General features: G+C 69.1%; 54 protein-coding genes, 1 tRNA gene and 6 pseudogenes (1 of these 61 only partly in view). 33 read left to right on the top strand and 28 right to left on the bottom strand.

Annotated elements, in window-relative coordinates:
* On the top strand, positions 1 to 1,237 hold the 3' portion of the coding sequence (locus AC07DS_RS07935; RefSeq protein ID WP_479143628.1) for a M64 family metallopeptidase. Its footprint begins 89 nt before the window's first position; 1,237 of the gene's 1,326 nt are visible here — the last part of the coding sequence; its start codon lies beyond the left edge, outside the window; the stop codon is at positions 1,235 to 1,237.
* An 18-nt stretch (positions 1,238 to 1,255) separates the two neighbouring features.
* Here AC07DS_RS07935 and AC07DS_RS07930 read toward each other — a convergent pair whose 3' ends face one another.
* Together AC07DS_RS07930 and AC07DS_RS07925 are read right to left on the bottom strand one after the other, a co-directional pair.
* On the bottom strand, positions 1,256 to 1,690 hold the full coding sequence (locus AC07DS_RS07930) for a nuclear transport factor 2 family protein (protein ID WP_479143627.1): 435 nt from the start codon (positions 1,688 to 1,690) through the stop codon (positions 1,256 to 1,258).
* A gap of 49 nt (positions 1,691 to 1,739) precedes the next feature.
* Entirely contained in the window at positions 1,740 to 2,660 is a 921-nt protein-coding gene (locus AC07DS_RS07925) for a zinc-binding dehydrogenase (protein WP_479143626.1), read from the bottom strand.
* Between the two features lie 137 nt (positions 2,661 to 2,797).
* On the opposite strand from AC07DS_RS07925, the gene AC07DS_RS07920 reads away from it, so the two are divergent.
* Positions 2,798 to 3,757, top strand: a complete 960-nt coding sequence (locus AC07DS_RS07920; protein WP_479143625.1) for a LysR family transcriptional regulator — start codon at positions 2,798 to 2,800, stop codon at positions 3,755 to 3,757.
* Here AC07DS_RS07920 and AC07DS_RS07915 read toward each other — a convergent pair.
* Positions 3,735 to 4,508: an SDR family oxidoreductase gene (locus tag AC07DS_RS07915; protein ID WP_479143624.1), complete on the bottom strand. Its 774-nt coding sequence runs from the start codon at positions 4,506 to 4,508 to the stop codon at positions 3,735 to 3,737. The genes AC07DS_RS07920 and AC07DS_RS07915 overlap by 23 nt on opposite strands.
* 70 nt (positions 4,509 to 4,578) lie before the next feature.
* Between AC07DS_RS07915 and AC07DS_RS07910 the strand changes: the two genes are divergently transcribed.
* Positions 4,579 to 5,190 carry a hypothetical protein gene (locus AC07DS_RS07910; RefSeq protein ID WP_479143623.1) on the top strand — a complete coding sequence of 204 codons (612 nt, stop codon included), beginning with the start codon at positions 4,579 to 4,581 and terminating at the stop codon, positions 5,188 to 5,190.
* Between the two features lie 18 nt (positions 5,191 to 5,208).
* On the opposite strand, the gene AC07DS_RS07905 is transcribed toward AC07DS_RS07910, so the two are convergent.
* The 3 genes from AC07DS_RS07905 to AC07DS_RS07895 all read right to left on the bottom strand — a co-directional run bounded on the left by AC07DS_RS07905 (position 5,209) and on the right by AC07DS_RS07895 (position 7,633).
* Positions 5,209 to 6,303 (bottom strand): CU044_5270 family protein, encoded by a 1,095-nt coding sequence (locus AC07DS_RS07905; protein WP_479143622.1) that lies wholly within the window; start codon positions 6,301 to 6,303, stop codon positions 5,209 to 5,211.
* Positions 6,300 to 6,956 carry an RNA polymerase sigma factor gene (locus tag AC07DS_RS07900; RefSeq protein ID WP_479143621.1) on the bottom strand — a complete coding sequence of 219 codons (657 nt, stop codon included), beginning with the start codon at positions 6,954 to 6,956 and terminating at the stop codon, positions 6,300 to 6,302. The genes AC07DS_RS07905 and AC07DS_RS07900 overlap by 4 nt, the downstream gene beginning before the upstream one ends.
* A gap of 185 nt (positions 6,957 to 7,141) precedes the next feature.
* On the bottom strand, positions 7,142 to 7,633 hold the full coding sequence (locus AC07DS_RS07895; RefSeq protein ID WP_145879278.1) for a MarR family winged helix-turn-helix transcriptional regulator: 492 nt from the start codon (positions 7,631 to 7,633) through the stop codon (positions 7,142 to 7,144).
* Positions 7,634 to 7,777: 144 nt separating this feature from the next.
* Between AC07DS_RS07895 and AC07DS_RS07890 the strand changes: the two genes are divergently transcribed.
* Positions 7,778 to 9,142, top strand: coding sequence for a pyridoxal phosphate-dependent decarboxylase family protein (locus AC07DS_RS07890; protein ID WP_479143620.1), 1,365 nt, complete (start codon positions 7,778 to 7,780; stop codon positions 9,140 to 9,142).
* A 47-nt stretch (positions 9,143 to 9,189) separates the two neighbouring features.
* Here the strand turns inward: AC07DS_RS07890 and AC07DS_RS07885 are convergent, their stop codons facing one another.
* Entirely contained in the window at positions 9,190 to 10,371 is a 1,182-nt protein-coding gene (locus tag AC07DS_RS07885; protein WP_479143619.1) for a PP2C family protein-serine/threonine phosphatase, read from the bottom strand.
* Between the two features lie 106 nt (positions 10,372 to 10,477).
* Between AC07DS_RS07885 and AC07DS_RS07880 the strand changes: the two genes are divergently transcribed.
* The 5 genes and pseudogenes from AC07DS_RS07880 (at position 10,478) to AC07DS_RS07860 (ending at position 13,268) form a co-directional block, all read left to right on the top strand.
* Positions 10,478 to 10,552 carry a 50S ribosomal protein bL37 gene (locus AC07DS_RS07880; protein ID WP_099895366.1) on the top strand — a complete coding sequence of 25 codons (75 nt, stop codon included), beginning with the start codon at positions 10,478 to 10,480 and terminating at the stop codon, positions 10,550 to 10,552.
* A gap of 110 nt (positions 10,553 to 10,662) precedes the next feature.
* Positions 10,663 to 12,027 carry an NADP-specific glutamate dehydrogenase gene (gene gdhA, locus AC07DS_RS07875; RefSeq protein WP_479143618.1) on the top strand — a complete coding sequence of 455 codons (1,365 nt, stop codon included), beginning with the start codon at positions 10,663 to 10,665 and terminating at the stop codon, positions 12,025 to 12,027.
* A 99-nt stretch (positions 12,028 to 12,126) separates the two neighbouring features.
* On the top strand, positions 12,127 to 12,414 hold the full coding sequence (locus tag AC07DS_RS07870) for a hypothetical protein (RefSeq protein WP_479143617.1): 288 nt from the start codon (positions 12,127 to 12,129) through the stop codon (positions 12,412 to 12,414).
* 79 nt (positions 12,415 to 12,493) lie between these two features.
* A pseudogene (locus tag AC07DS_RS07865) lies at positions 12,494 to 12,571 on the top strand (DUF4097 family beta strand repeat-containing protein); the annotation flags it as partial.
* Positions 12,572 to 12,680: 109 nt separating this feature from the next.
* Positions 12,681 to 13,268, top strand: a complete 588-nt coding sequence (locus AC07DS_RS07860; protein WP_479143616.1) for a hypothetical protein — start codon at positions 12,681 to 12,683, stop codon at positions 13,266 to 13,268.
* Here AC07DS_RS07860 and AC07DS_RS07855 read toward each other — a convergent pair.
* On the bottom strand, positions 13,256 to 14,173 hold the full coding sequence (locus tag AC07DS_RS07855) for a TolB family protein (RefSeq protein WP_479143615.1): 918 nt from the start codon (positions 14,171 to 14,173) through the stop codon (positions 13,256 to 13,258). The genes AC07DS_RS07860 and AC07DS_RS07855 overlap by 13 nt on opposite strands.
* A gap of 229 nt (positions 14,174 to 14,402) precedes the next feature.
* Positions 14,403 to 15,059 carry a TetR/AcrR family transcriptional regulator gene (locus AC07DS_RS07850; RefSeq protein WP_479143614.1) on the bottom strand — a complete coding sequence of 219 codons (657 nt, stop codon included), beginning with the start codon at positions 15,057 to 15,059 and terminating at the stop codon, positions 14,403 to 14,405.
* A 152-nt stretch (positions 15,060 to 15,211) separates the two neighbouring features.
* On the opposite strand from AC07DS_RS07850, the gene AC07DS_RS07845 reads away from it, so the two are divergent.
* Both AC07DS_RS07845 and AC07DS_RS07840 read left to right on the top strand, forming a co-directional pair.
* Positions 15,212 to 16,243, top strand: coding sequence for a medium chain dehydrogenase/reductase family protein (locus tag AC07DS_RS07845; protein WP_479143613.1), 1,032 nt, complete (start codon positions 15,212 to 15,214; stop codon positions 16,241 to 16,243).
* Between the two features lie 11 nt (positions 16,244 to 16,254).
* Complete coding sequence (locus AC07DS_RS07840; protein ID WP_479143612.1) at positions 16,255 to 16,791, top strand: SRPBCC family protein; 537 nt, start codon at positions 16,255 to 16,257, stop codon at positions 16,789 to 16,791.
* A gap of 45 nt (positions 16,792 to 16,836) precedes the next feature.
* Here AC07DS_RS07840 and AC07DS_RS07835 read toward each other — a convergent pair.
* Positions 16,837 to 16,910 (bottom strand) — tRNA-Gly (locus AC07DS_RS07835).
* A 304-nt stretch (positions 16,911 to 17,214) separates the two neighbouring features.
* On the opposite strand from AC07DS_RS07835, the gene AC07DS_RS07830 reads away from it, so the two are divergent.
* From AC07DS_RS07830 to AC07DS_RS07820, 3 genes are all read left to right on the top strand, one after another.
* A complete protein-coding gene (locus tag AC07DS_RS07830; RefSeq protein WP_186581490.1) occupies positions 17,215 to 17,373 on the top strand; it encodes a hypothetical protein in 159 nt (52 codons plus the stop codon).
* Between the two features lie 82 nt (positions 17,374 to 17,455).
* The gene (gene dcd, locus AC07DS_RS07825) at positions 17,456 to 18,031 is read left to right on the top strand and encodes a dCTP deaminase (protein WP_145879304.1); all 576 of its coding nucleotides are present in this window, start codon (positions 17,456 to 17,458) and stop codon (positions 18,029 to 18,031) included.
* Between the two features lie 13 nt (positions 18,032 to 18,044).
* The gene (locus tag AC07DS_RS07820; protein WP_479143611.1) at positions 18,045 to 18,542 is read left to right on the top strand and encodes a phosphoribosyltransferase; all 498 of its coding nucleotides are present in this window, start codon (positions 18,045 to 18,047) and stop codon (positions 18,540 to 18,542) included.
* Positions 18,543 to 18,629: 87 nt separating this feature from the next.
* On the opposite strand, the gene AC07DS_RS07815 is transcribed toward AC07DS_RS07820, so the two are convergent.
* From AC07DS_RS07815 to AC07DS_RS07805, 3 genes are all read right to left on the bottom strand, one after another.
* Positions 18,630 to 19,667: a Yip1 family protein gene (locus AC07DS_RS07815; protein ID WP_479143610.1), complete on the bottom strand. Its 1,038-nt coding sequence runs from the start codon at positions 19,665 to 19,667 to the stop codon at positions 18,630 to 18,632.
* Between the two features lie 78 nt (positions 19,668 to 19,745).
* A complete protein-coding gene (locus AC07DS_RS07810) occupies positions 19,746 to 21,173 on the bottom strand; it encodes an FG-GAP-like repeat-containing protein (protein ID WP_479143609.1) in 1,428 nt (475 codons plus the stop codon).
* Positions 21,174 to 21,239: 66 nt separating this feature from the next.
* The gene (locus AC07DS_RS07805; RefSeq protein ID WP_479143608.1) at positions 21,240 to 22,718 is read right to left on the bottom strand and encodes a VCBS repeat-containing protein; all 1,479 of its coding nucleotides are present in this window, start codon (positions 22,716 to 22,718) and stop codon (positions 21,240 to 21,242) included.
* Between the two features lie 371 nt (positions 22,719 to 23,089).
* On the opposite strand from AC07DS_RS07805, the gene AC07DS_RS07800 reads away from it, so the two are divergent.
* Complete coding sequence (locus AC07DS_RS07800; RefSeq protein WP_479143607.1) at positions 23,090 to 23,416, top strand: antibiotic biosynthesis monooxygenase family protein; 327 nt, start codon at positions 23,090 to 23,092, stop codon at positions 23,414 to 23,416.
* A 96-nt stretch (positions 23,417 to 23,512) separates the two neighbouring features.
* On the opposite strand, the gene AC07DS_RS07795 is transcribed toward AC07DS_RS07800, so the two are convergent.
* The gene (locus tag AC07DS_RS07795; protein ID WP_479143606.1) at positions 23,513 to 25,795 is read right to left on the bottom strand and encodes a (Fe-S)-binding protein; all 2,283 of its coding nucleotides are present in this window, start codon (positions 25,793 to 25,795) and stop codon (positions 23,513 to 23,515) included.
* A 194-nt stretch (positions 25,796 to 25,989) separates the two neighbouring features.
* Between AC07DS_RS07795 and AC07DS_RS07790 the strand changes: the two genes are divergently transcribed.
* The 5 genes from AC07DS_RS07790 (at position 25,990) to AC07DS_RS07770 (ending at position 31,271) form a co-directional block, all read left to right on the top strand.
* Positions 25,990 to 27,009, top strand: coding sequence for an MraY family glycosyltransferase (locus AC07DS_RS07790; RefSeq protein WP_479143605.1), 1,020 nt, complete (start codon positions 25,990 to 25,992; stop codon positions 27,007 to 27,009).
* A gap of 94 nt (positions 27,010 to 27,103) precedes the next feature.
* Positions 27,104 to 28,954 (top strand): molecular chaperone DnaK, encoded by a 1,851-nt coding sequence (gene dnaK, locus AC07DS_RS07785; RefSeq protein WP_479143604.1) that lies wholly within the window; start codon positions 27,104 to 27,106, stop codon positions 28,952 to 28,954.
* On the top strand, positions 28,951 to 29,613 hold the full coding sequence (gene grpE, locus AC07DS_RS07780; protein ID WP_145879329.1) for a nucleotide exchange factor GrpE: 663 nt from the start codon (positions 28,951 to 28,953) through the stop codon (positions 29,611 to 29,613). The genes dnaK and grpE overlap by 4 nt, the downstream gene beginning before the upstream one ends.
* 36 nt (positions 29,614 to 29,649) lie before the next feature.
* On the top strand, positions 29,650 to 30,816 hold the full coding sequence (gene dnaJ / locus AC07DS_RS07775; protein WP_479143603.1) for a molecular chaperone DnaJ: 1,167 nt from the start codon (positions 29,650 to 29,652) through the stop codon (positions 30,814 to 30,816).
* A gap of 5 nt (positions 30,817 to 30,821) precedes the next feature.
* Positions 30,822 to 31,271 (top strand): heat shock protein transcriptional repressor HspR, encoded by a 450-nt coding sequence (locus AC07DS_RS07770; RefSeq protein ID WP_145879333.1) that lies wholly within the window; start codon positions 30,822 to 30,824, stop codon positions 31,269 to 31,271.
* Positions 31,272 to 31,339: 68 nt separating this feature from the next.
* Here AC07DS_RS07770 and AC07DS_RS07765 read toward each other — a convergent pair whose 3' ends face one another.
* Positions 31,340 to 33,037, bottom strand: coding sequence for a fibronectin type III domain-containing protein (locus tag AC07DS_RS07765; protein WP_479143602.1), 1,698 nt, complete (start codon positions 33,035 to 33,037; stop codon positions 31,340 to 31,342).
* A gap of 296 nt (positions 33,038 to 33,333) precedes the next feature.
* Here AC07DS_RS07765 and AC07DS_RS07760 point away from each other — a divergent pair, with 296 nt between their 5' ends.
* Positions 33,334 to 34,440, top strand: a complete 1,107-nt coding sequence (locus tag AC07DS_RS07760) for a sugar ABC transporter substrate-binding protein (protein WP_479143601.1) — start codon at positions 33,334 to 33,336, stop codon at positions 34,438 to 34,440.
* A gap of 66 nt (positions 34,441 to 34,506) precedes the next feature.
* On the opposite strand, the gene AC07DS_RS07755 is transcribed toward AC07DS_RS07760, so the two are convergent.
* Positions 34,507 to 34,785 (bottom strand): hypothetical protein, encoded by a 279-nt coding sequence (locus tag AC07DS_RS07755; RefSeq protein ID WP_479143600.1) that lies wholly within the window; start codon positions 34,783 to 34,785, stop codon positions 34,507 to 34,509.
* A 229-nt stretch (positions 34,786 to 35,014) separates the two neighbouring features.
* A pseudogene (locus AC07DS_RS07750) lies at positions 35,015 to 35,462 on the bottom strand (ATP-binding protein).
* Between the two features lie 228 nt (positions 35,463 to 35,690).
* On the opposite strand from AC07DS_RS07750, the gene AC07DS_RS07745 reads away from it, so the two are divergent.
* Both AC07DS_RS07745 and AC07DS_RS07740 read left to right on the top strand, forming a co-directional pair.
* Positions 35,691 to 36,542, top strand: a complete 852-nt coding sequence (locus AC07DS_RS07745) for a helix-turn-helix domain-containing protein (protein ID WP_479143599.1) — start codon at positions 35,691 to 35,693, stop codon at positions 36,540 to 36,542.
* Positions 36,543 to 36,553: 11 nt separating this feature from the next.
* A complete protein-coding gene (locus AC07DS_RS07740) occupies positions 36,554 to 36,727 on the top strand; it encodes a DUF397 domain-containing protein (RefSeq protein WP_479143598.1) in 174 nt (57 codons plus the stop codon).
* 20 nt (positions 36,728 to 36,747) lie between these two features.
* Here AC07DS_RS07740 and AC07DS_RS07735 read toward each other — a convergent pair.
* From AC07DS_RS07735 to AC07DS_RS07715, 5 genes and pseudogenes are all read right to left on the bottom strand, one after another.
* Positions 36,748 to 37,127: pseudogene (locus AC07DS_RS07735) on the bottom strand (transposase family protein); the annotation flags it as partial.
* Positions 37,128 to 37,134: 7 nt separating this feature from the next.
* Positions 37,135 to 37,440, bottom strand: a complete 306-nt coding sequence (locus AC07DS_RS07730; protein ID WP_479143597.1) for a transposase — start codon at positions 37,438 to 37,440, stop codon at positions 37,135 to 37,137.
* A 424-nt stretch (positions 37,441 to 37,864) separates the two neighbouring features.
* On the bottom strand, positions 37,865 to 38,293 hold the full coding sequence (locus tag AC07DS_RS07725; protein ID WP_479143596.1) for a hypothetical protein: 429 nt from the start codon (positions 38,291 to 38,293) through the stop codon (positions 37,865 to 37,867).
* A gap of 175 nt (positions 38,294 to 38,468) precedes the next feature.
* Positions 38,469 to 38,780: a hypothetical protein gene (locus AC07DS_RS07720; protein WP_479143595.1), complete on the bottom strand. Its 312-nt coding sequence runs from the start codon at positions 38,778 to 38,780 to the stop codon at positions 38,469 to 38,471.
* A gap of 80 nt (positions 38,781 to 38,860) precedes the next feature.
* The gene (locus AC07DS_RS07715; protein WP_479143594.1) at positions 38,861 to 39,349 is read right to left on the bottom strand and encodes a hypothetical protein; all 489 of its coding nucleotides are present in this window, start codon (positions 39,347 to 39,349) and stop codon (positions 38,861 to 38,863) included.
* Between the two features lie 309 nt (positions 39,350 to 39,658).
* On the opposite strand from AC07DS_RS07715, the gene AC07DS_RS07710 reads away from it, so the two are divergent.
* The 4 genes and pseudogenes from AC07DS_RS07710 to AC07DS_RS07695 form a co-directional block, all read left to right on the top strand.
* The gene (locus tag AC07DS_RS07710; protein ID WP_479143593.1) at positions 39,659 to 40,567 is read left to right on the top strand and encodes an ABC transporter ATP-binding protein; all 909 of its coding nucleotides are present in this window, start codon (positions 39,659 to 39,661) and stop codon (positions 40,565 to 40,567) included.
* Entirely contained in the window at positions 40,564 to 41,433 is an 870-nt protein-coding gene (locus tag AC07DS_RS07705; RefSeq protein ID WP_479143592.1) for a hypothetical protein, read from the top strand. Before AC07DS_RS07710 ends, AC07DS_RS07705 begins: the two co-directional genes overlap by 4 nt.
* Positions 41,434 to 41,564: 131 nt before the next feature.
* Positions 41,565 to 42,239: pseudogene (locus tag AC07DS_RS07700) on the top strand (transposase); the annotation flags it as partial.
* Positions 42,221 to 42,784, top strand: a pseudogene (locus AC07DS_RS07695) (transposase family protein); the annotation flags it as partial. The pseudogenes AC07DS_RS07700 and AC07DS_RS07695, both read left to right, overlap by 19 nt.
* 293 nt (positions 42,785 to 43,077) lie before the next feature.
* On the opposite strand, the gene AC07DS_RS07690 reads toward AC07DS_RS07695, so the two are convergent.
* Complete coding sequence (locus AC07DS_RS07690) at positions 43,078 to 43,311, bottom strand: response regulator transcription factor (protein ID WP_479143591.1); 234 nt, start codon at positions 43,309 to 43,311, stop codon at positions 43,078 to 43,080.
* A 528-nt stretch (positions 43,312 to 43,839) separates the two neighbouring features.
* Here AC07DS_RS07690 and AC07DS_RS07685 point away from each other — a divergent pair.
* The gene (locus AC07DS_RS07685; protein ID WP_479143590.1) at positions 43,840 to 44,574 is read left to right on the top strand and encodes a hypothetical protein; all 735 of its coding nucleotides are present in this window, start codon (positions 43,840 to 43,842) and stop codon (positions 44,572 to 44,574) included.
* A gap of 720 nt (positions 44,575 to 45,294) precedes the next feature.
* Positions 45,295 to 45,999, top strand: a complete 705-nt coding sequence (locus AC07DS_RS07680; RefSeq protein WP_479143589.1) for a hypothetical protein — start codon at positions 45,295 to 45,297, stop codon at positions 45,997 to 45,999.
* Between the two features lie 173 nt (positions 46,000 to 46,172).
* Here the strand turns inward: AC07DS_RS07680 and AC07DS_RS07675 are convergent, their stop codons facing one another.
* Positions 46,173 to 46,274 (bottom strand): hypothetical protein, encoded by a 102-nt coding sequence (locus tag AC07DS_RS07675; protein WP_479143926.1) that lies wholly within the window; start codon positions 46,272 to 46,274, stop codon positions 46,173 to 46,175.
* A 35-nt stretch (positions 46,275 to 46,309) separates the two neighbouring features.
* On the opposite strand from AC07DS_RS07675, the pseudogene AC07DS_RS07670 reads away from it, so the two are divergent.
* A pseudogene (locus AC07DS_RS07670) lies at positions 46,310 to 46,547 on the top strand (DDE-type integrase/transposase/recombinase); the annotation flags it as partial.
* 48 nt (positions 46,548 to 46,595) lie between these two features.
* Positions 46,596 to 47,996, top strand: coding sequence for an IS30 family transposase (locus tag AC07DS_RS07665; protein WP_479143588.1), 1,401 nt, complete (start codon positions 46,596 to 46,598; stop codon positions 47,994 to 47,996).
* A 306-nt stretch (positions 47,997 to 48,302) separates the two neighbouring features.
* Here the strand turns inward: AC07DS_RS07665 and AC07DS_RS07660 are convergent, their stop codons facing one another.
* Together AC07DS_RS07660 and AC07DS_RS07655 are read right to left on the bottom strand one after the other, a co-directional pair.
* Positions 48,303 to 48,695, bottom strand: coding sequence for a helix-turn-helix domain-containing protein (locus tag AC07DS_RS07660; protein ID WP_479143587.1), 393 nt, complete (start codon positions 48,693 to 48,695; stop codon positions 48,303 to 48,305).
* 52 nt (positions 48,696 to 48,747) lie between these two features.
* Positions 48,748 to 50,034: an ATP-grasp domain-containing protein gene (locus AC07DS_RS07655; protein ID WP_479143586.1), complete on the bottom strand. Its 1,287-nt coding sequence runs from the start codon at positions 50,032 to 50,034 to the stop codon at positions 48,748 to 48,750.
* Positions 50,035 to 50,586: 552 nt separating this feature from the next.
* Between AC07DS_RS07655 and AC07DS_RS07650 the strand changes: the two genes are divergently transcribed.
* Positions 50,587 to 51,621: a helix-turn-helix transcriptional regulator gene (locus tag AC07DS_RS07650; protein ID WP_479143585.1), complete on the top strand. Its 1,035-nt coding sequence runs from the start codon at positions 50,587 to 50,589 to the stop codon at positions 51,619 to 51,621.
* Here AC07DS_RS07650 and AC07DS_RS07645 read toward each other — a convergent pair.
* Both AC07DS_RS07645 and AC07DS_RS07640 read right to left on the bottom strand, forming a co-directional pair.
* A complete protein-coding gene (locus tag AC07DS_RS07645) occupies positions 51,584 to 52,573 on the bottom strand; it encodes a helix-turn-helix transcriptional regulator (RefSeq protein ID WP_479143584.1) in 990 nt (329 codons plus the stop codon). The genes AC07DS_RS07650 and AC07DS_RS07645 overlap by 38 nt on opposite strands.
* A gap of 275 nt (positions 52,574 to 52,848) precedes the next feature.
* A complete protein-coding gene (locus AC07DS_RS07640; protein ID WP_479143583.1) occupies positions 52,849 to 53,859 on the bottom strand; it encodes a helix-turn-helix transcriptional regulator in 1,011 nt (336 codons plus the stop codon).
* 336 nt (positions 53,860 to 54,195) lie between these two features.
* Between AC07DS_RS07640 and AC07DS_RS07635 the strand changes: the two genes are divergently transcribed.
* Positions 54,196 to 54,492 carry a (2Fe-2S)-binding protein gene (locus AC07DS_RS07635; protein WP_479143925.1) on the top strand — a complete coding sequence of 99 codons (297 nt, stop codon included), beginning with the start codon at positions 54,196 to 54,198 and terminating at the stop codon, positions 54,490 to 54,492.
* Positions 54,493 to 54,633: the final 141 nt, after the last annotated feature.

The following is a 54,633-nucleotide window of genomic DNA, read 5'->3' as shown; positions in this document are numbered from 1 at the left end:
CCCGGGACCGGCCGAGGCGGCGAGTGCCGTCCCCGCTCACACCCAGCGCGTCGAGTACTTCCCCGGTCCCGGAGCGGAACCCCGCCAGGTGACCGTCCCGGCGGACACCCCCGCCCGGACGGCCCGCCGCACGCCGGCCCCGGCCGGCGCCACCGGGACGGCGAGGGCACTCCAGCGGACCGGTCCGGTGTCCGGGCGGCTCGACCTGGTGGTGATGGGCGACGGCTACACCGCCGACGAACAGGGCGAGTTCGCCTCGGACGCCGAGGAGAAGCTGCACGAGATCTTCGGCATCGAGCCGTACCGGAGCTACCGAGGCCTGTTCAACATCTGGCTGGTCGGCGCCGTCTCCCACGACTCCGGCGTCTCCGGCGACCCGACGGCCGATGTCGCCAAGGACACCGCGCTGGGCGCCCACTTCTTCTGCGACGACGTCGAACGCCTGCTGTGCGTCGACACGGACAAGGTCGCGGACTACGCCGCTCTGGCCCCGGACGCCGACATCGTCTTCGTCGTCGCGAACTCCGCCAAGTACGGCGGCGCGGGCTACTCCGCCGGCGACCTGCCGGCGGGCTCACCCTTCCACGGGGTGGCGACGATGTCGTCCGCGAACGACAGGTCGTACCTCATCGGCGCCCACGAACTGGGCCACTCCATAGGCCACCTGGCCGACGAGTACCAGTACGCGGGCTACGGCGCCTACCCGTACACCGACGAACCGGCCGAGGCCAACCTCACGCTCCACCGCGACCCGGGCGCGTCGAAGTGGTACCGCTGGCTCGGGGCCGACGACCCGACGGGTTCGGTCGTGGGCGCGTACGAGGGCGGGGGGTACTACGAGACGGGCATCTACCGGCCGACCGAGACGTCCATCATGCGCTCCCTGGCCTCGACCGAGTTCAACGTCGTCGGCCGGGAGGCGATGATCGCCGGTTTCTACGCCGACGCGGACGCGCTGACGTCCTTCGTCCCCACGTCCCGGCCGGTCGGGCAGGGGCGGCGGATCACCGTGCGCCTCGCCCCGCTCACCGGCCTCGCCGACCTCGAACTGACCTGGTACGTCGACGGCAGACAGGTCCGGTCGGCCACGGGTGACCTGTCCGTGACACCGCACGAACTGGGCGTCCACGGCCACGGCCACGAGGTCACGGCCACCGTGACCGACCGCACGACGGCGGTACGGGACCCCGCGGTCCGGGCCCGGACGTCCGACTCGCTGACCTGGACGGTGCGGTGACGCGGTAGCCGCTGCGGCTCACTCGGTACCGGTGGGCCGGCGGGCGTCGTCGTCCGGGAAGAGGGCCGCGGCCACGTGCCTGGTGTCGGCGTACTCCACGACGGAGGCGATCCTGCCGTCGCGGACCGTGTAGATGCCGATGCAGCGGTTGTCGTAGGTGCCCCCGTACACGGTGGTGGCCTTGGAGGTCCATTCCGCCACCACGCGGTCGCCCTCGGCGATCGTGCTGACCAGGTCGATCTCCACGGTGCCGGGGACGAAGACCGTTCCCATGTTGCCGAGGAACTCGTTGACGATCTCGTCGCGTCCTCGCCACACCTTGGAGACGGGCAGGTCGCCCGGGTAGTGCCAGGTCGCGTCTTCGCGGAAGCTGTCGTGGATGACATCGGCGTCGCCGTCGCGGACGGCCTCGACGTAGCGGACGACGACGGCCCTGGGGTCGCTGGTGGTCATGGGTGTGCTCCTTCGGTGGTGTTCCTGCGTCCGGTCGTCCGGGCGCCGGTCAGGACAGGGTGAGGACGGCCTTGCCGCGGATGCGGCGGTCGCGCAGGTCGGTCAGGGTGGTCGCGGTGTCGGCCCAGTCCGTGACCCGGCCGATCTCGGGATGCAGGCGGCCTTCGGCGGTCAGCCGGACCAGCGTCGCCAGGTCGTCGTCGAGCCGGGTGTCCGCGTCGAGGTAGTGGAAGTGGCGGATCACAGCCGATTCGGGGCCGGCGAAGAAGTCGAAGAAGTCGAGCGTCACCGGAGTACGACTGGCCTGCCCGAACCAGATCAGCGTGCCGCGCCCGGCGAGCCGCGCGAGTGCGAGAGGGAGGGCCTGTCCCCCGGTCGACTCCAGCACGATGTCGTAAGGGCCCCGGGCGTCGGCGACGTCGTGGACGATCTCGGTGGCGCCGAGTTCGGCGAGCCGGGCGCCGCGGTCGGCGTCCCTGGTCACGGCGGTGACCTGGGCCCCGGCAGCGGCCGCGAGTTCGGTGACGAAGTGGCCCACGCCTCCGGAGGCACCGGTCAGCAGGACCCGTCGTCCCAGCACCGGCCCGGCGGCGCGCAGCAGCCGCAGCGCGGTGAGCCCGGCCAGCGGCAGCGCGGCGCCCTGGAGCGCGGAGGCGTCGTCCGGCAGCTCGGCGAGCGCGTCGGTCGGCACAGCCACGTACTCCGCCCAGCCGCCCTCCATGGGGTGCCCGACGACCCGGGTGATCCCGGACGGTCCGCTGCCGTCGGCGGCCGGCTGCACCACCAGCCCCGCGATGTCCTTGCCGGGGCGGTCGCCGGGGCCGGGCCGCTCCAGTCTGAAGGTCTCGCCCCGGTTGACCGAGAACGCCTCGACCTTCACCAGTGCCTCGTCGGGGCGTGGCGTCGGCTCCGCGACGTCGGCGAGCACGACCGGCTCGGCGGGGTCTCCGGTCGGTACGAAGGCTTTCATCGTGGTCGTCCCTTCGGTGGCCCGGGGCCGTCCCCCGGTGCTGTCTGCCGGGACCATCCGACCGCGTGCGGCTGCGGCTCGGCCAACAACGAAGCGGCCGGACCGACAACGCGGGGTTGTCGCATAGGGTCAGGGGCATGGACCTCGACCTCGCCCTGGTCCGCGCTTTCGTCGCGACGGCCCGGACACTCCACTTCGGGCGGGCCGCGGAGGAGCTGAACACCAGTCAGCAGGCGCTGTCCAAGCGCATCGCGCGGCTGGAGGAGCTACTGGCCGTGCGGCTGTTCGAGCGGCAGGGCGGCATCCGGCTGAGCGAGGCGGGGGAGCGGTTCCTGCCGGCCGCGCGCGAGGCGCTGGTGGCGGGCGAGCGGGCGGTCGCGGCGGTGACGGGCATCGGACCGGTCGTACGGATCGACGCATGGGGTCATCTGTACGCGCCGATGCGCACGGTCGCCGACGTGGTGGAGGCGCTCGGTCCGTTGCGGTGCGAGCCGGGTCCGGGTCGTGACTGGCCGTCGGTCGCGCAGGCGCTGCTGCGCGGCGACACGGACCTGGGATTCGGCCGGGTGCACCCGCTGCCCGACGGCCGGGACGCGGGACTCACCCAGCGGCTGGTGCGGCTGGAACCCGTCGACGCGGTCGTCAGCCCGTCCCACCCGCTGGCCGACGCCCTCGCCCTGCGCCCGGCCGACCTGCGCGACAGCGTCCTGTGGTCCCCGGCCGAACTGAGCCGTCTGGACTTCCTGCGCCGCTTCGCCGACGAGTTCCACATCACGCGCCGGCACGACGGCCCCAACCTGGGCCTGGACCACCTCGTGCAGCACGTCCGCACCGAGCCCGAGGGCTTCACCCTCTTCCCCGCCGACGCGCCGCTGCCGGACCACATGGGCCTGCGCTGCATCCCGCTCGTCGAGCCCACGCCGCTGTACGCGTGGTCGCTGGCATGGCGCGAGTCCTCCCGTCACCCCCTGCTCGACACCCTGCTGCGCGGCTTCACCGAAGCCGGGCGCGCCCGGCGCTGGTTGGAGTACTCACCGCGGAGCGACTGGCTCCCCGACATCGACCATTCCCTGCTCAGGCGAGCTGTTCGAAGTTGAAGGAGCGGATGAAGCAGTCCCGCGGCTGGGACACGGCGAACAGCGCACACTCCACGAGCGAGTGCGCGGCCAGCGGGTCGCCGGTCCCGCGCGGAGTCTTCTCCCAGTCCTCGGACAGCGGGTCGGGGTTCACGAAGTCCGGCGGGTACAGGGAGATGACGCGCACCCCCTCGGGGCGCAGCCGCTTGGAGAGGATGTCCGCGAATCCCGCCTGGGCGCTCTTGGCGGCGTAGAACGCGGAGTGGGCGTCCGAGCGGTGGTGCCCGGGGACACCGGCGGTCGAGATCATGTTGACCACGTCCGGCTGCCGCGAGGCACGCAGCAGGGGCAGGAAGTTCTTCACCATGAGGACCGTGCCGGTGGCGCCCGAGGCCATGGTGTCCGCGACGTCCTCGTCGGTGGCCGACAGCAGGTCGGTGCCCTCCAGCCAGCGGGCCGCGTTGTTGACCAGGATGTCGATGTGGCCGGTCACCGCGGCGACTTCGGCGGCGAAGGCCCGGATCGAAGCGTGGTCGGACAAGTCGCAGGCGAACGGCTGCACCTGGTCGTGGCCCAGGCCGCGGATCTCGTCGGCCACGCGGCGGGCGGTCTGCGCCGTCCGTGCGGAGAGGTACACCTCGGCACCGCACTGCGCGAAGCGGACGGCCAGGGTGCGCCCGAAGTCCCGGGAGGCTCCGGTGACGACCACCTTGCGGCCGTCGAGCCGGGGAAGCGGGGTGCGGGATGCGGGGCTGCTCTGTGCGTCGTTCATGGATCGGGATTCTCCCTCCCGACCCCGCTGATAGCTTGCTGCTTCTGTCAGTTCACTCATGGGGGAAAGCATGAGCCAGCAGCCGCCGTTCAACCCGTACCACCAGCAGCCCCAGGGGTACGGACCGCCGCCTGCCCAGGGACAGCCCCCGATGCACCCGGCACCGCCGTTCCAGGCCCCGCCGTTCCAGGGGGCGCCCCTCGCACAGCGGTCGGGCGGGGGCGGCCATCCGGTCGGCGCGGTCCTCCTGGGCTTCGTCGTCTCGGTCGTCGTCTCGCTGCTCTACAGCGGTGTCAACCTGGCCACGTACAAGGACCAGTCGCTCACGACGGCCAACACCCTGTACCTGGTCCACGCACTCCTCAACGGAGCGGTCGTCGGCTGCTTGGTCGGCTCGCTGGCCCACCGCAGCACCGGTGCCCGGATCGGCGCGGCCGTCATCGCCGCGCTCGGCGCCTTCTTCGGCTACACCAACTCCCTCCCGCTCATCTTCGCCGACGCCCAGACGCCGTCCTTCGTCGCGGACATGCTGAGGCATGATCCCTTCTTCCCGGCCAAGGCCTGGTGGACCAGCGAGGCCGATGGCGGAGTCGACTGGTACTCCCCGCTCGGCCTGGTGGTCGCAGCGGCCGCGGCCTGGGGTCTCGCCCACGTCATCGGGGCCAGGCGCAGTCGCATGTGACCACCCCCCACGGTCGGGTCAGCCGGCCTGCGACGGGGACTGCTTCATGGCGTCGACGACGGCCCGCTTCATGATGGCGCTGGTGTAGAGCACCGTGCCGGGGGTGATCAGGTGGTCCGTTCCGCTGTTCCCGTACACCTGGACGGTGCGCTTGCCGAGGAAGACATGGGTCTTCCTGTCGAAGATCCATTCCTCGCGCTCACCGCTGGGCTTGTCGAGCCGGGCCACCGCCACCCCGTGCCTGCCCGCCGCGTCCACCGCGTCATCCACCACGACGACACCGGGGATCTTCGCGGCGGCCTTGAACAGCGCCGAGTAGAGCTCCGCCGGGGGGTAGCTCTCACCGAGCAGGTCCCCGATGGTGGTGAACGCCTCCTGGTCGGGGGAGTTGCCGTGGCCCTTGGTCTCCTTGTAGATCTTGGCCAGCAGTTCGTCGGGGTCGGTGGTGAGCTTGGCCAGGTAGTCGTACGACGGACCGTTCAGGTCCGCCTTCGGGGTGTTGCCCCGCTCGTCGGGCAGGCTCAGGGTCTCGCCCTCGGGACTGTCGTCGACCGCGGGGTCGATGAGCCAGCCCTTGGTGCCGTCCGGGGACTCCCACACCTGACGCCGGTGCAGCGCGTGGCTGGCGAGGCTGGACTTGCCGCCGACGGTCTTCACATACGTTTCGGCCGCCTTGGACTCGATGTAGATGAACTGCCCCGGCCTGACCTCCGGGTGGGACGTGTCGGCCGCCGCCAGTGAGATCTGGTCGAGCAGCTGGGGCACGCCCTTGCTGGTCGCCGCGCCGATCTGCGTGGTCAGCGCCGGTCCGGTGGCGACGCCTCCGTCCTTGACCCCGCCCCCGCCGGACATCGACACACCGGCGACGACAGCTGCCGCCACGGCGGCCGCCAGCGCGGGCAGCGCGATCGCCGGACGCGGGAGCCAGGAACGCCGCGGCTTCGCCGGGACCGTCGCCGTGCGCTCTTCCTGCTGCATGTCGTGGATCTGGGCCATCAGACGCTCCCTGTGGAACTGGTGGCGGCCCGCCGGCAGGTCACGCGCGGTCCGGGAGAAGAGCTGTGCGCTCTCGTCCCACTCGGCCGGGTTCTGCCGGGAGGTGTTCGCGTTCATCGGTTTCCTTCCTGTGCGGGCCGGATCACGTTCGTGCGATCACCTCTTGTCTGTCGGGCGGGACGGCCGGCTTCCCGATTTCCGCGGACTTTCTCGGACGGTGCCCCGGCCGCGGAGCGGACCGGTTCGTCCTGGGCGTAGGCGCGCAGCTTCTTGCGGGCCCGGGAGAGCCGGGAGGCGACGGTTCCGACGGGAATCCCGAGCGCCCCCGCCGCGGCCTCGTAGTCCAGGCCCTCACCCAGGCAGAGCGTGACGACCTCACGCTCCGGCCGGCGCAGCCTGGCGAGGGCGGTGAGGGCCGTGGCGAGACGGCGCCGGTCGTCGACCCGCTCGGCCACCTCGTCCGCGTGGTCGGGCACCGACAGCTCGGCCGCAGCGGCGGCGTTCGCGGCAGCCCGGTATCGCCGGTTGCTCCGGTACTGGTTGCGCGCCGTGTTGGTGGCGATGCCCAGCAACCAGGGCCGCAGGGAGCCGCCTTCGGGATCGACCCTGTCGCGCAGCCGCCACGCCTCCAGGAACGTCGCGGCCATCACGTCCTCGGCCACCGTCCAGTCGGCGGTCAGCCGGAAGGCGTGGTTGTAGACCGCGCGGGCGAAGCTGTCGAAGAGCTCCGCGAACGCGCTCGATTCCCCGGCCCGTACCCGGGTTCGCATATCAGTGCTCACCTCAATGAGCTGTCCGGCACCATGCGCCCACTTCCCGTGACCTGCGTCACATGTGCTGGGCCGTGGGCGGCGTCCCGCCGCCGCGTCGGGGGCGCCGTGCCCGGCACCGTGCCCGGCACCGTGGCCGGCCCGACGACGGCCGCCTCTTTCGGCCGCCTCTTACGACCGGCCCCTCACCCGGCCTCGTCGCGAAGGGCCTTGTCGATGTCGCCCAGTGCGCTGGTCAGCCGTGCGTAGTCGTCGGCCGCCAGTGGCCTGACGAAGTACTCCTCCACCACGCGGGCGTGGACGGCCGCGGCGCGCAGGAACGCCGCGCGCCCCTCGGCGGTCGGTTCCACCAGGGCCACCCTGCGGTCCTCGGGGGAGGGGGTGCGGCGGACCAGGCCGGCCTCCTCCATGCGGTCGATCAGGCGGGTGGTGCCGCTGCTGGTGAGGGTGAGGTCGTCGGCCAGCTGCCGCTGGGAGACCTCCTCGCCGGGGCGGCGGCAGAGCCGTATCAGCACCTCGAGCATGGTGTGGCTGATCCCGCACTCCCGCCGCAGCGCGCTGTCGATGCGCTGTTCCAGGCGGGTCGCGGACTTGATCAGCAGACCGAAGTCCCGGACGAGCCCGCTGTTGGCGGCGCGGGCGAGGGCTTCGTCGTCGTGCTGGGGCGTGGCGTTCATCGCCGCCGAGTTTACTGTCGACTCATCTACTGCTGCCTCAGTCACTGCTGCGTCAGACACTGCTGTCTCAATTGCTGAGTAGTCAATTGCTGATCAGTCAATGAAATCCTAGAGTGGGCGCACCCGCGAGCGAGAGGGAGATCAGTGGATCTGCAGCACTGGCTCGGACGAGCCACTCACGCCATACAGGACTGGGCCGACGGTTTCGGCCCCTACCGGACCCACCCGTCCCTCCAGGTGGACGACGACCGCTTCGCGGCGGCCTTCGAGGAGTTCACGGGCCGGCTGAAGGACAACTACCCCTTCTTCCATCCGCACTACGCGGGCCAGATGCTCAAGCCCCCGCACCCCGCCGCGGTGGTCGGCCACCTCACCGCCATGCTGATCAACCCCAACAACCACGCCCTGGACGGCGGCCCCGCCACCGCCGCGATGGAACGCGAGGCCGTCGCCCGGCTCGCCGCGATGTTCGGCTACGACTCCCACCTCGGCCACCTCACCACCAGCGGCACGATCGCCAACCTCGAAGCCCTCTTCGTCGCCCGCGAGCTCCACCCCGGCCGGGGCGTCGCCCACAGCGCCGACGCCCACTACACCCACGGCCGGATGTGCCACGTCCTGGGCATGAAGAGCCACCCCGTGCGCACCGACGACCAGGGGCGGATGGACCTCGACGCACTGGAGGACGTACTGCGCACCGGGGACGTGGGCACCGTCGTCCTCACCACCGGTACCACCGGACTGGGCGCCGTCGACCCCGTTCACGAGGTCCTGCCGCTCGCCGGGCGCCACGGCGTGCGCGTCCACGTCGACGCCGCGTACGGCGGCTTCTTCACCCTGCTCGCCGGCGCGGACGGCCCGGAGGGGCTGCCCCCCGAGCCCTGGCGGGCCCTGGCGCGGGCCGACTCGATCGTCGTCGACCCGCACAAGCACGGACTCCAGCCCTACGGCTGCGGCGCCGTCCTCTTCCGCGACCCCGAGGTGGGCCGCTTCTACCTGCACGACTCGCCCTACACCTACTTCACCTCGACCGAGCTGCACCTCGGCGAGATCAGCCTGGAGTGCTCCCGCGCCGGCGCCGCCGCGGCTGCCCTGTGGCTCACCTTCCAGCTGCTCCCGCCCACCCCGGACGGCCTCGGCCGGGTCCTGGCGGCCGGCCGGCGAGCCGCCCTGAAGTGGGCGGACCTGATCGAGGCGTCCGACCTCCTGGAGCTCTACCAGCGACCCCAGCTGGACATCGTCACGTACTTCCCCGCCGTCGACCCGGCGAGCCTCACCGGCATCGACGCGGCGTCCGCCCGCATCCTGGCGGACGGCATGGAGAGCCCCGACCCCGTCTTCCTGAGCACCCTCAAGGCCGGCCGCGAGGCGTTCGCCGCCCGCCATCCCAAGATCACCGCGGATGCCGACGGGGCGCGGATCCTCCGCAGCGTCCTCATGAAGCCGGAGTCCGAACACCATGTGGAGCACCTGCACAGCCGGGTGGAGCGACTGGCCGGGGCCCGCTGACCCGGCCTCCGCCGCGCCGCGACCGGGCGGCGGCCGCGGCAGGGGGCTCATTCGGGCGGCAGCACACCGTGCTGTTGACCGAAGCCGCCGACATGGAGGCCCGGCATGTGCCGATGCGCCCGGTGGGCGCTCGCCGCGTGGCACAGCGCGATGAGCGCGGCGTCGTCGTCGAGGCATCCGCCGACATGGCCGAGCAGATCACGGCGGATGTGGTGCAGCAGCTCCTCGGGGCTGCTGCCGGCCCACTGGGCGGCCCGGTCCGCCAGCGGGTAGAAGGCGCGGCCGGCGTCCCGGGCCTCGATGACGCCGTCGGTGTAGAGCAGGAGGGTGTCCCCGGGCTCGAAGACGAACACGTCGACGGTGTAGTCCCCGGCCGTCGGCCCGTGGACGCCCAGTGGGGGTGCGGGGTGCACGGGGACCGTGACGGCGCTGCCGGGGCGGAGCAGCAGTGGCGGGGGGTGGCCGCAGCTCAGTATCCGCGTGACATGCCCCTGGTCGGGGATCTCCACCAGCATCACCGTGGCGAACCGCTCGCCCAGATGTTCGTCGGGCCCGAGGTCGGGCAGGTTGCGGGCCACGCTGCGTTCCAGGGAGGCGGCCAGATCGGGCAGGGCGGTGTGGTGGTGGGCGGCTTCACGGAACGCACCGATGAGCAGCGCGGCCTCGCCGATGGCGGACAGGCCCTTGCCGCGGACGTCGCCGATCATCACCCGCACGCCGTTGTCGGTGGGCGTCGCGGCGTACAGGTCACCGCCGATCTGGGCCTCGGCCTCGGCCGCCATGTAGAGACAGGCGATCTTCATCGAGCCGATCTGCTCCGGCAGCGGCCACAGCAGAACGTGCTGCGCCGCCTCGGCGACCATGCGCACCTGGGCCAGTTGGCGAACGCGGCGGTCGCGCACCACGCAGTAGAAGACGGTCATGGCCGACAGCACGGCCAGGGCGAGGATCTGCACCAGCACGTTCCGGCTGAACAGCACACCGAAGTGCCAGCCGATGTACGCCTGCGCCGCCACGGCCAGGAACCCGACCAGCCCGGTCAGCCAGGGGCCGGCGAACGAAGCGGTGATCGCGGGGGCGATGACCAGCAGCGGACCGAGATGGATGTCGGCCGGGAGCAGCTGGTCCACCACGGTGATCACCACGATGAGCACGATCGGGATCACCAGCAGCGCAAGGCTCGACTGCCACGGCTGCCGCACACCGGCCGCGTATCGCCGGACATCCACATCTCCAACAGTGCACCATCCAGCTGGTGCGGACACTCCGGGCCGAACCTAGACTGGCCACGGCGTACAAAAGTCACGAAAGTCCCGGATTAGGGAGATATGCATCATGGCCAAGCGAGGGAACAAGAAACGCGCCCGCAAGAAGAAGAAGGCCAATCACGGCAAGCGTCCCAACGCCTGAGCCAGCGGAAACCCCCGGGTCCATCACCTGGGGGTTTCCGGCTTCGGGTGAGTACCCGAAGCGCGATCGGCCGTACTTCCCTGTGCCACGCCGTACAAGGAGGTACGTCCATGACCGTCCGGTACACGCCGCCCGCGGACCTGCGCCTGACCGCCGAGATCTACGCGTCCGTCCGCGCCAGGGACCCGGCACAGTCCGAGTTCCACCAGGCGGCCCGTGAGGTGCTGGAGTCCCTGGAACCGGTCCTGGACCGCCACCCCCACTACACCCGCCACCGGATCCTGGAGCGCATCTGCGAGCCGGAACGGCAGCTGATCTTCCGCGTTCCCTGGGTGGACGACGCCGGCCGGGTCCAGGTCAGCCGGGGCTTCCGGGTGGAGTTCAACAGCGCCCTCGGCCCCTACAAGGGCGGCCTGCGCTTCCACCCCTCCGTGAACCTCGGCATCGTGAAGTTCCTCGGCTTCGAGCAGATCTTCAAGAACGCCCTGACCGGGCTGCCCATCGGCGGCGGCAAGGGCGGCGCCGACTTCGACCCCAAGGGCCGCTCGGACGGCGAGATCATGCGGTTCTGCCAGTCCTTCATGACCGAACTCCACCGCCACCTCGGCGAGCACACCGACGTCCCGGCCGGCGACATCGGCGTCGGCACCCGCGAGATCGGCTATCTCTTCGGCCAGTACAAGCGCATCACCAACCGCTACGAGTCAGGCGTCCTCACCGGCAAGGGCCTGAACTGGGGCGGCTCCCACGTACGGACCGAGGCCACGGGATACGGCACCGTCTACTTCGTCTCCGAGATGCTCGCCGAACGCGGCCAGGACCTCGACGGCAGACGGGTCGTCGTGTCCGGCTCCGGCAACGTCGCCGTCTACGCCGCCCAGAAGGCACACGGACTGGGCGCCAAGGTGGTCGCCATGTCCGACTCCGGCGGCTACGTGGTCGACGAGACGGGCATCGACCTCCAACTGCTGAAGGAGATCAAGGAAGTCCGCCGCGCCCGCATCAAGGAGTACGCCGAGACCATGACCCGGGCCCGCTACGTCGAGGGCGGTTCGGTCTGGGACGTACCGTGCTCGGTCGCCCTGCCCTGCGCCACCCAGAACGAACTCGACGAGAACGCGGCGCGGAGCCTGCTGACCGGGGGCGTGGGGGCGGTGGCCGAGGGCGCCAACATGCCCACGACCCCCGGGGCCGTACGACTTCTGCAGGAGTCCGGCGTGGCCTTCGGCCCGGGCAAGGCGGTCAACGCCGGCGGCGTCGCCACCTCTGCCCTGGAGATGCGGCAGAACGCCACCCGCGATGCCTGGACCTTCGAGGACACCGACCGCCGCCTCGCGGCCATCATGGCCGGCATCCACACCAACTGCCGTGCGACCGCGGAGGAGTACGGGTCCCCGGGCAACTACGTCGTCGGCGCGAACATCGCGGGCTTCGTGAAGGTGGCGGACGCGATGCTCGACCTCGGCGTGGTGTGACGCCGCCCGGACACCCGAAGAACCCCCGGGTCCGTGACCCGGGGGTTTCACGTGGAACCCGGGCAGGGGCGCCGGCTGCCGGGTGTGTAACTTCGCGCCATGCCCATCGCCTTCGCCGTCCTCGGCGCTCTTGCCGCCCTGCTGGCCGTGATCAACGGTGTTCAGGCCTTCCTCGGCCGTCAGCTCGTCCGCCCTTCGGCGAGCCGGCGTCCGGGCCGGCAGCTCCGGGCCGAGTCCGCCGTCGCCGCCGTGGCCATGCTCGGTGCGTCCTTGGCAGCCTTCGGCGTTCTGGCAGGCGGCCGGTGGCCTGCGGCCGGCGGTGTCGTGATGCTGACCGGATGGATCGGCCTCGTGATCGTCCGCAGGCGGTTCACCGCCCGGACATAGCGTTCACGCGTACCCCATTGCAACGAACCCCGCGGGACGCATCCAGCTCATCGCCGCCGGCCGGGCCGGCACCACGGTCTCCCGCGTCGAGCCGAAGGCGGTCCTCGCCGAACTCCGGGGCGTCGGACGGCTCGGCGACGTCGGCTTCGAGGGCGCGCAGCCTCTGAGTTGTGCGCGGCGGACACCGGGCCGGTACTTGCCCGACAACCGTCGCGGTGGGGAGGCCATCTGGTTCACCATGGGGTGTGCGATTCGATTCCGTTCCCATGCCGGCGACCGTCGAGGCCCGGCCTCGTGACAGCCGTGGCTATCCGGTTCCCGCCATCACCCCGTGGGAGGGCGACGAGCCCCAGTTCGCGCTCACCGACTACGGGCGCAGCGCCGAGTGCGCGCGACAGCGGCTGTGTTCGGTCTGCAACACCCTGATGCCCAGAGGGCCGGTGTGGCGGGTGGTCGGTGCCGCGGAGAGTGCCGCGATCCGCGAGGCGCTCGCCGCCGGGCGGCCGTACCGCAACATGGCGGCGACCCTGGAGGCTCCGGGGCACCGCGCGTGCATGCTCTACGCCTCGATGGTCTGCCCGTATCTGGCGCGTCCCAACGCTCGGCGAGGGCTGACGGCACAAAACCCGGACGACATGACCGCTCATGTCGTCCGGGGCGCTGTTCGTGGGGAGATGGGTGCCGTGGTGGGGTACGGCGACTACGAGTTCGCCGTCACCAAGGCCCAGGTCCTGTTCCGTTTTCTCGATGTGGTCGAGTACCTGCCGCATGACACGGCCGACCAGCACCTGCCGGAGCTCCAGGCCGAACTCGCCCGCTCCGGCGGCCGGTTGGGCGGCGGTCAGCCGCGGTAGGCGGGCAGGCCGGTGTGCTTGGAGACCTTGACGGGGTGGCCGAAGCCGTGGGCGGTCTTCGTGATGGTGTACGTACCGGTCGGCGCGCGGAAGGCGATGGTCTTGCCGTTGGGAGACCAGGTGGGCTCGGTGTAGTCGGTGGTGGCGTCGGGGGTGACGTCCTTGACGACAGGGGTGGAGCCGCCGAAGTCCTCGACGAAGAGGTGGTCGTGCCCGTGGACGGAGCGGACGAAGACGACCTCCTCGTTGTCGGAGGAGAGGGCGGGCTCGGAACCCTTGGTCAGCGCGCCGCCCTGCTGGCGCAGGTAGTCGTCGCGGATGTAGACCTCGCCGGTGTGGGTGTTCTCGTAGACGGCCGTGCCGTAGCTGCCGCCGACGTTCGGCCAGGTGTTGTCGGTCTGGGGGACGCCGGCCTCGCCCGGTTCGCCGTTCAGGCTGATCTTCGCCGGCTTTCCGTGGTTGCTGGTGGCCTTGATGCCCTCCAGGACGGTCTTGCCGTGGATCTTGGCCGAGAAGATGAGGTTGTTCTTCGCGGGGATCTGGTTCGCCCGGTCGGCGGCGGTCACCTGCCAGGTGGGGTGGGACCAGGTCTGGTTGCCCGGGTTGGCGGCGACGGTGACGCGGTGGCTGCCGTCGGGGTTGGAGACGACGAGGTTGCCGTGCCCGTCGATGAAGGCGGCCTTGCTGCCGCTGGGGTTCCAGGCCAGGTCACGGACGACGGTGCCGAAGTCGATCGACTTGCCGTTGACCAGGACGTGGCGCGTGCCGTCGCTGATGGTCAGGCCCCTGGGCACGGTGACCGCCTGAGCGGCCGTCGCGGTGGCGGCGGTGCCGCACAGGGTGAGCAGTGCGGCGGCACCCGCGGTGGTGACGGCTGCGGTGCTCCGACGGATACGAGCGGACATCGACGTTCCCCCAGGATGTGGATGATGCGGTGACGAGAGTCTCGCGGGAACCGCCCGCCGTCCCCGGGACCTGAACCGGTCCGCTCGGCCTGCCGCCCTTCGCGATGAGAGAAGTCTTCCAACGGGGGGTGACGGAGTCGTGCGTTCGCTGTCACAGATGTGCAATAGCGGGCCGGCTGGAGCGGCCGCACCTGGACGAGAATCGACCCCGGGCCGATGACCGGGGGTTTCAGCTCGGCGGTGAACCCGCCAGGCCGTCCAGCTCGGCGGCGAAGAGCTGTGCGGGGTCGATGCCCATGCCGGCGAAGTGGCCGGCGAGTTCCAGGGACAGGACGCCGTGCAGCCGCGTCCAGAAGGTCAGGGCCCGGTGGAGGGCCGCGGGCGGTGCGGGATGGCCGTCCGCCCAGTCCCGGTGGTCTTCGAGGTGCGCGTCGAACGATGTCGCCGGCCCGTCCAGGGGGAGCGCGGCGCAGGCGTCCAACAGGGTCGCCATGATCTCGGACGAGATCGCGGTGGTGTCGTCGGGTGCCTGGTAGCCGGGCACGGGCGTGCCGTAGATGAGGAAGTAGCGCTGGGGGTCCTGCAGGGCCCATCCCCGCAGGGCGTGCGCCAGCCCGGTCACATCGGCACCGGCCTCCGAGGCCGCGCGGAAGGTGTCGGCGAGGCTGCGGTACGCGTCCCTGACGAGCTCGGTGATCAGCTCGTCGCGGCCGCCGAAGTACCGGTACAGCGCGGGTCCGCTCATGCCCATCTGCTTGGCGATCGCGTTGAGGGAGAGCGCGGATGCGCCCGCCGTGGCGATCTGTTCCCACGCGCGTTGCTTGATCTCCGCACGCACCTGGGCGCGGTAGCGCTCACGCGGGGTCTTCGCCACCTGTTCCGTCACTTGCCTGCCGCCTTTCCGCATCGCTGCGGCTGCACCCGCACGATCTAGTTAGAGATTATCACGAAGGCTATTGACTATCCGCCGAGCGGTGAGTTACAACTTCTAACGAACGCAAGGACAAGTTACCGATCTGGATCGCAGTGGAGGTCGCCATGAACGCCGAAGGACTCGTCGAGGTCGTTCTGCCGGGCAAGGTGGAGCCCGAAGGGCTTCAGATCCGGCACGGGGCCGTACCGGCCGCGGGTCCGGGCCAGGTCGTGATCCGGATGGAGGCGACCGGCGTCTCCTTCGCCGAGCAGCAGATGCGGCGCGGCCGCTACTACGACCAGCCGCCGTTCCCGTTCGTGCCCGGCTACGACCTCGTGGGTACGGTGCTGGCGACCGGCGAGGGCGTCGACCCGGGGCTGGCCGGCACCCGGGTCGCCGCGCTGGTCAAGGTCGGCGGCTGGGCCAGCCACGTGCTCGTCGACGCGTCGGACGTGGTGCCGGTGCCCGACGGGGTCGGTGCGGCGCAGGCGGAGACCCTCGTCGTCAACGGCATCACCGCCTGGCAGATGCTGCACCGCAAGGCGCGCGTCCGTGCGGGGCACACCGTCGTGGTGCACGGCGCGAACGGCGGTGTCGGATCGGTCCTGGTCCAGCTCGCCCAGGCCGCAGGCGCGCGAGTGATCGGTACGGCGTCCGCGCGCCACCACGACGCCCTGCGGGAACGCGGAGTCGTCCCCGTCGACTACCGCACCGGCGACGTCGCCGCACGCATCCGCGAACTCGCCCCCCATGGGGTCGACGCCGTCTTCGACCACGTCGGTGGCCGCGGCATCGTCGACTCCTGGCGCCTCCTCGCCCCCGGCGGCACGCTCGTCTCGTACGGCAGCGCCTCGACCCGGGACGGCGAGGGCTCCAAGCAGTGGCCCGTCCTCAAGCTGCTCGGCCGGGTGTGGCTGTGGAACGCCCTGCCCAACCGCCGCCGCGCGTACTTCTTCAATGTCTGGGCCGGCCGGGCCCTGGCCAAGAACCGCTTCCGCGCCCGCCTCCGCACCGACCTCACCCAGGTCTTCGCCGCCCTCCAGCGAGGCGAGGTCACGGCCCAGATCGCCGCCCAACTGCCGCTCACCCGCATCGCCGACGCCCTGCGGCTGGCCGAGTCGGGCACCGTCGCAGGAAAGGTCGTCCTGCACCCGTAGCAAGCACCCGCGTGGCTCGATCCGATCACCACGACGAAACGAGGAGCACCGTGTTCGGCACCGGCCCGGCGAACTCACACGCTCAGCAGCCCCGACCCCTGCACCCGCACCCGCCCACCCACCGGCGCCGGCCCCGTGCGGGTGGGGCCGCGGTCGCGGTCGGGCTCGCCGTGGCCGGCGTTCTCGCGAGTACCGTCCCGACCGCCCAGGCCGCATCCCACGGCGGTACGGCCCGGTGCGGCGGGCGAGGCGTCGATGCCACCGCCCTCATCCGCCACGAGTCCGACATCGTGATCAAGGCGCCGCTGAGCACAGTCTGGAAGCTGCAGACCGACGTCGAACGCCGGCCGTCCTGGCAGCCCCCCGTCACCACCGCCGAACGTCTCGACCCCGGCCGCCTGAAGGCGGGTTCGCAGTTCCGGTGGACGACCCCCGCGCCCGCCCGAAAGGTCAAGGGCGGCGTGCGCGTCCACACCGAGGAGACCTGGACCGGCACCCAGGTCGAAGCAGACGTGCCCACCGCCACCGCGGCCCCCCGTCCCCACTGACCGGACAACAAAGAACCCCCGGGTCTCTGACCTGGGGGCTTCGCATGGAGCGGGTGACGAGAATCGAACTCGCGCTCTCAGCTTGGGAAGCTGATGTTCTACCATTAAACTACACCCGCGTAATACGGACAGTTCCACTCCATGGAGTTGATGTCCGAACGCTCGCTCACTGTACCTCATCGCAGACCCCCGGTGCCCGGACCGCGGGGTCCGTGTGCGTTGGGGGTGTGTCGCGGGTGGGCGGCAGGGCTGGGATCCCCGTGCGGGGCACGCGAGTTGGGGCGTACCGTGGAGGGGTTGGAGTGGGTCCGGGTGGGGCCGGAGTGCCGCCTGGAGAGTCGCCTCTTTGATCCCGTAATGTGGCTTTTGTCGTCAGGGCAGTAAGCCGGATGCGGCTCTTGGGGAAGGGACTTGAGGGACTTGATGGAACGCACCGTCGTTCGCTGTGCGGACGGGCACGTGTTCAGCACCGCTTCGTTCCCGATGCAGCAGGCCGAGCGGCTCGGCCCCGGCCGGCTGGTGAGGTGTCCGCAGTGCGCCCGGCTCCGCAGTGCGGTGCCGGTCACCCTGCAGAAGCGGTAGCGGGCCGGGCGTTGCAAGATCGAGAGGCGCGCGGAGTCGTCACGATTGTCACGGCTCCGCGCGCCTTGCGTATCCTCGGGACGTGCTTCTCTCAGACAAGGACATCCGGGCCGAGATCGACGCCGGGCGGGTGCGTATCGACCCCTACGACGAATCCATGGTGCAGCCGTCGAGCATCGATGTGCGTCTCGACCGTTTTTTCCGGGTGTTCGAGAATCACCGGTACCCCCACATCGACCCGGCCGTCGAGCAGGCCGACCTGACGCGACTGGTCGAGCCCGAGGGCGACGAGCCGTTCATCCTGCACCCCGGTGAGTTCGTGCTGGCCAGCACGTACGAGGTCATCACGCTGCCGGACGATCTCGCCTCGCGGCTGGAGGGCAAGAGCTCGCTGGGGCGGCTGGGGCTCGTCACACACTCCACCGCCGGGTTCATCGACCCGGGGTTCAGCGGTCACGTGACCCTGGAGCTGTCCAACCTCGCCACCCTGCCGATCAAGCTCTGGCCGGGGATGAAGATCGGCCAGCTGTGCATGTTCCGGCTCAGCTCGCCCGCCGAGTTCCCGTACGGCAGCGAGCGGTACGGCTCCCGGTACCAGGGCCAGCGCGGGCCGACCGCCTCGCGGTCCTTCCAGAACTTCCATCGGACCCAGGTGTGAGGGCGACGACGACATGAGTGACGTACGGGAGAACCTCACCTACGAGCGGTTCGGTGGCGCCATCCGTGAGCTGGCGCAGACCATCGCCGACGACGGGTACGAGCCCGACATCGTGCTCAGCATCGCCCGCGGGGGTGTCTTCGTCGCCGGTGGGCTCGCCTACGCCCTCGACTGCAAGAACATCCACCTCGTGAACGTCGAGTTCTACACGGGCGTCGGGACGACGCTCGAGATGCCCGTCATGCTGGCGCCCGTCCCCAGCGTCATCGACTTCTCCGACAAGAAGGTGCTCATCACCGACGACGTCGCGGACACCGGCAAGACGCTCAAGCTCGTGCGCGACTTCTGCCTCGACACCGTCGCCGAGGTGCGCTCCGCCGTGATCTATGAGAAGTCCCACTCCCTCGTGAAGTGCGAGTACGTCTGGAAGCGCACCGACGAGTGGATCAACTTCCCGTGGAGTGTCGAGCCCCCCGTGGTGAAGCGGGCCGGACAGGTCCTCGACGCCTAGGCGGCGACAGCAGCAGCGGCGACAACAGCGCTGACGCGAGAAGGGCCCCCGGCACAGCGCCGGGGGCCCTTCTTCTCGTCGCCACGTCTAGAACGTGCCCAGCTTCACTATCGACAGCAGCGCGATCAGCTGGATCGCCGACGCGCCCAGCGCCTTCGGCCAGGGCAGGTCGTGGGAGCGGGAGACCATCAGGGTCAGCAGGACGCCCGCGCCGATCCAGGTGGCCCAGCCGAGCAGCTGGACGAAGCCCGCGTCGCCGCCGAAGAACATGGCGAAGACCAGGCGGGGGGCGTCCGTGAGGGACATGATCAGCATGGACAGGCCGACCGTGGGCTGCCAGGCGCCGTCGCCGCCGAGCTGGCGGGCCAGGGTGTGGGTGACCACGCCCAGGATGAAGGAGCTCACGACCAGCGCGACGGCGGTGATCAGGACGATCGGGATCGCGTTGGACAGCGTCGCGTTGATCGCGTCCGAGCGGGCACCGTCGAAGCCGAAGACGGCGAGCAGGCCGTAGAGGAACGTGACGATCAGGGCCGGGGCCCACATCGTGTAGTCCCGCATCCGCAGGAAGGTCTGGGCCGGGGAGAGGATGATCCCCTTCAGCAGTTCCTTCCAGTGCAGCGGCGGGCCGGTCGGTCCGGACGGGGCGGCCGAGCCGGCGTGGTAGGTCGCGCCCTGGGTGTAGCCGGCGGCCTCGTCGACGGAGAAGGCCTGGGTGTGGCCCGGATTGTTCGCGGCGTACGGATCGTGGCCGCCGTGCGCCTGGCCCGGGTGGCCGCCGTCGCCGAAGTACTCCGGTCCGTCGTCGGCCTGGCCCGGGTAGCCGTACGGCTGCCCCTGCGGCGGGTACGACGGCTGCGGCGCCGACGGGTAGCCGTACGACGGGCCCGGGGGCCGGCCTCCGGGCTGTCCGTAGCCCTGGCCCTGGCCCCGGCCGCCGGGTCCGCGACCCTGTCCGTGCCCGTACGACGGTCCCTGCGGAGCCTGTTGTCCCTGGGGGGTGCGGTTGTCCCGGCCCCCGCGTCCGTTCCTGAATCCAGCCACGTCATCGAACGTACCTGGTCCCGGAGAGTGACGTGCCGGGCCCAGGGGTACGGACCCGGCTTTGCGGCCGACCTGTGACATCCCCTAAGGGACCGTCAGGGGAGGTGCCGGGGATTCCCCCGGTTTCACCGGCGCTTCACCCGCGCTTCATCGAGCCCTTCACTGGCCCATCAGGCGGCCCAGATGCGGGTAGCCCGTGGCCGGGACGCCGGTCGCCGCCGGGCCGAAGGACACCGCGCCCGTGGTCCGGATGCCGGAGGCCGAGCCGCGCAGGCTCCACACCGCGCCGTCGGAGTCGTTCTCCCCGTGGGCGCCGACGGACAGGTCCGCCCTGCCGTCGCCGTTCAGGTCGGACAGCCGGACCGCCGAGCCGAAGAAGTCGTTGTCCTCGGCGGAGCCGGGGACGCCGGCCGTGTCCTGGGAGAAGGACTGCGCGCCGGTGCCGGTCAGGCCCGCGGCCGAGCCGCGCAGCACGGTGACGGCGCCGGTCTGCCAGTCGGGCCCGATGGCCTCGTAGATCGCGCCGACGGCCACGTCCGCGTACCCGTCGCCGTTGACGTCGCCGACGGAGAGGGAGTGGCCGAACCAGTCCTCGTGCTCGTCGGTGCCGGGGACGCCGGGGCTGTTCTGGGTGATCGTCGCCTGGGGCGTGGAGCGCAGGCCGCTCGCGCCGCCCAGGTAGGCGCGGACCGAGCCGCCGTCGTTCGCGGAGACCGAGCCGGGGGCGGTGGCCGCGACCACGTCGTCGTAGCCGTCGCCGTTGAGGTCACCGACGGCGGCTGTGCGCCAGGCGCCGCTGTGCACGAAGGTCTGCAGGGACAGGGGCGTGGCGGGGTCCGCCGAGCCCGTGTAGACCAGCTGGCCGTCGTCGTACGTCCGCTCGTCGGTGCCGCTGATCACCAGGTCGTCGATGTGGTCCCCGTTGACGTCGGCGGCGGCCAGGCCCTGGGCGCCGTGGATGACACCGGCCTCCAGCTCGGTCCGCAGCACGAACCGGGACGCGGCGCCGGAGGCCTTGGTGAAGCCGCCCCTGAGGACCCACACGTCCTTGCCGAGGCTGCCCACGGCGAGGTCGGCACGCCCGTCGCCGGTGAAGTCGCCGACCGCCAGGGTCAGGCCGTACTCGTCGTGTGCCGCCGAGGACCCGGGGCCGGGGACGGTCCAGGCGCCGGACAGGCCGTTCTTCCCGCCCCAGACGACGACCGCGGTGCCGGCGCCGCCGTTCTCGTCCGGGGTGCCCACGACGAGGTCGGCGTAGCCGTCGCGGTTGAGGTCGCCGGAGGCCAGAGCGGCGCCGAACTCGTCGTCCGTCTCGGCGGTGCCCGGGACGCCCGTGGTGTTCTGGGTGATCACCGTGTGCCGGGAGGCGCTGATCCCGGACTTGGAGCCGTAGTTCACGACCACCGCACCCGCCCGGGCCTTTCCGCCGACCGTGGCCGAGGGGGCGGCCGTGACCAGGTCGCGGTAGCCGTCGCCGTTGAAGTCGTCCGGGAAGCGGGCGGGGGCGGCGGTGGCCGCCGTGGCGGGCAGGGCGGTGAGCAGGCCTGTGGCCAGGGTGGCTGCCAGCAGGAGGGTGCGGGTGCGCAAGGCGGTGCTCCGGTATGAAGGAAGAGGCGGGGCCCACGGGGCGGGCCCGGCCTGCGGAGGGGGTGCTCAGTCGGCGAAGTTGGCGCCGAAGTACGGCGTGCCCGTCGTGGAGACGCCCGAGGCGCTCGGGGAGACGCTGCGGGAGCCCGAGGTGATGATCTTCGTGCCGTCGGAGGGCAGGTAGGTCACCGCGCCGTTGCCGGCGTTCTCCTCGGAGCCGACGAGCAGGTCGGCCTTGCCGTCGCCGGTGACGTCGTCGAGCTTGACGTCCTGGCCGAAGTAGTCGTCGTCCTCGTCGTTGCCGGGCACGCCCGCGCTGGACTGGGCGAAGGACTGGGCGCCCGAGTCGGTGTTCAGGCCGTTCGAGGTGCCGTAGAGGACGGTGACGGCGCCGGTGTTCGTCGCGCTGCCGATGTTCTCGCCCGCCACGCCGATCGCGAGGTCGAGGAAGCCGTCGCCGTTGACGTCGCCCAGGTCGAGCTCGTAGCCGAAGAAATCGTTGCCCTCGGCCGTGCCGGGGACGTTGCCCGTGTCCTGGGTGATGCCGGTGGAGCTGGGGGTGAGGGGGCCGCCGTCGGAGCCGTACGTCACCCAGACCTTGCCGCCCTTGCCGGAGTCGGGCACGGAGGTGCCGTCCTCGGTGGTGGGGTTCCAGTAGGCGCCGCTGACGACGTCGCCGTAGCCGTCGTGGTCGATGTCGCCGACAGCGGTGATCACGCCGGGCTTGAGTGTCATGGCCTCGGACATGTGGAGGCCGTTCACCCCGCCGGGGATGTAGTAGTTGCGGTTCCAGCCGGCGGCGGTGTCGGTCTCGAAGCCGTCGACGACCAGGTCCGTCTCCTGGCCGCCGTTGATGTTGCCGGCGGTCAGGTTGAGCGGGCCGTTCGCGTCGGTGCCCATGATCGGGGGCTTGATCGTGTACTTGCCGCCGGGAGTGCCCGAGGCGTCGATGCCGCCCTTGAGGACGTAGATGGTGGCGGCGGAGCTGCCGACGGCCAGGTCGGCCTTGCCGTCGCCGTCGAAGTCACCGGCGGCGAGGTTCTTGCCCCAGAGGTCGTGCGCGGTGGGGGCCGGGTCGGCGACCGTGACGCCCTTGCCGGTGATGCCGGAGGCCGAGCCCCACAGGATGGCGATGGTGCCGCCGTCGGTGTCGCTGCCCACGTCCTCGCCGGGGGAGCCGACCGCGAGGTCGTCGTAGCCGTCGCTGTTGAAGTCGGCGTACGCGGTGTCCGTGCCGAAGTAGTCGCCGGTCTCGGCGGTGCCGGGGCTGCCGGCGGTGTTCTGGCTGATCGTGGAGCGCTTGGCGGAGGAGACGCCGGCGGCGGAGCCGTAGAGCACGACCACCTGGCCGGCCGCCTTCTTGCCGCCCACGTAGGCGCCCTGGGCGGAGAAGGCCGTGTCGCCGATCCTGTCGCCGTTGAAGTCGGCCTGCGGGACGCTTGTGGAGTCGGCGGCCGTGGCGGTCACGGCCGAGAACGTGAGCAGACCGCCCGTCAGCGCGGCGGCGGTGGCCGTCGCGAGGGCGAGTCGCAGAGGCTTGTGCATGCGTGTTTCTCCTGCGGCATGCGGGAACGCCTGGCGGGGCGTCCCCAGTCGATGGGGTGCGGACGTCCGTGTTCGGCGTGTGTTGTCCCACGGTTCACGGAGCGTTCGGCGATCAGGAGACCGGCGCCGGGGGGTAAGGGTTGTACAGGAGTTCGGTAACTTTTTGATACTGCTGTGACCTGAGTGGTCACGGCTACGGCGTGCGGAACTCCGAGCTGGAGAAGGTCACGGCCGGCTCGGCCTCCAGCAGCCCCCGCTTCGAGCCCCGGTACACCGCGACCGTGTCATGCACGTGTCCGAGGAGTGGGGTAAGGGCCGGGAGGTGCGCGATCGGTCACGCGCCGGCGCCCGGCCCGGGGCAGGATGGACCCATGAGCGTAGTGAAGATCAACGTGCTGGCCGTCCCTGCCGAACAGCGGGAGGTCCTGGAGAAGCGGTTCGCCTCGCGAGCCCACGCCGTGGAGAACTCCGACGGGTTCGAGTGGTTCGAACTGCTGCGGCCCGTCGAGGGGACCGACACCTACCTCGTGTACACGCGCTGGCGGGACGAGGAGTCGTTCCAGGCGTGGATGGAGGGGCCGATGAAGGCCGCGCACCAGGGTGGCGGTGAGGGCGCCGAGCGGCCCAGGCCCGCTGCCTCCGGCTCCACCCTGTGGTCCTTCGAGGTCGTGCAGCAGGCGGGTCCCAAGGGCGCCTGAGCGAGCCGCGGACACGACGGCGCCCCCTGCCTGTGCGGGTCAGGGGGCGCCGTCGGGCTTTTCGGGGGCCGCTCGATGCCGGCCTCCGAGGGGCGGTTACTTCACCGGTTCCGGCTCCGGCTCGCTCTCGGTCTCCGGCTCGCCCGCCGGGTCGACCGGCGTCTTGACGGACTCCAGGAGCAGCTGGGCCACGTCCACGACCTGGATGGACTCCTTGGCCTTGCCCTCGTTCTTCTTGCCGTTGACCGAGTCGGTCAGCATGACGAGGCAGAACGGGCAGGCGGTCGAGACGATGTCGGGGTTGAGGGAGAGGGCCTCGTCGACGCGCTCGTTGTTGATGCGCTTGCCGATCCGCTCCTCCATCCACATCCGCGCGCCACCGGCGCCACAGCAGAAGCCGCGCTCCTTGTGGCGGTGCATCTCCTCGTTGCGCAGGCCCGGGACCTTGCCGATGATCTCGCGCGGGGGCGTGTAGATCTTGTTGTGGCGGCCCAGGTAGCACGGGTCGTGGTACGTGATGATGCCCTCGACCGGGGTCACCGGGATCAGCTTGCCCTCGTCCACCAGGTGCTGCAGCAGCTGGGTGTGGTGGATGACCTCGTAGTCGCCGCCGAGCTGCGGGTACTCGTTGCCGATCGTGTTGAGGCAGTGCGGGCAGGTGGCGACGATCTTCTTCGCCGACTTCGGCTTCCTGGTCGACTCGTCCACCTCTCCCTCCTCGTTGAGGGACTCGCCGAACGCCATGTTCAGCGCGGCCACGTTCTCCATGCCGAGCTCCTGGAACAGGGGCTCGTTGCCGAGGCGGCGGGCGGAGTCACCGGTGCACTTCTCGTCGCCGCCCATGATCGCGAACTTCACGCCCGCGATGTGGAGCAGCTCGGCGAAGGCCTTCGTGGTCTTCTTGGCGCGGTCCTCGAGGGCGCCGGCGCAGCCGACCCAGTACAGGTACTCGACCTCGGTGAGGTCCTCGATGTCCTTGCCGACGACCGGGACCTCGAAGTCGACCTCCTTGGTCCACTCGAGGCGCTGCTTCTTGGCCAGGCCCCAGGGGTTGCCCTTCTTCTCCAGGTTCTTGAGCATCGTGCCCGCCTCGGACGGGAACGCGGACTCGATCATCACCTGGTAGCGGCGCATGTCGACGATGTGGTCGACGTGCTCGATGTCCACCGGGCACTGCTCGACGCAGGCACCGCAGGTGGTGCAGGACCACAGGACGTCCGGGTCGATGACGCCGTTCTCCTCGGCGGTGCCGATCAGCGGGCGCTCGGCCTCGGCCAGGGCCGCGGCGGGCACGCCGGCCAGCTGCTCCTCGGACGCCTTCTCCTCGCCCTCCACGGTCTTGCCGCCACCCGCGAGCAGGTAGGGCGCCTTGGCGTGGGCGTTGTCGCGCAGCGACATGATCAGGAGCTTCGGGGACAGCGGCTTGCCGGTGTTCCAGGCCGGGCACTGCGACTGGCAGCGGCCGCACTCGGTGCAGGTGGAGAAGTCCAGCAGGCCCTTCCAGGAGAACTGCTCGACCTGGGAGACACCGAAGACGTCGTCGTCACCGGGGTCGGTGAAGTCGATCGGCTTGCCGCCGGAGGTCATCGGGAGCAGCGCGCCCAGCGCGGTCTCGCCCTTGGCGTTCCGCTTGAACCAGATGTTCGGGAAGGCCAGGAAGCGGTGCCAGGCGACACCCATGTCGGTCTTCAGGGCGACCGTGATCATCCAGATGAAGGAGGTCGCGATCTTCAGGCCCGCGAAGAAGTAGGTGAGGTTCTGGAGCGTGGAGACGTCCATGCCCTTCAGCCACGACACCACCGGGTACGAGATGAAGAAGGACGCCTCGTAGCTGTCGACGTGGTGCTGTGCCCCCTCGAGCGCGTGCAGCATGAAGATGCAGACGCCGACGATGAGGATGACGGCCTCGACGAAGTAGGCCTGGCCGAAGTTGGACCCGGCGAAGCGGGACTTGCGGCCCGGGCTGCGCGGGTGGCTCAGCTGGCGGATGACGATCAGGGCCAGGATGCCGAGCACCGTCATCGTGCCGATGAACTCGACGAAGACGTTGTAGGGCGCCCAGTCGCCGATGACCGGCAGGATCCAGTCGGCCTGGAACAGCTGGCCGATGGCGTTGACGATCGTCAGCAGCAGCGAGAAGAAGCCCACCGCCACGAACCAGTGCGCGACACCGACGATGCCCCAGCGGTTCATCCGGGTGTGGCCGAGGAACTCCCTGACCACGGTGACGGTGCGCTGGACGGGCTCGTCGGTGCGAGTGCCAGCGGGCACGTTCTGGCCGAGCCGCATGAAGTTGTAGATCTGGAGGAGGGCGCGGGCGAAGAGGGCCACGCCGACCACGATCAGAACCAGCGACACGATGATCGCGGCGAGTTGCATTTCGGGGCTCCTCGGGCCTGCGAGGGACATTACTAAGCGGTAACTTATGCAGTCCGTTCGAGACTACCCGCATCCTTACTCGCACTGTAGCCAGGACCGGGGTGATCTGGATCGCTGAGGGGAGCCTGAGCGGGCCAGCCAATCGGATCGTGTTATTCGTACCGAATTGCTACATTCGCGCCTAACTTAGATCCGTGCTATACGGGATCGCCGCGGCCTCCGCCGCCCTACTCCTCACCGCCGTGCTCGCGGCGCTGCTCCGGGTGCCCGCCCTGCGTGCGGGCATCGTCGACCGGCGGCGGCAGCGGCCCCTGCCGGTGCCCGGAGGGGTGGCCGTCGTGGTCGTCACCTGTCTGGTGGCATGGGCGGGGGTGTGGACGAAGGTCGCCCCGCTGGGGCAGGGGGTCGGCCGGCTGCTCGTCGCCGGCGCCGGGGTCGCCGTGCTGGGGCTGGTCGCCGACGTGTGGCGGCTGCGCCCGCGGGTGCTGGTCGCCGGCGCGGCCGTGGCGGCGGCCTGCGTGGTGCCGTACGACGAGACGGGCCTGTGGGGCGGGATCCTGGCCGTGGGCTGGATCGTCTTCGTCTCCCTCGCCTTCAAGGGGCTCGACCACGCCGACGGGCTGGCGGGCACGGTCGGGGTGGTCACCGCCTTCGGGGCGGGCGCCTGTGCCGCCGCCGAGGTGATGGACGGGCTCGCGGTGCTGCTGAGCGTCTTCGCGGCCGCCCTCACCGGCTTCCTGATGCACAACTGGCATCCCGCGCGGGTGGGAATGGGGGCCTGCGGCTCGCTGTTCACCGGGTTCCTGCTCTCCTCGGCCGCCGTCTTCACCCGCGCGGGTTACGCGCTCGGGCCGACCGCGGGCGTGCTGTTCTGCCTCGGCGCCGTGGCAGCCGCCGACGTCCTGCTCGTGGTCCTCGCGCGCGGGACGAGCCGCCGGCCGCTGCTCAGGCGCGGACCGGACCATCTCGCGCACCGGCTGCGGCGGCTCGGGCTCACCCCGCCGGGGGCCGTCGTGCTGCTCGGCGCCGGTTCCTTCTCCACGGTGCTCGTGGGGGTGCTCGTGCATGCCGGGTGGACGGGGGAGGGAGCTGTGCTGTGGGTGGCCGGTGGGGCGGTCCTCGCCGTTCTCGTACTCCTTCGCATCCCTGTCCAGCAGCCCCGGCGGACGGAATCGACGCAGGTCAGAGGCCAGTTGCGTGTAAGGAACGGATAAGAGTTGAGTCTGGCTGACTCAGGTCTGTTGACCCGGAGGGTCCGCTCGTGCACACTTGAGCCTGTTCCACTCAAGTCAGCTGGAGGAATCAACCATGGCACGTGCGGTCGGCATCGACCTGGGCACGACTAACTCCGTCGTCAGCGTTCTTGAAGGCGGCGAGCCCACCGTCATCACCAACGCAGAGGGCGCCAGGACCACGCCGTCCGTCGTCGCCTTCGCCAAGAACGGCGAGGTGCTCGTCGGCGAGGTCGCCAAGCGCCAGGCGGTCACCAACGTCGACCGGACCATCCGGTCCGTGAAGCGTCACATGGGCACCGACTGGAAGATCCAGCTGGACGGGAAGGACTTCAACCCCCAGCAGATCTCCGCGTTCATCCTGCAGAAGCTGAAGCGCGACGCCGAGGCGTACCTGGGCGAGAAGGTGACCGACGCGGTCATCACCGTCCCGGCCTACTTCAACGACTCCGAGCGTCAGGCGACGAAGGAGGCCGGCGAGATCGCCGGTCTGAACGTCCTCCGTATCGTCAACGAGCCCACCGCGGCCGCGCTCGCGTACGGCCTCGACAAGGACGAGCAGATCATCCTGGTCTTCGACCTCGGTGGCGGCACGTTCGACGTCTCGCTCCTGGAGATCGGCGACGGTGTCGTCGAGGTGAAGGCCACCAACGGTGACAACCACCTCGGTGGTGACGACTGGGACCAGCGCGTCGTCGACTACCTGGTCAAGCAGTTCGCGGCCGGCCACGGTGTGGACCTCGGCAAGGACAAGATGGCTCTGCAGCGTCTGCGCGAGGCTGCCGAGAAGGCCAAGATCGAGCTGTCCTCGTCCACCGAGACCTCGATCAACCTGCCCTACATCACCGCGTCCGCCGAGGGCCCGCTGCACCTGGACGAGAAGCTCACCCGGGCTCAGTTCCAGCAGCTGACGGCCGACCTGCTGGAGCGCTGCAAGACGCCGTTCCACAACGTCATCAAGGACGCCGGCATCTCCCTGGGCGAGATCGACCACGTCGTCCTCGTCGGTGGCTCGACCCGTATGCCCGCCGTCGCCGAGCTCGTCAAGGAGCTGACCGGCGGCAAGGACGCCAACAAGGGCGTCAACCCGGACGAGGTCGTCGCCATCGGCGCCGCCCTGCAGGCCGGTGTCCTCAAGGGTGAGGTCAAGGACGTCCTGCTCCTCGACGTCACCCCGCTGTCCCTCGGTATCGAGACCAAGGGCGGCATCATGACCAAGCTGATCGAGCGCAACACCACGATCCCGACCAAGCGCTCCGAGATCTTCACGACGGCCGAGGACAACCAGCCGTCCGTGCAGATCCAGGTCTACCAGGGCGAGCGCGAGATCGCGGCCTACAACAAGAAGCTCGGCATGTTCGAGCTGACCGGTCTGCCGCCGGCGCCGCGCGGCGTCCCGCAGATCGAGGTCGCCTTCGACATCGACGCCAACGGCATCATGCACGTGACCGCCAAGGACCTGGGCACGGGCAAGGAGCAGAAGATGACCGTCACCGGCGGCTCCTCGCTGCCGAAGGACGAGGTCGACCGCATGCGTCAGGAGGCCGAGCAGTACGCGGAGGAGGACCACCGCCGCCGCGAGGCCGCCGAGACCCGCAACCAGGGCGAGCAGCTCGTCTACCAGACCGAGAAGTTCCTCAAGGACAACGAGGACAAGGTCCCAGGTGAGATCAAGTCCGAGGTCGAGGCCTCCGTCGAGGAGCTGAAGGCCGCGCTCAAGGGCGAGGACACCGCCGAGATCCGTACCGCCACGGAGAAGGTCGCGGCCGTCTCGCAGAAGCTGGGCCAGGCCATGTACGCCGACGCCCAGGCCGCGCAGGCCGCGGGCGGTCCCGAGGGTGCCGCCGCCGGTGGTGCCAAGGCCGCCGACGACGACGTGGTCGACGCCGAGATCGTGGACGACGAGCGCAAGGACGGTGCCGCGTGACGGAGGAGACCCCGGGCTTCGAGGAGAAGCCCGACGTCCCCTCCGGCGCGACCCCCGAAGACGCCGAGTCGAAGGCCGCTCCCGAAGAGGGGGCGGCCCCGGCCGGGGACGTAGCAGCAGACGCGGGTCTGGTGGCCCAGCTGGACCAGGTGCGCATGGCTCTGAACGAGCGCACGCTGGACCTCCAGCGGCTCCAGGCCGAGTACCAGAACTACCGCCGCCGAGTGGAGCGCGACCGGGTCGCGGTCCGGGAGGTCGCCATCGCGAACCTCCTGACCGAACTCCTGCCCGTGCTCGACGACATCGGCCGCGCGCGGGAACACGGCGAACTGGTCGGCGGCTTCAAGTCGGTGGCCGAGTCGCTGGAGACCGTTGCGGCCAAGATGGGCCTGCAGCAGTTCGGCAAGGAGGGCGAGCCCTTCGACCCGACGATCCACGAGGCCCTGATGCACAGCTACGCACCGGACGTCACCGAGACGACGTGCGTGGCCATCCTGCAGCCCGGGTATCGCATCGGCGAGCGCACCATCCGCCCCGCGCGGGTGGCCGTCGCCGAGCCGCAGCCCGGCGCGCAGGCCGTCAAGGCGGAGGGCACCGAGGAGACCACCGAGGCGCCCGCGGCCGACGACAAGGAGAACGGTGGCCCGGAGGAGGGCTGACGTAATCACCGGAGACAGGAAGGAGGGGCGTCGGGGATGAGCACCAAGGACTTCATCGAGAAGGACTACTACAAGGTCCTCGGCGTCCCCAAGGACGCCACCGAGGCCGAGATCAAGAAGGCGTACCGGAAGCTCGCCCGCGAGTTCCACCCGGACGCCAACAAGGGCAACGCCAAGGCCGAGGAGCGCTTCAAGGAGATCTCCGAGGCGAACGACGTCCTCGGCGACCCCAAGAAGCGCAAGGAGTACGACGAGGCACGCGCCCTGTTCGGCAACGGCGGCTTCCGCCCCGGGCCGGGCGCCGGCGGCTCCTTCAACTTCGATCTGGGCGACCTCTTCGGGGGCAACGCGCAGAGCGGGGGCGGCTTCGGCGGTGGCATCGGTGACGTCTTCGGGGGCCTGTTCAACCGCGGCGGGACCACGGGCACCCGTACCCAGCCGCGGCGCGGCCAGGACATCGAGTCCGAGGTCACGCTGAGCTTCACGGAGGCCATCGAGGGCGCCACGGTGCCCCTGCGGATGTCCTCCCAGGCGCCGTGCAAGGCCTGCTCCGGCACCGGCGACAAGAACGGCACACCGCGGGTGTGCCCGACCTGTGTCGGCACCGGGCAGGTCGCGCGGGGCTCGGGCGGCGGCTTCTCGCTGACCGACCCCTGCCCCGACTGCAAGGGCCGCGGCCTGATCGCCGAGCACCCCTGCCTGGAGTGCAAGGGCAGCGGCCGGGCCAAGTCGTCGCGCACGATGCAGGTCCGCATCCCGGCGGGCGTCACCGACGGGCAGCGGATCCGGCTGCGCGGCAAGGGCGCGCCCGGCGAGCGGGGCGGACCGGCGGGCGACCTGTACGTGATGGTCCATGTCGGCGAGCACCCGGTGTTCGGGCGCAAGGGCGACAACCTCACCGTCACCGTGCCGGTCACGTTTGCCGAGGCGGCTCTCGGCGGCGAGGTGCGGGTCCCCACCCTCGGCGGCCCCACCGTCACCCTGAAGCTGCCGCCCGGCACCCCCAACGGCCGCACCATGCGCGCCCGGGGCAAGGGCGCGGTCCGCAAGGACGGCACCCGTGGCGACCTCCTGGTCACCGTAGAGGTGAGTGTCCCGAAGGACGTCTCGGGGAAGGCTCGTGACGCGTTGGAGGCGTATCGCGAGGCGACCGCGGACGAGGACCCGCGGGCGGAGCTGTTCGAGGCCGCGAAGGGAGAATGAGAGTGATGGACGGCCGTCGGCGCAACCCGTACGAACTGACCGAGGAGACCCCGGTCTACGTCATCTCGGTCGCGGCCCAGCTCTCCGGACTCCACCCGCAGACGCTGCGTCAGTACGACCGCCTGGGTCTGGTCTCCCCCGACCGCACCGCCGGCCGGGGCCGCCGCTACTCGGCCCGTGACATCGAGCTGCTCCGCCAGGTGCAGGCGCTGTCGCAGGACGAGGGCATCAACCTGGCCGGCATCAAGCGGATCATCGAACTGGAGAACCAGGTCATCGCGCTCCAGTCCCGCGTCGCGGAGCTGGAGGCGGCCCTGGACGGCGCGGCGGCCGCGATGCAGCAGCGCGAGGCCGCCGTCCACGCCTCCTACCGTCGCGACCTGGTTCCGTACCAGGAGGTCCAGCAGACCAGCGCGCTGGTGGTGTGGCGGCCGAAGCGGCAGCAGAACGACTGAGCGTCCGTGACAGCTGAGAGGGGCCCGGATTCCGGGCCCCTTTCGCGTGCTCGGGGTGTTCGGCGTGTTCAGGGCGCGAGGGAGGCCCAGTCGGCGCCGGGTGCGGACTCGGTGCCGTCGGGCTGCAGGGCGGTCACCCGGTAGAAGTGGGTGGTGCCCCTGGCGGCGCCGGTGTCCTGGTAGGAGCTGTCCGTGGTGGCCGCCAGCTTCTCGTACGCCTTGGTGTCCGGGTTCCAGCGGTAGACCTGGTAGCCGGTGGCGTCCGCCACCGCGTTCCAGGCCAGCGCGACTCCGGTTCCCTCGGCGGTCGCCGACAGCCGGACCGGCGAGCCCTCGGGCGTCGGCTCGCCCGGCGTCATGTCCAGCTCGGTGACGGCCACGGCCTCGGCCGGGCCGTTCCACTGGATCGCGGAGTTGCCCTGGTCGTCCACGGCATCGACGAAGAAGCAGACCTCGTCGCCGTCCGGGAGCGCGGTGTAGTCGTAGGACGTCGTGCCGGGGGAGACGTAGTCCGCGGTGCCGCCCCAGCAGATCTGGTCGCCCGGGTCGCCCACCACCTCGCCCCAGTGGATCTCGTAGTACTTCAGGTCCGTGGCGGGGTTCTTGTCCCAGTCCAGGTGGAAGCCGTACTCGGTCGGGGTGACGTTCAGCCCGGTGACGAGGGCGGGCGGGTCGTTGTCCCAGATCTTGCCGTACCGGGGCTCGGACCGGGCGGACTCGTTGCCCGCCGCGTCGACCGCCGAGACGCGGTAGTAGTAGACGACCTTCTCGGCGGCCGAGGTGTCCAGGTAGGAGAGCTGGTCCGTGGTGCCGAGCGCGGTGTACGTGCCGTTCTCGCTCGCCGCCCGGAAGACGCGGTAGGACACCGCGCCCGTGACCCTGCCCCAGGCGACCTTCAGCCCGCCCGTGCTGTCGGCCGGACCGAAATGGCCCCCGGCGCTCACGTCGGCCGGCGCGTCGGGTGCCACCCGGTCGACGGTGGTCACCGCCTGGTCCGCGGTGCCCGTCGACTCGTTGCCGGCCCGGTCGTAGGCGCGGACCTCGTAGTAGTACGTCTCGCCCGTCTTCGGGAGGGTGGCGTCGGTGTACGAGGTGGAGGTCGTCGTCGCGAGCGGCTTGCTGCCGAACGACGTGCCCTTCAGCCGCCGGTAGACCCGGTACCCCGCGAGGTCCATCTCCTTGTTCCTGCTCCAGCTCGGCTTCGCCCTGCCGGTCGCCGCGTCGTACGACACCGAAGTCCCCGTCGGGACGAGGGGCTTGACCTTGTCGTCGGCGGCCGAGAGCCGGGGCAGGTACGAGAAGGCGACGTCGGCGGTGCCGGTCCAGTTGACGTAGTCGACGCGCAGGGTGTGCTTGCCGGACGGGATCGTGACGTCGACGGACTTGGTCTGGTCGGTCGAGACGTTCTTCCAGATGTCCACCTTGCGCACGCCGTCCAGGTACACCCGTACCCCGTCCTGGGTGCTGACCGGCAGCGAGAACGGCCCACCGGAACCGAAGTCCCGTGTCACGCTCCAGCGCACGCCGAAGTTGTCCCTGGGCAGGCCGGTGGCCGGGGCGCCCGTGCCCCAGTGCTCCGAGATCCCGGAGTCGCAGTCCGTCTTCTTCGGGGTGCCGGAGAAAGTGGTGTTCGCGTAGAACGTCCGGGTGTACGAGGGCGATGTGCAACTCGGGGCGGCGGAAGCGGCGGTGGTGGCCGTGCCCAGCAGGGCGCCGGTTGCGGAGAGCACGACGGCCGTGATCGTCGTGCGTCTGGCTGGGTTCATTCGGTCCTCTGCTCGAGTCGGGGAAACGGTGTGCGACCGTCGGTGATCACGACTCGCGGGTATTGCCATTGGTTGTGCGGATCTTTGCCTCCCCGTGAACTCCGTTTGGATGGAGGGTCCGTAAAGGGTGTTTGGAGATGATTCCGCTCCTCCTTCACAGGTGCAGCGGAGCGTGCTGTTGCGCACTCGTTAAGTAGTTCCGCTTGACGCCGGGTAGCGGCTCCGCGTTGGCTTTTCAGACACCTGGGTCGTAAAGCAGCACCCACGTCCGGAACGCACCTGAAGTGAGCCCTCGAATGCGTCGTATCGCCATAGCCGTGGCTGCATCCACGATGACCCTTTCGCTTGCCGGCTGCGGCGTGCTGGACGCGACGGGGGACGGTGCGAGCGCGAGCCCGACGAAGGGTGACGACGTCACCATCGGGCTGCTGCTGCCGGAGAAGGCGAACAGTCGCTACGACAAGTTCGACTACCCCATCATCAAGAGCAAGGTCGAGGAGCTGACCGACAAGAAGGGCAAGGTCGAGTACGCCAACGCCGACGCGGACGCCGCCCGGCAGGCCGGCCAGATGCAGTCGATGATCGACGAAAAGGTCGACATCATCCTGATCGACGCGGTCGACTCGCACGCCATCGCGGGCCAGGTGAAGAAGGCCAAGGACGCGGGCATCCCGGTCATCGCCTACGACCGGCTGGCCGAGGGTCCGATCGACGCCTACATCTCCTTCGACAACGAGCTGGTCGGCGAGGTGCAGGGCCGCACGCTGCTGGAGGCGCTGGGCTCGAACGTCGACACCTCCGACAAGATCGTCATGGTGAACGGCTCGCCCACCGACCCGAACGCCAAGCAGTTCAAGCAGGGCGCGCTGTCCGAGCTGAACGGCAAGGTGACGATCGCGGACACCTTCGACACCCCGGACTGGAAGCCGGAGAACGCCCAGACCGAGATGGCCGCGGCGATCAGCAAGATCGGCAAGAGCAACATCGCCGGGGTCTACGCCGCCAACGACGGTATGGCGGGCGGTGTCATCAAGGCGCTGAAGGCGGCCGGTGTCACCAGCCTGCCCCCGATCACCGGCCAGGACGCCGAACTGGACGCGGTGCAGCGGGTCATCGGCGGCGAGCAGTACATGAGCGTCTACAAGTCCTACCCGGACGAGGCCGAGGCCGCGGCCCAGATGGCCGTCACCAAGGTGCAGGGCAAGGACATCCAGTTCGACGCCCTCACCCAGGACAAGGTGGACAGCCCCACCGCCAAGGACATCCCGGCCAAGCTGGTCCAGGTGAGCCCCCTGGTCAAGAGCAGCATCAAGGACACGGTCATCGCCGACGGGATCTACACGATCGACGAGATCTGCACCCCCAGGTACAAGGCGGCCTGCGCGGCCATCGGCCTGAAGTAGGGCACCGCCGCGCAGGGGGTGGCCTCACTCCACGAACGCTTCACCCCGCGCGGGTGAACTCCGCCGTCACCTCCGGCGGCTCTCCAGCCACCCCCGGGTACACGCCCTTGTGCGGGGGACGTCGCCGTAATCCCGGCCCCGGCCGACGGCCACATGGTGGCCGTCGGCGCGGGTGCGGTTCGTCGGACCGTAGCCGTGCCAGTCGCCCACCCAGTACTGGATCCAGGAGTGGCTCTGCCTGGCCACCGGGCGGTGCGGCTCGTCCTCGCGCCCGGGGGTCGAGGCGCCGGAGACATAGCGGGAGGGCGAGGTGTTCACGCTGGTGGCGCCGGGCAGGTAGGCCACCCCCGTCGGCGACCAGGGCGGAGGCCGCCGTCACCGTCTCGTGCGAGTCGAGACCGGCCCCCGCTTCCCGCGCCGTCACGACCAGATCCGGCAGGACCCTCGTACGGCACTGGGGGCGCCGAAGTTGATCCAGGCAACCGCGCGGTGTCACCGCGTACCCGCGACCGCCGGTGGTTCTGTCACACGTGCCCGATGGTCATCATGTAATGGCCTTCCGTGCCCTCTCGACTCATCGCCCGCCCACCTCGAACCACAGCATCTTTCCGGCCCCGCGGTCCAGTGGGCCGTCACCGATGGGCCAGCCGCCCCACGAGTTGGCGTATTCCTGTACAAGGTGCAAGCCCGCGCCCGCTCTCGGCCTCCGCCAGGGCGAGCGGGATGCGGTCCCAGGGCGGATCACCGAACGGGGCGGGGATGCGCGGATGGCTGTCCCAGACTCCGACCCGCAGCCGGCCGTCCGTGAGTGCGGTCAGCCGTAGGGAGGCGGGGCCTTTGGTGTGTCGGTAGGCGTTGGTGACCAGCTCGGATGTCAGCAGTTCGACGACATCGAGGACTTCCTGTCTGCCGTGCCCGCACAGCGCGGCCCGTACGGTTGCGCGTGCGACCTGTGCCGCGCGAGGGTCGTGGGGCAGGCGAAGGGCATACATCCAGGGGTCGTGCGGGGATACGGTGCCCATGGAAACCTCCAGCGAGAGAAGGGAGTCGGGCTCACTCAACGACCGCTCCGGTCGGTGGCTTGCCTGGGGTAGGTGCGCTTCCGGCTTATGGACGGGGGAGTTGGGTGGCTGACACGGACAACGTAGCGACATCGATGGCAGATATTCCATTGGGTCTGCGAAGATCTGCTAACGGCCACACGTGTGAGTGACGCTGCAGGCCCGCGTTGAGGAGAGAAGCAACCCGCCATGCCACCTGCCCCCACCGCGACCCTGCGTCAGCAGCGCCTCGGCGCCGAATTGCGCAAGCTCCGCGAACGCGCTGGACTGACGTCGACTGCAGCCGCCGCGCTTCTCGGGGCACCGCAGGCCCGGATCAGCAACATCGAGGCCGGGCGCTACGCCGTGAGCGCCGATCGCGTGCGTACGCTGGCGCGCAACTACAGCTGCGCCGATGAGGGATACGTTGACGCCCTCGCCAGCATGACAGGCGCCCGGAAACGGGGCTGGTGGGAGGAGTACCGCGACAATCTCCCTGCCGGCCTCCTCGACCTCGCCGAAATCGAACACCACGCCACGGCGATGCGAGTGGCTGTCACGGTCCATATGCCGGGTCTGCTCCAGACGCCGGAGCACGCTCGCGCCACCATGCGGGAAGCCGTGCCGTCGCTGCGCCCATACGAGATCGAGCGCCGCGTCTCCTACCGGGTGAAGCGCCAGGCCGTTCTGTTCGAGGGCACTCCCGCCCCGTACACGGCCATCGTCCACGAGGCGGGCCTGCGCATGGGCTTTGGCGGCCCGGACGTCGCCCGCGCCCAGCTCCACCACCTGCTGGAGATGAGCAAGGAGCCCACAGTCGCCGTGCTGGTGCTGCCCTTCGGCCAGACAGGCTTCCCCGCCTCAGGGCAGCCCATCACCTACGCGGCCGGGCCGATCCCCCAACTCGACACAGTCGTCCTGGACACCGACCACGGATGCGAATTTCTTGATGCGGAGGCGCAGTTGAACCGCTATCGCTCCGTACTGGACCGCATGGAGTCGCGTGCCCTGGCGGAACCCGAGTCCCGGGATCTCATCCACCGCATCGCCGCAGAATTTTGAGGAGTCCCGTCATGCCTGAACACAACTGGCAGAAGTCCACGTACAGTGCCGAAGCCGCCAACTGCGTCGAGATAGCCGCCACTCCCGCCGGTGTCCACGTCCGGGACTCCAAGAACCCTGCTGGCCCCCGCTTCGCGCTCTCCCTCACCGCCTGGGCGGACTTCCTCACGTATGCCAGGAGGTGAGCTCTTTCAGCGTTGCCGCTCAGGGTGAGTACGCCCGCGATGATGGACGACATTCGATTCGGGCTGCATCGGGCTCTGCGGAAGGTGCGCCAGGACTTCAGGCGCGCCGCACCCCGCTCCACCGGAGCCCGCGCTGCCGAGAGCGAGCGATTGGCCGTGCGCTGGGTCATCGACAAGGCGCCGCCCGGTGGGCGTCTGACCGGTGTGGTCAGCTACGGGCCAGCTCCCATGTACGCGCGGTCGGCCAGGATGAGGATGCCCTGACGTTCGCAGATCCGGATGATCCGGTGGGTGCGGGCGGCGGTCACGTCGTGGGCACGGCCGGGCAGGGCGAGATCCACAGCAGCCGCCCGGCCGGATCGGTCACCACCTGCACGTTCACCTCGTGCCGACGGTGCTTGATGCCCCTAGCAGGGATCGTCCAGTTCCAGCGCGAGGGCGTATTTGAAGTCGAGGCGGCAGCGCACTGCCTCCGCCGCCTGCAGGTCCGACAGGTTCAGCAGGAACTGCAGGACACAGGCGGTGGCGAGCTGGGCGGGCGATAACCCTGGGCGTCCGTCGCGCGGGTACCAGGCTTCGAAGTCTTCGTCCCGCCACAGTCCCTCCAGCCGGTCGCGTACCCACATCGCCGTCGTCCCGCGGGGGTTGCTCGCACGGGCAACCTGCGCGGTCAGGGCGGGAATCTGCACACCGGAGCGGGGACGGACGGACACCAAATACCTCAACGACGGTGGTTCACTTTCGAAACCGAGCCGAGCATGCCGGTTGATCACGCCCATCCACAGAGGATTCTCAAGATCCCCGATAGAGTCGCTCATACGACGGTGGCCCTCTGTCATGCACGGGGGACATGACAGAGGGCCGCTCAAGGGGGAGCGGTGCCCGGCCTGGTCCCTCATGTGCGCAAGGGGCCGAAGGAGCCTGACCAGGGCCGGAGGGGGTTGTTCCCCGGGCACCGCTCAGTCTGAAGACGCAGAACCGTCCCTGCGGCGCTCACGCGCCCGGGAGTCCCTGCGGTCGGGAGACAGTACGATGGACACCACTAGGCCGGTCAGGGCGGCTCCCAGCACGCACACCACGCGCCACACCTGCGGATCCACCGGCCTTCTCCTTCCTCAACTGGCGGTTCCAGCCCGCTTACTTCAGGAGGCTGATGACGATCGTGATGAGCTTCTTGCCGCCGATCTCCAGCACGATCCGGATCGGGTTGGACGGCTTGAGGGACTTCACCCACTTCACGAACGCGGCGTAGCCCTTCTTCGCCGCCGCCTTGGCCTTCAGGTAGTCGGCCTTCGCCTTCGTCTGAAGGAACTTGATGATGTACTTCGCGACGTCCCGCAGGTCCTGGTCGGAAGCCGTGCCGTTCAGGACGGCGTCGTGCGCGGCGGCGGTGCGAGCCGAGGTGGTGAAGGTGTTCACGGCGCCGGCGTCGGTGACGGCCTGGGTCTGCACCGAGGCGACGGTCGGCGTACGGGCGGCCTCGGAGGCGTTGGCGAGCGGAGCGGTCACGCCCAGAGCGATGGCAGCGGTCGCGGTAGCGGCGGCAAGACGCAGCTTGGTGTTCACGAGAAGAACTCCTCAGGCAGGGTTTGCACCCGCCGCCTCACCGCGGGAAAGAACCGCACACGGCGAGGCGGGGGAGTGACCGGGATGGTCCGATCGATCACTCAGAAGTCTTCCGCTCCGCCCCGGGCCCGCACCATCGGATCTTTGGGCATGACCCCTTCGTACGGGTTCCGCTTCAAAGCGGCCAGCCGCCGGAGTTGAATACGCCCTGCACCACCCCGAACAGCACCAGTACCCACACCCCGATCTGCGCCGCAGGCTTCGCTGGCTTCCTGCCGGAGACCAGCGAGAACACCCCCATCAGCAGCAGCGGGGCCCACCCGGCGAAGTAGATCCACCACGCCATCTCATGACCCCGGTCGCTGTCCGCCAGCACGCCTACGACCACAGAGGCGAACGTGAACAGAGAGGGGGAGGCCCACAGGCTCTCGTACAGCTCGCTGGACTTGGCCGGTAGGGATGCCGATGACTCAGTCTCGTGTTCCACGGTGAGCGTCCTTTCATGCGAATGCCCCCACCGGGAGGAACCGGTGGGGACATTGAGCCTAACGTCGGATCAGCTGTCGATCAGGAGTGGTGGATGACGTAGTTGATCAGCTCCCACAGCAGCTGGTCAGGGGTGCCCTTCAGTACCCACTTGATCGGGTTGTACCAGGCCAGCCCGTTGATCCACTGCCTGGCCAGCTTGACCTTCTGCGCGACCGTACGGCCGTGGCGGGCAGCCCACTTCAACCCGCTGACGACACTCTTCCACGCCGCCGGGCCGAGCCGCTTCAGCGCGGAGAGCAGCGCGCTGAGCCCCCCGCCCTTGGCGGTGATGCCGCCGACCTCGACCGCAGCCGAAGAGCCCTGGCCGACCAGCTTCGCCGACACACCCGCACGGTTCAAGTCGGCGACCAGGGTGCGGGCCTGCGCGATGTCGCCGGCGGAGACCGTCTGCGTGGCGGCGACACGGGCCTGCGGCGCCTCCGTCGCCGCGTGCGCCACCGGACCGGCTACACCGAGCGCCACGGCAGCGACAACGGACGCCGCCGTCACACGGAGTTTGTTGTTCACGACTCATCTCCCAGGGAAGAAGGCACGCACCCCACCCACGAGCAACGAGAGAGGGGCGACGCGACCAGAGCGGCCACGCGCCACCGATCGTTGCTGCCCGAACAGGTATGCCGCCATGGGATCTTGGGGTGACAGACGCACGGGCGACGCCCAAAAGTCGTAGCCCAGCCTGCATTCCCCGTCGCCCAAGACGCCTTAGCGTGGATCGGGGTTGCCCCATCCATAGGAACGGTCAACTTCCCACCCGCATCGACCGTCTACTGTGCTGGGCGCATCAACTGGGCCTAAATGCGAGGGAGTTGTACGCGCATGTCGCAAGTGCTTGTCGAGGCACAGCAGTTGTCTCGTACCTTCGGTAAGAAAACCATCCTCAACCAGGTCAACTTCACTCTGCACGCGGGATCCGTCACTGGTTTCGTCGGCGCCAACGGGGCAGGCAAGACCACCACCCTGCGCCTGATGCTCGGTCTTATCCCCGGTCAGGGCCAGACCCTTTTTCTCGGCCGCCCCCTTGCCCAGTGGCGCGCGCCCGCGTCCGTCGTCGGCGCGGTCTTCGGGGGCGTCGCAGGCCATCGCCGTCACAGCGTCCGCGCGCACCTCCAGATGGTGGCCGCTGGCGTCGGGGAAGGCGACCGGCGAGTAGAGGAGATGATCGACCTCATCGGCATGCGCGACGCCGCCCGCACCCCCCTGGCAAAACTTTCCCTGGGGATGGCTCAGCGGGTCGGTATCGCCCAGGCCATGATCGGCCGCCCGAAGGTGCTCATCCTCGACGAGCCGGCCAATGGCCTCGACCCGCACTCCATTCACTGGCTGCGCGAGTTCCTGCGCGCCCAAGCTGACGAAGGGGCCGCTGTTCTCGTCTCCAGCCACCTTCTTGCGGAGATGCAGCAGCTCGCCGACCGCGTGGCCGTCCTGTCCAAAGGGCGCATCATCTCGGAAGGCTCCATGCATGACCTCCTCGCCTACGCCGACTCCCGTTCCGTCATCACCGTCGAAAGCCCTCAGCTGGCCGAACTCACGGCGATCGTCCACGCCCACGGCGGCCACCTCCAGGTCAACGAGGACGGCACCGGCCGCATCATCGGCATGAACCGCCGCAAGGTCGGCCACCTGGCCGCCGACCACTCCATCGTCCTGTACCAGCTGGCCGAGGCCACCAGCAGCCTGGAGGACTTTTACCTCACCATCGCCGAAGAGGAGTACAAGATTTCATGACGCCGACCGTCACCCCCACCGTGCAAGCGGACGACATCAGCCGCGCCGAAGCCTTCCGCCGAGCCTGCCTGTTCGAGCTTCGCCACCTGACTGGCCTGCGCTCCACCTGGATCGTTCTCGCCCTGATCGCAGCACTGTCCCTGTATCCCGGCGTGGTCGCCCTGTTCATCCTGCACCATGGCGAGAAGGTCACCACCAACGATCTGATCTCGACCATCCTGTGGTCGCCGCAAGTCGCACAGGTCTCCGCTCTCGGCTTCTACCTCATGGTCCTGGCCACGGGGCCGGTCTCCACCGAACTCGTGCGCGGTACGGCCCGCACCACGTGGCTGACCGTCGGCGGCCGGAGGACTGCCTACTGGGCCAAGTGCGCCACCAGTGCGGCGATCGGCGCCTTAGTCGCGTGGGCGTCTTCCGTCGTCGAGCTGATCACCGTCGGCGTGGCCTCCCTCGTGCGTCAGGCCCGCTTCACCGGCTTCACCGGGCTCCTCGTTCCCACCGGCCGGCTCATACTGTGGTCGGCGTGCTGGATGGTCCTGTGCACCGCCATCGCCTCCCTGGTCCGCAACCGCGTCGTGCCCATCCTGGCTCTGTGTCTTGGCCCGCTGCTCGCCGAGCGTGTCATCGCCCTCCTCATCGCCCAGATCCCCGGCATCCACCTGGACGGCATCGGCGCGTGGCTGCCGTTCGCGGCCGGCCGCGCGATGCTCGTAGACGTCGCCTCCCTGCCGGAGGATCAGAAGCTGTTCACCTCCGCCCTTGTCGGCAGCGACCTGTCTGTACCGGCCGCCACCGCGGTGTTCCTCGCCTGGACCTCAGCCGCAGCGTTCGGCGGCTTCGCCGTCTACCGCCGCCGCACAGGCTGACCAGCCCCAGCACACGTCAGAGGCCGCCCCGCCAAGGGACGCTGTTGGTCAATTCGGCCCTTCGCGTGACGTCGGTATCCACGACCCGGTTGTGGTCGTGGATACCGATTTGTTGTGTGGGGTGGGTGGCGATGTTGAAGCAGCCGAAGGGGCCCGGGGAGATTCCGACGGAGACGGAGCGGGTGGCCCGGGGCGGCGTTCCCGAAGGGGAGCCTGGCGATTCGGGTCCGGGACGAGTTGGGTCCGCTGTTCCGGGTCGAGGACTTCGCGGATCTGTTTGCCTCTCGCGGTCGGCCTGCCTGGTCTCCCGCCGGGCTGGCGCTGGTATCGGTGCTCCAGTTCGTGGACGGGTTGACCGACCACCAGGCCGCGGAGGCGGTGCGGGCACGGCGACTTCAAGTAGGCACTCGGGCTCCAACTCGACGGTCCTGGCTTCGATTTATCGGTCCTCTTGGAGTTCCGGGGCCGGCTGGACGGGGCGGACGGCGGGTGCTGGACGGTGTGCTGGCCGCAGCCCGGGGAGAAAGGGCTACTCAAGAGCGCGGGCCCGGCCCGTACGGATTCCTCGCACGTGCTGTCGTCGGCACGCGCCTTGCGTCGCCTGGAACCCCTGGCGGAGACGATGCGGGCAGCGCTCAATGTGCTGGCCCAGGCCGCCCCGTACTGGCTGACCCGCGTCGCGGAGCCGGACTGGTTCCGCCACCCGGGCCGAGGACTCCCGGTTCCCCAAACCCCGCACGAAGCGGAACGAGGTAGCGGAACGGAACGGCCGGGACGGGATGCGCCTGCTCCACGCGGTCCGCGCCTGGAGAGGGTCCTGAAGAAGATCGCCGGAAAGGGTGGCGGGGTGGTCCTGCTGGACGGCACGCTGGTCCGCACCCGGCGGCGCACCGGGACACCAAACTGGAAGAACTACTCGGGCAAGCGCAAACACCATGGCCTGCTCGTGATCGCCCTCACCGACGACAAGGGCCGACTGCCCTGGATCTCAGCGGCCCGGCCCGGACGGACCTCGGTGATCACTGCCTGCCGACACGACCAGCTCACCGCCAAGCTGCGGGCGGTCGGCCTCGAAGCGACCGCCGACCTGGGATTCGTCGGACTCGACGACAGCGATCCCGATGTCGACCCGGCGGTGATCATCGGCTACAAGGCTGCCCGGAACAGCACACTGACACGTAGTCAGAAGCTAGCCGGCCGGGCCCTTGCCGCGGTACGGGCCCCAGTCGAGCACGGCTTCGCCCATCTGAAGAACTGGCGGGTCCTCGGCAACGTACGCACCGACCCGAGGTGGGCGACCGCCCTGGTGAGGGCTCTGCTGGTCCTGGCGAACCGCGAAGTCTCCCGGTGACCGACGGCCTTCACCGAAGTCATCCGCCCGCGACCAGCACGAGCATCCCGAACCCCACGCGCACCAGACCCCTGACCTCCAACTTTTCACGATGCACAGTGCTCAGTCGATGCTTTCCGAGGGCGCCACACGTCACGGGATTCTAGGTGGCTTCGTGCTCGTCGCCTTTACAGTCGCGGTGGCTGCGGCCGGGCATGCTCTGTACGTGCGGCGTACCGGCTGACACCTTATCGAACAGCAGGCGGCGGCGCCCTCGGGGAAACTCCCATTCCCTCGGGGCGCCCCCCCGTGTGTCAGGTGACGCATGGCTCGCCGCAGGCGGTGATGCGCTGGTGGTGGGCGTAGGCGAACAGGGCGGCTTCGGTGCGCGATGTGACCTTGATCTTGGTCATGATGCTGGTCAGGTGCGCCTTGACGGTGCGTTCCGCTATGCCGAGGCTGCGACCGATGTCGCGGTTAGATGCGGCTTCGGACAGGAGCAGGAGGACTTCGCGTTCTCGTGGTGTGAGGTCGGTGATGGCATTCATGTCCCCCGGCGCGGGTGGCCGCCATTCCACGACGGCATGCTGAGGCTTACCTGATTCACCTGCGTTCTCTGTTTCGTCGGCGTGTGGCAAAGCGACTCTTTACCTTTCCCCGTAATTGATGCAGATCGACTGCCTGGGACGGCTATCTCCTGGTCCTCCTCCGTCTTGCGTGAACGGAATTTCGACGCTCGTCCGTGCATGCAGGCGTGTCGCGCTGCCGGGCCGGAACGGTCGTAGCCGTTGCAGAGCCGGCCCGCCTCGAGTGGGACCTTACACGCAGCTTGATCAGAGTTGCTGTCCGTAACTCCCCTGCGGGGGGTGCGTATTGACTTGCGCGACCACGAACAAGGGCCCAAACAGAGTGAAGACACAGAGGTAAACGAACCCTGTGTGGCTCATCAACCCATCGGCCCCGGCCCTTTAGGGCAATGCCCGAAGGTCCGATGCTCCAAGGGCCAATACACACCACTAGTGACCTGTCAGTAGCGTCGGCAAGCGTCCCTGTGATGTCTGCGAAGAGGAGCAGAAGTGCGAACTGGTTCGACCTGGCAGCGTTTCAGCACAGCAGCAGTCGCGGGCGCGGCGACGGTCGCGGTCCTCGGCCCGGCTGCCTCAGCAGCAAGCCCCACCTACGGCGCCGCGCCCCGCCTCCACGGCTCGACCACTGCCGGCAAGCTGCCCTCCCAGCTCACCGTGGACAGCTACACCGCCTGGCTGAAGCACAATCCCACCCCCGAGGCCGCCACCACCCTCAAGGCCTTCGGTAAGATCTCCAATCTGAAAAAGTATCAATTCGTCCAGCAGCTTCAGAACCGCTCTGCCTACATCGGTCTCCAGGCGCAGCTCAGCGGAGGACCGAAGGGACTGCACACGGCCGTCCCATTCAACTGGGCCGTCAGCTTTACCCGCGACGTGAAGGTGGCCAGGACCGGCGGGAAGAAGTCGCTCACGACCGTCACCTTCACCCTGACGGAGAACATCTTCAGTGTTCCCGTCACGTCCCACACTGTGTGGGCCACCTACAGGACGGCCAAGGGCAAGCACCTCCAGGCCACCGGTAGCGGCGCCCGTACCACCAACACGAACGCCGCCTTCACTATCAAGGCCACCAGCACCAGCAGCAACCAGACCGGCACCGTGGTCCGCGCCACCGCCGCATGGCACGCCGCCCCGCGAGTTGCCTCCGTCGGCAAGCCGGTCGACAAGCAGCAGAGCGTCAACGCCACCGCCAGCGAATGGAAGGCCAAGCTCACCACCGACTGACCCCGTTCAGTCGTCGGCGCATTGATAGGCCCCGTACGCGTGTACGGGCCTATGGTCACCGCGTCCTGAAGTCGGTCAGTTCCAGGGAGGCGCGGACTTGTTGAGCCTGAGCTGGAACACCCCCGCCACCACCAGCAGCACCACACTGGCAACGACAGTCGACCATTTCGGCCTCCTACGCCAGGCCACCGCCGACACACACATCAGGTCCAGCGGAACCCAGCCGCCCAAGGTAGAGCCACCATGCCACGTCCTTGCCGAAGGCCCAGTCATCGTTGTCCGCCTTCACGCACAGCAGGACCGGCAAGGCGCCAATGGCATGGAAGACTCCCACATCGCCTCATAGAACATCTCGGATGCGTTCTTTCTCCCCTGCCGGGCCTGCTCGGGGCCCGGCAGGGTCTCTTCCATCGTGGTGTCTGGCCTTCCCGTGGTCTGCCGCGGCCGCGCGTCCCTGTTGTACAGGGGGGAGCATGTTCACCACCACAGACGGCCAGACGGGGCGTGAAGTTTGCCGCAGCGGACCGGTCGATTGTGGAACTCCTCGCGTATGGCGGCCAATTGGCAGCCAACCCAGGCTGGAGGGACCGCCGCCTCGGGCGCTGCCCGCAGGCACTGTTCTCCGGGGTGCTGCCCGAAGAGGCAATTCCGCTCCACCTCGGCGCACGCGTAGCTTCGTCGCGATAACGAGAACACACCCAGTGACGAGGAGAGAACACCATGCGTAAAGGCATTACTGAAGCCGCGATAGGCGTAGCCGCGTCCATCGCCCTTCTCGGCTGCACCGGCCAGGCATTCGCCGACAGTCACGGCACCGCCGCGCCCGCCAAGCTCACCGTGGCCGAGTACAAGAGCTGGCTGAAGAGGACTCCGGGAGCCTCCCCCACACTCAAGGCGTTCAGCAAGCTGCCTGCGGCAAAGCAGAATGCGTTCGTCGGCTACCTGCAGAACGCGAAAGTCTTCAAGGCGTTCACCGTTGCGCAGGACGGTGACATCCCGGGCCGCGCCGAGAAGACGACCCGCTACAACAAGGACGTCATCTTCACCAGCAGTACGACCGCCACAGCCTGCAAGGCCAAGCAGACCACCACCATCAGCCTGTCCGTCACGGCGACGGAGCGCATCTTCAACATCCCGGTTACCACTGCGTCGACCCAGCTGATCTACGAGACCGACAGCAAGCACCTGATCACCGGCAACGGCTGGAAGGCCGCTCACAAGGGCACCAACTTCAACGCCGCCTTCGCCATCAAGCCCTCCACCAGCGGCATCGCCCCGGAGGCCAACATGCTCGACGGCACCACCACCTGGACCGCCACCCCCAAATACAGGAGCGCCAGCACCAAGAGCATCAAGAAGTTCCAGGTTGTGACCGGACTCGGCGACCACGGCTGGCACTCCGCGCTCATCAACCTCGCGACCTGAGGTCCTACGCCGTTTCGTTCAGCATGTGCCAAGCCAGGCCGGCTCGCACCACGATGGACGGCACCGCACCACCATCCTGGACCCGCGCGCGGTCGTCCGCTCTGATATGGCCCTGCGGGACTTCCAGGGGCCAGGCCTCTCCAGCATCGGCAGCGTCGCCAGGATGACAAACTTCACGACATCGGTGGCTGGCTGCCGAGCGCTCTGTGCCGCCGGCCAGTGTTGTAGAAGTCGAGCCAGGGCGCGAGTGCTCGCGCGGGTTGGCCGTTGCTGATGAAGACCTTCCGGTAGGCCCATGCGGTCTGCAGAGCGCGACTTCTCCGCCGCCGGGCCGAACACCAAGTACATCTGCGACATCATGTACTTGACCGTCTGGGACGGTGAGTTTCTCTACCTCGCCACCGTGCTGGGCTGCTTCAGCCGCCGGGTGGTTGGCTGGTCGATCGCCGACCACATGCACCAGCCTGGCTGCCGACGCGATGCGCCTGGCAGCCGTCACCCGTGGCAGCCCCAATGGAGCCGTCTTCCGCTCCGATCATGGCGCTCAGGGCGGATTCAACTGATCGTCGCAACACCTCGTAGTCGGAGGTGGAGTGATGGGTGTTGGCCCGCAGCAGCGCAGAGTTCGTGAGTACCGGGGGCAAATGCCGTCGCCGGGCCGGCCAACGGTTGCGTGGCGTGAGGACCGCGTGCGGTTCTGGGCTGCGATCGCCCGGGGGCTCCGGTCGGAGGAAGCAGGAGTCGAGGCCGGGGTGTCGCCCGCGGTCGGGACAAGGTGGTTTCGCCACGCTGGCGGCGTGGGACCGAATCTCTCCCCGACGGTGTCGGGACGCTATCTGTCGTTTGCGGAGCGCGAGGACATCGCCGTGTGGCGGGCTCAGGACCTCGGGATCCGGGAGATCGCGCGTCGGCTGGGCCGCTCGCCGTCAACGATCTCGCGGGAGCTACGCCGCAACGCTTCAACGCGCACCTATCGTTTGGAGTATCGGGCGACCACCGCGCAGTGGCATGCCGAGCGCCGAGCACAGCGGCCGAAGACCGCGAAGCTGGCGGGGAATGCGCGGCTGTGTGGATACGTGCAGGACAGGCTCGCCGGGGCGATCCGGGCTGCGGACGGGAAGCTTGTGCCGGGGCCCGCAACGCCCCAGTGGAAGGGCCGCAACAAGCCCCGGCGGCAGGACCGGCGGTGGGCGACGTCGTGGAGTCCGCAGCAGATCTCGAACCGGCTCAAGGCCGACTTCCCCGATGATGAGTCCATGCGCATCTCCCACGAGGCGATCTACCAGGCCCTCTATGTCCAGGGCCGCGGCGCGCTGAAGCGCGAACTGGTCGCGTGCCTGCGCACCGGTCGTGCGTTGCGCGTTCCGCGCGCTCGAACGCGGCGGCGGCCTGGTGGTCATGTCACGCCCGAGGTCATGATCAGCGAACGACCGGCTGAGGCCGAGGACCGAGCGGTCCCAGGACACTGGGAAGGCGACCTGATCATCGGTTTGAACCGTTCGGCGATCGGCACGCTCGTCGAACGCACAACCAGGTTCACGATGCTGCTGCACCTGCCCCGAATGGACGGCTACGGCCTCGAACCACGGGTCAAGAACGGCCCGGCACTGGCCGGTCGCGGCGCCGAGGCCGTGAAGGACGCGATCGCTGACACGATCACTACGCTGCCCGAGCACCTGCGTCGGTCACTGACCTGGGACCGCGGCAAGGAGCTGGCCCAGCATGCTCAACTCCGCATGGACACCGGCTTGCAGATCTACTTCGCCGACCCGCACAGCCCATGGCAGCGGGGAACCAACGAGAACACGAACGGACTCCTTCGCCAGTACTTCCCGAAAGGCACGGACCTGTCGCGATGGGACGCCAGCGAACTCGAAGCCGTTGCCCTCGCACTCAACAACAGGCCCCGAAAAACCCTCGCCTGGAAGACACCCGCCGAAGCCCTCAACGAGCAACTACTCTTGATCCAAGAGACCGGTGTTGCGACGACCGGTTGAGCCCGGGCAGTGCATCTCGCGTGAACTCGCCGAATCCTCCTGCGTCAGGTACCGAGACGACGAAACGACCTGCTCGGCCCGCACTTTGCGTACGGGCCGAGCGGGTCTCGTCTTTGGCGTGGTGCCGTTGCATGGCTGCTTGCCGGTCCGGCGGTTGATGCCTACGATCCGGCACACTTCCCCGAGCTGTCCACTCCCTGCTCCGTGAGCCGGGAGTTTCCTTCCGCTTGCGGACCAGCGTCTTGGCGCCTGCGGTGATCGCTAGGACCCAAAGGTGGGCGGCCTTGCGGAGGGCGTTCCAACGTGTCAAGCCGCAGTGCAGGCATCGCCGTGGCGGGTGATGTAACTGTGGTGAACATAGGCGAACAGGGCTGCTTCAGTGCGGCAACTGACGCTGATCTTGGACATGATCTTGGTCAAGTGCGCTTTGACGGTGCGTTCGGCGATGCCGAGTTTACGGCTGATTTCGCGATTCGATGCCGCAGTAGACAGCGCCACGAGCACCTCGCATTCGCGCGCTGTCAGGGAACTGATGGCATTCGGATCTCCTGGTGTCGCCGGCGGCCCTTTGCGGTCACTGGACTGCCCTTTATCCGGCTGCTTGGCGTTGGTGAAAAGTTGCGACAAAACAGTCTTGCCTTCCCCGTGGTGTAGAACTGGATCGCTTTGAGTGATTCCCCCTAACGTGAAGCGTCGCAATCTTCCCGCGGTGCATATATGTCTTGTGCGCCGTGCAAATGCATCTTGCGCCTCACATGAACCGCGTCGCTGGGGAAAACCGCTGTAGCGCAGCTTGGTCAGTGACGCTTGGTCCGACGATCTCGGTGCTCAAGGACTGCGATGCTTCATCCAGCATGGCGTTGCAGTCAGATGCATCGCAGCCCAGCACAACCCAATAGGCCAGGCGGTCATCTGTCCTTGCTTCAGGCATCGCCATGACATGATTGCCTATCTGTTGAAGCAGGACCATGCGTTCGAGAAACGGCTGGTGGGCAGCCCCGGGGTGTACGGCGAGATTCTGGATGTGGCCGGTCATTGAAGAATAGGCGAAGTGGATCGCCGCCGCCCGTTGCCGGGTGGGAGTAAGGTCGGGCGTCTTGCCGGCGGCCAGGCGCGCAGCAATCTGGGGCAAGTCGATCCCGGTGGCCCGCTTGACCAGCGTTGGAACCAAGTCATGGGCTAGGTGGCCTTGAATGTCGACGATGAGCGGCCCCCGAGGGCTCAGCTTCATGGTGATGTGAAGTACTCCAGGCGCAACATCGATGGCCCGTACGGCACGTGTGACGGTTCCGCGGACGACGGGGTTGTGCAGCAGGCCGTCGTGAGCGTAGACGCAATGACGTATCGCCTGCTGGTTGGGCGTCGGGCCGAAGGTAGTCCGCGCGATGGCAACAATCCGGATCTCGCCGTCACTGAGGACGACGGTCTCAGCGGAAATGTAGGAACCGTCCGGATACTCCTCGACCACCATTTCCCCAAGGGGACTCGATGCATCTGATTGTGAGTCCCAGATCAAGCGCTCGCGCGCAGCCAATACCCCCTTCTGGCTATGGGCCAGAACAACTCCGGCTTCCACGTTGGTTCGTGGCCTAACCAGAACGGGATATCCGAGTAGGTCCGCATACGCGACGGCCGCCTCTGCATCGACGGCCTCTGCCCAGCGCGGCTGAGGCACCTGGTGCCGTGTCATTAGATTGCGAAGCGTGACCAGGTCAGTAAGCGTGGCTAAGGATGCCGCTGGGGCCGATGGAAGCTCCAGCCGGTCAGCGATGTGCGCCGCTGTAACCAGATGTTCCGGCAGGTAGGTGAGCACGCCACGAACTTCGTGGCGTGAGGCGTAGTTTTCGACCACGTCAACGGTGGTCGTACGTTCGGTGAGGTTGGCTGCAATGTGTCTCACCAGATATGGCCTGGCCCAGGCTGGGGCGGTGGTGTCGACGAGTACGACCGGGTGCGTGGCGGCAATCCCTGCAAGTAGAGATTCTGCGCCGGCCGCTGCTGATCCAGCTCCGAGGAGCATCAGGAGTTCAGACATCATTTCACCTCTGCGTGGTTTGGCGTGAAGCTGAGTCCCTCGACTGAACAGGACGAGCAGCGAAGAGAAGGTGCCGCGCGAAGGACGCGCACCGAGATCCGAGATGCGTAGGCGCGGCGACCAGTTCCGTTCTATTGCCCTCCCTGTGTATTGCGCGAGAGGTGATCGCTCGAACCATCGAGAGCAGTCTGGTTACCCGGGATTCCTTTCGGTTGACGTGCCTCAAGGCGCAAAACGCGTTCTAGGAGCTTTCCGCTTCGTTCGCACCCGACAATTTTGGGGCCGGACAGGGGTCGGCCCCGGCTAGGACAGGGGGACTCCGGCCGGGGCCGCTCCGGGTGCTGTTGCACCCAGGAGAAGCGGGAACCACGATGCCTCGGCGAACTACCGTTCACCACCATCATCTTGTTGCAATGCGAGGGGCGGAGGCCGGACGATATCGGAATATAATGGTGGTTTTCGACGGTCCCGACGGGGTGAGCCGTGTTGCGGACCCGGTCGGGGCCGCGCATAGTTGCGCTGCGGAAGTGGCAGGAACCGGGGGTGGAATGGGCGATGGCCGGGCACGGGGCTCAGGAGCATCCACACGGCGCCGACCGACTGTGTGAGGCTGGGGACCGTGTGTATTCCCGGGCCGTACGCCGTGGGCGGGTACCGCGCACGGACGCCGAGCCGGTCCCCTGTCTGCTGGAGCTTGCCCTGCTGCACCCGGACCCCGACGACATGGACTGGCTGGTGCCAACCTCCCCGCAGGAGGTCATGACCCGGCTGCTACGCGTGGTCTACGAGGAGGCCAGGGAGAGCCAGCGGCGGGTGGGTTCGGCGGTGGCCGCGTTCGAGCGGTACGCCGGTCTGGGCCGCCGGCTCCAGGTGCTGTCGGCTCCCGCCGAGGGCGCCGCGATCCGGGTCCTGGACGGGCTGTCCCGCATCCAGGCCGCGATGGACGAGGCCACCGCGGCGTGTACCACCGAGGTGCTGACCGTGCAGCCCGGCGGCATCCGGCGGGAGGACGAGCTGACCGAGGGACTGCACCGGGCGCTGACCCTGCGCGGCCGGGGCGTGCGCATGCGCGACCTGTACACGCACGTCGCCCGGCACGGGCAGGGGCTGCTCAACTACCTGGAGCTGATGGGTGACGCGGTGGAGGCCCGCACCCTGGACGAGGTCATCGACCGGCTGATCCTCTTCGACCGCACAGTTGCCTTCATCCCCGCGAACACGGACCGCACGATGGCCCTGGAGATCCGGCACCCCGCACTGGTCGAGTACCTGGTGACGGTCTTCGAACGGCTGTGGCGGCTCGCGCTGCCGCTGACCACCCCGCTGCCAGACACCGGCATCGAGGGCATCTCGCACCGCGAACGGTCCATCGCCGCGCTGCTCGCAGAGGGCCATCAGGACGCGGTGATCGCCGAGCGCCTCGGCATAAGCGTCCGTACCTGCCGGGCCCATATCGCCCGCCTCTCGGACACCCTGGGCGCGGCCAGCCGTACCCAACTCGGCGTGCGCATCGCCCACGTGGGCCTGGACGGACCCCCGCACCCCGGCCCGCTCATGATTCCTGATCAAGAATCCCCGCGCGTGCGATGAGATAACCGAGCTGCGCGCGGCTCTCGCTGCCGAGAGTGGCGGCGAGTTTGGCGATGTGGACGCGGGCGGTGCGGACGTTCAGGCCGAGGCGGTCGGCGATCACGGTGTCGGTGTGGCCTTCGACGAGGAGGGCGGCGATGGCCTGTTGGCGGGGGGTGACGCCGTTTAGGGACGCTTTCTGGACTGTCTGGGGGTACAGGGGGGTGGCCAGGTGCCAGAACCGGTCGAAGACGGTCACGAAGTACTCGACCAGTGCGGGGTGCCGGATCTCCAGGGCCATCGTGCGGTCCGTGTTCGCGGGGATGAAGGCGACCTGGCGGTCGAAGATGAGGAGCCGCTTGGTGACCTCGTTCAGGGTGCGGGCCTGTGCGTCGCCCCGCAGCCGTTCGTAGCGAGTGTGGACGGTGGGAGCGTGGCGAAGCGTGTGCTGGTACAGCGTGCGGATCCGGCCGCCGCGGTCCAGCAGAGCCTGGTCGCGTTCGAGGGCCAGGGCGAACAACGCGGGGGGCGTGCGGGTGTGGGTGGGGTGCGAGTGGATCGCGAGGAGCTCCTCGTCGGCGTCCGCCATCGCATGGGAGATGGCCTGGTTGATGCGGTCCAGCCCGCTGTGCATGCGGATCGCCGCGGGAGCGCCGGCGGCCCCGGCGCTCGGGGGCTGTGCCCGTAGCAGCGGAGCGAAGGCCTTGGTCAGGCGCGCCTCACGGCGTCGTTCGTCGGCGATGCGCTCCTCGGAGGTCCGCAGCAACTCGTGCAGGGCGACGGCCGCGGTGACAGGCTCCAGTCGGCTCGGGTCGTCGACGCTGGGCTGCAGCAGCCCGAACTTCAGCAGACAGGGCGCCCTCTCGGCCTCCGCGGCGGCCAGTCGGTCCTCGCGCAGCGCTCGTGCGTACAGCTCCGAACCTGCCGCGCACAGCTCCTCAGTGCCGTGCTCCGGGTGTGCTGGCGTGCTCACGCGTCCTCTTTCCGGATTCTGTGGATTCCCGACTCGCCGATGGGGTAGCTGAGTCGGGCGCGGCTATCGCTGCCGAGGGCGGCGACGAGCTTGGCGATGTGGAGGCGGGCGGTGCGGACGTTCACACGTCCCGGCCCGCGTCGGCGTCGCGGGCCGGGACGTGCCCCTCACACAGCGCGCGGGTGTAGAGCTCCAGACCCGCCTCGCGCAGCTCCTCCGGCCGCGGTCGTGCGCACGTGCGGTCACGTGTGGTTCTCCCCCTCGCCCCCTGCGGTTCAGGGTTCCCGTTTCAGGATTTCGGACTGAGCTATGAGAAAGCCAAGCTGGGCCCGGCTTCCGCTGCCCAGGGCCTGGGCGAGCTTGGCGATGTGGGCGCGGCAGGTGCGGACGTTCATGCCCAGGCGGCGGGCGATGGCCTCGTCGACATGGCCCTCGATCAGGAGCTTGGCGATGGAGTGCTGGATGTCGGTGATGCCGTCGGGCGCGGTCTCGTAGGGCGCGCCGGCGCTCAGCGGTACCGCCCGGTTCCACATGAACTCGAACACTTTGATCAGGTAGCGCACCAGTCCGGGGTGACGGAGTTCCAGGGCCACCTGCCGGTCGTCCCGGATGGGGATGAACGCCACGGTGTCGTCGCAGATGATGAGCCGCTCCACCAGTTCGTCGATGGTGCGGTACTCCACCTTGCCGGCGGCGAACTGGTCCACCCAGGCCAGCCGTTCGGGGCTGTATCTGGCGGTGTGCTGGTAGAGGGTCCGGATCCGGACTCCTCGGTCGATCAGGGGCCTGTCCCGTTCGAGTGCTTCGATGAGCCTGCGTTCGGGGTGGCGATGGGCCGGTTGGACCGTGAGGACTTCGTTCTGGCACTGGGCCGTCGCCAGGTCGAGTGCCGCGTTGATCCGGTCGAGGCCTTCCAGCACGGTGACGGCGTGCGCGGACGTCGTCGTCTGAGCGCTGAGGTCCATGAACGGCTCGAACGCCTCAGCCAGTTCGGTTGACAACTGCCTGCGCTTGGTGATTTCGCGCTCGAGGGGGTTGAGCCGCAGGGCCAGGGCGACCGATGCGGGGACGGGCCGCAGCCAGTTCGGGTCCTCGGGATCGGGATGGAGGAGGTCGAACTCCATCAGACAGGGGGCGACCTCCGCGTCCGCGCGGGCGATACGGCCCGTGCGCAGCGCGTTCGCGTAGAGACGGCTGCCTGCCTCGCACAGATCGGTCAAGGCATGGGGATGTGTCTCTTTAATGCGATTCGTCACCAAATCTCCACCCCCCAGGGTCCTGAACATGCAGGAACATGATGCACTGAATGTGTGGCCATGACGTGCCCGAATGAGCCATCGTCTTGTTCGACGGGGGAAGAGGGGACTTTCAAGTGAGGACGAAGCCGACTATGCGAAAGAGAATGCTTCGCTCGATACTTGTCGCCGCCTTCTCCGCCGTTGTGGCCTTCGGATCGCTGAGTGGCCTCTCTGGCGCGAAGGGTGACGTGCGAGCGGACACCGCTTGGTCTGTCACGGCCAATACAGACCAAACCGACGCGGGCACCGCTGCCGCCTTCCCAGACGACACCGCGTGGAGTTGACGTGACGACTCCACCAGACGACCGCTCCTTCCGCCGCGAAATGGCCACCGCCTACCGTTCGGGCTGGCACTTCATCGACCTGATCACCGCCATCCCCCACAGCGGTGACTCGCTGATGGTGACCGTGTTCGGAGAGCCGGTCGTCGTCACCCGTGACGAGGAAGAGGACGTACGGGCGTACCGGTGTCTGCGCAAGCCCCGCGGGGCGCCGCAGCCGGTCCGGTGTGCCATCCGGTACGGCATGATCTTTGTGAACCTGGACCAACGTGACCACCGGCTGGCAGAACCGGAGGTCGCGGACTTGAGGACCATTTCGGCCACCCCCCGCAGTGCCTGACGCGATTCCCCCGTCGTAAAAAGATCGCTCAGGTACTTCCCCCCGCAGCGGGGGGGGGGGGGGGGGGGGGGGGGGGGGGGGGGGGGGGGGGGGGGGGGGGGGGGGGGGGGGGGGGGGGGGGGGGGGGGGGGGGGGGGGGGG

Source organism: Streptomyces sp. NPDC044064, assembly GCF_056434245.1.
The sequence above is the reverse complement of the archived record's forward strand: the minus strand, read 5'-3'. Positions and strand labels throughout refer to the sequence as shown.

What these genes read in the sequence shown, in the direction of transcription:
- AC07DS_RS07635 (WP_479143925.1), top strand. Translation starts at nt 54,196, where the DNA reads ATGGCCACCGCCTACCGTTCGGGCTGGCACTTCATCGACCTGATCACC.
- AC07DS_RS07870 (WP_479143617.1), top strand. Translation starts at nt 12,127, where the DNA reads ATGCCCATCGCCTTCGCCGTCCTCGGCGCTCTTGCCGCCCTGCTGGCC.
- AC07DS_RS07905 (WP_479143622.1), bottom strand. Translation starts at nt 6,303, where the DNA reads ATGAACGCGAACACCTCCCGGCAGAACCCGGCCGAGTGGGACGAGAGC.
- AC07DS_RS07705 (WP_479143592.1), top strand. Translation starts at nt 40,564, where the DNA reads ATGACGCCGACCGTCACCCCCACCGTGCAAGCGGACGACATCAGCCGC.
- dnaJ (WP_479143603.1), top strand. Translation starts at nt 29,650, where the DNA reads ATGAGCACCAAGGACTTCATCGAGAAGGACTACTACAAGGTCCTCGGC.
- AC07DS_RS07640 (WP_479143583.1), bottom strand. Translation starts at nt 53,859, where the DNA reads ATGTTCAGGACCCTGGGGGGTGGAGATTTGGTGACGAATCGCATTAAA.
- AC07DS_RS07915 (WP_479143624.1), bottom strand. Translation starts at nt 4,508, where the DNA reads ATGAACGACGCACAGAGCAGCCCCGCATCCCGCACCCCGCTTCCCCGG.
- AC07DS_RS07805 (WP_479143608.1), bottom strand. Translation starts at nt 22,718, where the DNA reads ATGCACAAGCCTCTGCGACTCGCCCTCGCGACGGCCACCGCCGCCGCG.
- AC07DS_RS07815 (WP_479143610.1), bottom strand. Translation starts at nt 19,667, where the DNA reads ATGTCACAGGTCGGCCGCAAAGCCGGGTCCGTACCCCTGGGCCCGGCA.
- AC07DS_RS07770 (WP_145879333.1), top strand. Translation starts at nt 30,822, where the DNA reads ATGGACGGCCGTCGGCGCAACCCGTACGAACTGACCGAGGAGACCCCG.
- AC07DS_RS07900 (WP_479143621.1), bottom strand. Translation starts at nt 6,956, where the DNA reads ATGCGAACCCGGGTACGGGCCGGGGAATCGAGCGCGTTCGCGGAGCTC.
- gdhA (WP_479143618.1), top strand. Translation starts at nt 10,663, where the DNA reads ATGACCGTCCGGTACACGCCGCCCGCGGACCTGCGCCTGACCGCCGAG.
- AC07DS_RS07760 (WP_479143601.1), top strand. Translation starts at nt 33,334, where the DNA reads ATGCGTCGTATCGCCATAGCCGTGGCTGCATCCACGATGACCCTTTCG.
- AC07DS_RS07710 (WP_479143593.1), top strand. Translation starts at nt 39,659, where the DNA reads ATGTCGCAAGTGCTTGTCGAGGCACAGCAGTTGTCTCGTACCTTCGGT.
- AC07DS_RS07665 (WP_479143588.1), top strand. Translation starts at nt 46,596, where the DNA reads ATGGGTGTTGGCCCGCAGCAGCGCAGAGTTCGTGAGTACCGGGGGCAA.
- AC07DS_RS07680 (WP_479143589.1), top strand. Translation starts at nt 45,295, where the DNA reads ATGCGTAAAGGCATTACTGAAGCCGCGATAGGCGTAGCCGCGTCCATC.
- AC07DS_RS07895 (WP_145879278.1), bottom strand. Translation starts at nt 7,633, where the DNA reads ATGAACGCCACGCCCCAGCACGACGACGAAGCCCTCGCCCGCGCCGCC.
- AC07DS_RS07820 (WP_479143611.1), top strand. Translation starts at nt 18,045, where the DNA reads ATGAGTGACGTACGGGAGAACCTCACCTACGAGCGGTTCGGTGGCGCC.
- AC07DS_RS07745 (WP_479143599.1), top strand. Translation starts at nt 35,691, where the DNA reads ATGCCACCTGCCCCCACCGCGACCCTGCGTCAGCAGCGCCTCGGCGCC.
- AC07DS_RS07920 (WP_479143625.1), top strand. Translation starts at nt 2,798, where the DNA reads ATGGACCTCGACCTCGCCCTGGTCCGCGCTTTCGTCGCGACGGCCCGG.
- AC07DS_RS07650 (WP_479143585.1), top strand. Translation starts at nt 50,587, where the DNA reads ATGGCCGGGCACGGGGCTCAGGAGCATCCACACGGCGCCGACCGACTG.
- AC07DS_RS07690 (WP_479143591.1), bottom strand. Translation starts at nt 43,311, where the DNA reads ATGAATGCCATCACCGACCTCACACCACGAGAACGCGAAGTCCTCCTG.
- AC07DS_RS07830 (WP_186581490.1), top strand. Translation starts at nt 17,215, where the DNA reads ATGGAACGCACCGTCGTTCGCTGTGCGGACGGGCACGTGTTCAGCACC.
- AC07DS_RS07845 (WP_479143613.1), top strand. Translation starts at nt 15,212, where the DNA reads ATGAACGCCGAAGGACTCGTCGAGGTCGTTCTGCCGGGCAAGGTGGAG.
- dnaK (WP_479143604.1), top strand. Translation starts at nt 27,104, where the DNA reads ATGGCACGTGCGGTCGGCATCGACCTGGGCACGACTAACTCCGTCGTC.
- AC07DS_RS07765 (WP_479143602.1), bottom strand. Translation starts at nt 33,037, where the DNA reads ATGAACCCAGCCAGACGCACGACGATCACGGCCGTCGTGCTCTCCGCA.
- AC07DS_RS07800 (WP_479143607.1), top strand. Translation starts at nt 23,090, where the DNA reads ATGAGCGTAGTGAAGATCAACGTGCTGGCCGTCCCTGCCGAACAGCGG.
- AC07DS_RS07860 (WP_479143616.1), top strand. Translation starts at nt 12,681, where the DNA reads ATGCCGGCGACCGTCGAGGCCCGGCCTCGTGACAGCCGTGGCTATCCG.
- AC07DS_RS07925 (WP_479143626.1), bottom strand. Translation starts at nt 2,660, where the DNA reads ATGAAAGCCTTCGTACCGACCGGAGACCCCGCCGAGCCGGTCGTGCTC.
- AC07DS_RS07930 (WP_479143627.1), bottom strand. Translation starts at nt 1,690, where the DNA reads ATGACCACCAGCGACCCCAGGGCCGTCGTCGTCCGCTACGTCGAGGCC.
- AC07DS_RS07910 (WP_479143623.1), top strand. Translation starts at nt 4,579, where the DNA reads ATGAGCCAGCAGCCGCCGTTCAACCCGTACCACCAGCAGCCCCAGGGG.
- AC07DS_RS07740 (WP_479143598.1), top strand. Translation starts at nt 36,554, where the DNA reads ATGCCTGAACACAACTGGCAGAAGTCCACGTACAGTGCCGAAGCCGCC.
- AC07DS_RS07855 (WP_479143615.1), bottom strand. Translation starts at nt 14,173, where the DNA reads ATGTCCGCTCGTATCCGTCGGAGCACCGCAGCCGTCACCACCGCGGGT.
- AC07DS_RS07655 (WP_479143586.1), bottom strand. Translation starts at nt 50,034, where the DNA reads ATGATGTCTGAACTCCTGATGCTCCTCGGAGCTGGATCAGCAGCGGCC.
- AC07DS_RS07795 (WP_479143606.1), bottom strand. Translation starts at nt 25,795, where the DNA reads ATGCAACTCGCCGCGATCATCGTGTCGCTGGTTCTGATCGTGGTCGGC.